The 56125-nt window shown below is 69.2% G+C and carries 59 protein-coding genes and 2 tRNA genes (2 of these 61 cut by a window edge); 15 read left to right on the top strand and 46 right to left on the bottom strand.

All coding sequences use genetic code 11. From position 1 onward, the window contains the following. From obgE to OG588_RS16610, 9 genes are all read right to left on the bottom strand, one after another. Positions 1-167 carry the 5' portion of a GTPase ObgE gene (gene obgE / locus OG588_RS16570; protein ID WP_366091570.1) on the bottom strand. It extends 1270 nt beyond the left edge of the window, so the window shows 167 of its 1437 coding nt (coding positions 1-167); it begins with the start codon at positions 165-167; its stop codon lies off the left edge, out of view. A gap of 145 nt (positions 168-312) precedes the next feature. Continuing rightward, positions 313-567, bottom strand: coding sequence for a 50S ribosomal protein L27 (gene rpmA, locus OG588_RS16575; RefSeq protein ID WP_019063244.1), 255 nt, complete (start codon positions 565-567; stop codon positions 313-315). A gap of 14 nt (positions 568-581) precedes the next feature. Then, positions 582-902, bottom strand: coding sequence for a 50S ribosomal protein L21 (gene rplU, locus OG588_RS16580; RefSeq protein ID WP_006374708.1), 321 nt, complete (start codon positions 900-902; stop codon positions 582-584). A 230-nt stretch (positions 903-1132) separates the two neighbouring features. Then, the gene (locus OG588_RS16585) at positions 1133-5161 is read right to left on the bottom strand and encodes a ribonuclease E/G (RefSeq protein ID WP_405947968.1); all 4029 of its coding nucleotides are present in this window, start codon (positions 5159-5161) and stop codon (positions 1133-1135) included. Positions 5162-5424: 263 nt separating this feature from the next. Beyond that, the gene (locus OG588_RS16590; protein WP_405947969.1) at positions 5425-6192 is read right to left on the bottom strand and encodes a TIGR03936 family radical SAM-associated protein; all 768 of its coding nucleotides are present in this window, start codon (positions 6190-6192) and stop codon (positions 5425-5427) included. 46 nt (positions 6193-6238) lie between these two features. Continuing rightward, complete coding sequence (locus OG588_RS16595; RefSeq protein WP_405953138.1) at positions 6239-7348, bottom strand: hypothetical protein; 1110 nt, start codon at positions 7346-7348, stop codon at positions 6239-6241. Positions 7349-7363: 15 nt separating this feature from the next. After that, the gene (locus tag OG588_RS16600) at positions 7364-7903 is read right to left on the bottom strand and encodes a GNAT family N-acetyltransferase (protein WP_405947970.1); all 540 of its coding nucleotides are present in this window, start codon (positions 7901-7903) and stop codon (positions 7364-7366) included. A 3-nt stretch (positions 7904-7906) separates the two neighbouring features. After that, positions 7907-8104: a GNAT family N-acetyltransferase gene (locus OG588_RS16605; RefSeq protein ID WP_405947971.1), complete on the bottom strand. Its 198-nt coding sequence runs from the start codon at positions 8102-8104 to the stop codon at positions 7907-7909. Positions 8105-8214: 110 nt separating this feature from the next. Beyond that, positions 8215-8904 carry a TetR/AcrR family transcriptional regulator gene (locus OG588_RS16610; protein WP_405947972.1) on the bottom strand — a complete coding sequence of 230 codons (690 nt, stop codon included), beginning with the start codon at positions 8902-8904 and terminating at the stop codon, positions 8215-8217. 139 nt (positions 8905-9043) lie between these two features. On the opposite strand from OG588_RS16610, the gene OG588_RS16615 reads away from it, so the two are divergent. Then, positions 9044-9595 (top strand): cysteine hydrolase family protein, encoded by a 552-nt coding sequence (locus OG588_RS16615; protein ID WP_405947973.1) that lies wholly within the window; start codon positions 9044-9046, stop codon positions 9593-9595. A gap of 143 nt (positions 9596-9738) precedes the next feature. Further along, positions 9739-10611: a hypothetical protein gene (locus tag OG588_RS16620; protein ID WP_405953139.1), complete on the top strand. Its 873-nt coding sequence runs from the start codon at positions 9739-9741 to the stop codon at positions 10609-10611. A 13-nt stretch (positions 10612-10624) separates the two neighbouring features. Here the strand turns inward: OG588_RS16620 and OG588_RS16625 are convergent, their stop codons facing one another. Next, positions 10625-11389: an SDR family oxidoreductase gene (locus OG588_RS16625; RefSeq protein ID WP_405947974.1), complete on the bottom strand. Its 765-nt coding sequence runs from the start codon at positions 11387-11389 to the stop codon at positions 10625-10627. Positions 11390-11559: 170 nt separating this feature from the next. On the opposite strand from OG588_RS16625, the gene OG588_RS16630 reads away from it, so the two are divergent. Further along, entirely contained in the window at positions 11560-12408 is an 849-nt protein-coding gene (locus OG588_RS16630; RefSeq protein ID WP_405947975.1) for a helix-turn-helix domain-containing protein, read from the top strand. A 5-nt stretch (positions 12409-12413) separates the two neighbouring features. Here OG588_RS16630 and OG588_RS16635 read toward each other — a convergent pair whose 3' ends face one another. Continuing rightward, a complete protein-coding gene (locus OG588_RS16635) occupies positions 12414-13151 on the bottom strand; it encodes an SDR family oxidoreductase (RefSeq protein WP_405947976.1) in 738 nt (245 codons plus the stop codon). A gap of 157 nt (positions 13152-13308) precedes the next feature. Here OG588_RS16635 and OG588_RS16640 point away from each other — a divergent pair, with 157 nt between their 5' ends. Next, on the top strand, positions 13309-13779 hold the full coding sequence (locus OG588_RS16640) for an RrF2 family transcriptional regulator (RefSeq protein WP_405953140.1): 471 nt from the start codon (positions 13309-13311) through the stop codon (positions 13777-13779). Between the two features lie 28 nt (positions 13780-13807). Here OG588_RS16640 and OG588_RS16645 read toward each other — a convergent pair whose 3' ends face one another. Continuing rightward, positions 13808-14959, bottom strand: coding sequence for a glycosyltransferase (locus OG588_RS16645; protein ID WP_405947977.1), 1152 nt, complete (start codon positions 14957-14959; stop codon positions 13808-13810). A gap of 307 nt (positions 14960-15266) precedes the next feature. On the opposite strand from OG588_RS16645, the gene OG588_RS16650 reads away from it, so the two are divergent. The 4 genes from OG588_RS16650 to OG588_RS16665 all read left to right on the top strand — a co-directional run bounded on the left by OG588_RS16650 (position 15267) and on the right by OG588_RS16665 (position 18877). Beyond that, positions 15267-16193: a hypothetical protein gene (locus OG588_RS16650; RefSeq protein ID WP_405947978.1), complete on the top strand. Its 927-nt coding sequence runs from the start codon at positions 15267-15269 to the stop codon at positions 16191-16193. Between the two features lie 148 nt (positions 16194-16341). Beyond that, the gene (locus OG588_RS16655) at positions 16342-17034 is read left to right on the top strand and encodes a DUF899 domain-containing protein (RefSeq protein ID WP_405947979.1); all 693 of its coding nucleotides are present in this window, start codon (positions 16342-16344) and stop codon (positions 17032-17034) included. 326 nt (positions 17035-17360) lie between these two features. Continuing rightward, entirely contained in the window at positions 17361-18050 is a 690-nt protein-coding gene (locus tag OG588_RS16660) for an ankyrin repeat domain-containing protein (protein ID WP_405947980.1), read from the top strand. A gap of 86 nt (positions 18051-18136) precedes the next feature. Next, positions 18137-18877, top strand: coding sequence for a terpene synthase family protein (locus tag OG588_RS16665; protein ID WP_405947981.1), 741 nt, complete (start codon positions 18137-18139; stop codon positions 18875-18877). Here OG588_RS16665 and OG588_RS16670 read toward each other — a convergent pair. From OG588_RS16670 to OG588_RS16720, 11 genes are all read right to left on the bottom strand, one after another. Beyond that, positions 18813-20780 (bottom strand): TIGR03960 family B12-binding radical SAM protein, encoded by a 1968-nt coding sequence (locus OG588_RS16670; RefSeq protein ID WP_405947982.1) that lies wholly within the window; start codon positions 20778-20780, stop codon positions 18813-18815. The genes OG588_RS16665 and OG588_RS16670 overlap by 65 nt on opposite strands. A gap of 115 nt (positions 20781-20895) precedes the next feature. Then, complete coding sequence (locus OG588_RS16675) at positions 20896-22458, bottom strand: CHAD domain-containing protein (protein WP_405947983.1); 1563 nt, start codon at positions 22456-22458, stop codon at positions 20896-20898. A 106-nt stretch (positions 22459-22564) separates the two neighbouring features. Further along, positions 22565-23761: a rod shape-determining protein RodA gene (gene rodA, locus OG588_RS16680; RefSeq protein WP_405947984.1), complete on the bottom strand. Its 1197-nt coding sequence runs from the start codon at positions 23759-23761 to the stop codon at positions 22565-22567. After that, positions 23758-26022, bottom strand: coding sequence for a penicillin-binding protein 2 (gene mrdA, locus OG588_RS16685; RefSeq protein ID WP_405947985.1), 2265 nt, complete (start codon positions 26020-26022; stop codon positions 23758-23760). Before mrdA ends, rodA begins: the two co-directional genes overlap by 4 nt. Before the next feature lie 92 nt (positions 26023-26114). Then, positions 26115-26783 (bottom strand): rod shape-determining protein MreD, encoded by a 669-nt coding sequence (gene mreD, locus OG588_RS16690; protein WP_019063226.1) that lies wholly within the window; start codon positions 26781-26783, stop codon positions 26115-26117. A 12-nt stretch (positions 26784-26795) separates the two neighbouring features. Further along, entirely contained in the window at positions 26796-27737 is a 942-nt protein-coding gene (mreC, locus tag OG588_RS16695) for a rod shape-determining protein MreC (protein ID WP_405947986.1), read from the bottom strand. 184 nt (positions 27738-27921) lie between these two features. Beyond that, complete coding sequence (locus OG588_RS16700) at positions 27922-28941, bottom strand: rod shape-determining protein (protein ID WP_019063224.1); 1020 nt, start codon at positions 28939-28941, stop codon at positions 27922-27924. Positions 28942-29217: 276 nt separating this feature from the next. Next, positions 29218-29631, bottom strand: coding sequence for a nucleoside-diphosphate kinase (ndk, locus tag OG588_RS16705; protein WP_019063223.1), 414 nt, complete (start codon positions 29629-29631; stop codon positions 29218-29220). A gap of 114 nt (positions 29632-29745) precedes the next feature. Next, positions 29746-30111 carry a DUF4233 domain-containing protein gene (locus OG588_RS16710; protein WP_266856704.1) on the bottom strand — a complete coding sequence of 122 codons (366 nt, stop codon included), beginning with the start codon at positions 30109-30111 and terminating at the stop codon, positions 29746-29748. A 6-nt stretch (positions 30112-30117) separates the two neighbouring features. Continuing rightward, positions 30118-31605 carry a bifunctional folylpolyglutamate synthase/dihydrofolate synthase gene (locus tag OG588_RS16715; protein WP_405947987.1) on the bottom strand — a complete coding sequence of 496 codons (1488 nt, stop codon included), beginning with the start codon at positions 31603-31605 and terminating at the stop codon, positions 30118-30120. A gap of 207 nt (positions 31606-31812) precedes the next feature. Beyond that, complete coding sequence (locus tag OG588_RS16720; RefSeq protein WP_405947988.1) at positions 31813-34437, bottom strand: valine--tRNA ligase; 2625 nt, start codon at positions 34435-34437, stop codon at positions 31813-31815. A gap of 135 nt (positions 34438-34572) precedes the next feature. Between OG588_RS16720 and OG588_RS16725 the strand changes: the two genes are divergently transcribed. After that, positions 34573-35586 (top strand): hypothetical protein, encoded by a 1014-nt coding sequence (locus OG588_RS16725; protein ID WP_405947989.1) that lies wholly within the window; start codon positions 34573-34575, stop codon positions 35584-35586. A 106-nt stretch (positions 35587-35692) separates the two neighbouring features. Here the strand turns inward: OG588_RS16725 and clpX are convergent, their stop codons facing one another. From clpX to OG588_RS16750, 5 genes are all read right to left on the bottom strand, one after another. Beyond that, positions 35693-36979: an ATP-dependent Clp protease ATP-binding subunit ClpX gene (gene clpX, locus OG588_RS16730; protein ID WP_026151385.1), complete on the bottom strand. Its 1287-nt coding sequence runs from the start codon at positions 36977-36979 to the stop codon at positions 35693-35695. A gap of 160 nt (positions 36980-37139) precedes the next feature. Beyond that, positions 37140-37820, bottom strand: coding sequence for an ATP-dependent Clp protease proteolytic subunit (locus OG588_RS16735; protein WP_019063217.1), 681 nt, complete (start codon positions 37818-37820; stop codon positions 37140-37142). A 50-nt stretch (positions 37821-37870) separates the two neighbouring features. Next, complete coding sequence (locus OG588_RS16740) at positions 37871-38473, bottom strand: ATP-dependent Clp protease proteolytic subunit (RefSeq protein WP_019063216.1); 603 nt, start codon at positions 38471-38473, stop codon at positions 37871-37873. Between the two features lie 366 nt (positions 38474-38839). Next, positions 38840-40207 (bottom strand): trigger factor, encoded by a 1368-nt coding sequence (tig, locus tag OG588_RS16745; protein WP_405947990.1) that lies wholly within the window; start codon positions 40205-40207, stop codon positions 38840-38842. A gap of 216 nt (positions 40208-40423) precedes the next feature. Then, a tRNA-Pro gene (locus tag OG588_RS16750) sits at positions 40424-40500 on the bottom strand. 164 nt (positions 40501-40664) lie between these two features. Here OG588_RS16750 and OG588_RS16755 point away from each other — a divergent pair. Beyond that, a tRNA-Gly gene (locus OG588_RS16755) sits at positions 40665-40738 on the top strand. A 66-nt stretch (positions 40739-40804) separates the two neighbouring features. Here OG588_RS16755 and OG588_RS16760 read toward each other — a convergent pair. The 14 genes from OG588_RS16760 to OG588_RS16825 form a co-directional block, all read right to left on the bottom strand. Continuing rightward, on the bottom strand, positions 40805-41974 hold the full coding sequence (locus OG588_RS16760; RefSeq protein WP_405947991.1) for a tyrosine-type recombinase/integrase: 1170 nt from the start codon (positions 41972-41974) through the stop codon (positions 40805-40807). Continuing rightward, a complete protein-coding gene (locus tag OG588_RS16765; protein WP_405947992.1) occupies positions 41974-42198 on the bottom strand; it encodes an excisionase family DNA-binding protein in 225 nt (74 codons plus the stop codon). The genes OG588_RS16760 and OG588_RS16765 overlap by 1 nt, the downstream gene beginning before the upstream one ends. After that, the gene (gene repSA, locus OG588_RS16770; protein WP_405947993.1) at positions 42195-43619 is read right to left on the bottom strand and encodes a replication initiator protein RepSA; all 1425 of its coding nucleotides are present in this window, start codon (positions 43617-43619) and stop codon (positions 42195-42197) included. The genes OG588_RS16765 and repSA overlap by 4 nt, the downstream gene beginning before the upstream one ends. Beyond that, a complete protein-coding gene (locus OG588_RS16775; RefSeq protein ID WP_405947994.1) occupies positions 43616-44281 on the bottom strand; it encodes an SAM-dependent methyltransferase in 666 nt (221 codons plus the stop codon). The genes repSA and OG588_RS16775 overlap by 4 nt, the downstream gene beginning before the upstream one ends. Beyond that, a complete protein-coding gene (locus OG588_RS16780) occupies positions 44278-44493 on the bottom strand; it encodes a hypothetical protein (RefSeq protein ID WP_405947995.1) in 216 nt (71 codons plus the stop codon). Before OG588_RS16780 ends, OG588_RS16775 begins: the two co-directional genes overlap by 4 nt. Positions 44494-44498: 5 nt before the next feature. Next, on the bottom strand, positions 44499-44681 hold the full coding sequence (locus tag OG588_RS16785; protein ID WP_405947996.1) for a hypothetical protein: 183 nt from the start codon (positions 44679-44681) through the stop codon (positions 44499-44501). 93 nt (positions 44682-44774) lie between these two features. Next, positions 44775-45080, bottom strand: coding sequence for a SpdD protein (locus OG588_RS16790; RefSeq protein WP_405947997.1), 306 nt, complete (start codon positions 45078-45080; stop codon positions 44775-44777). 23 nt (positions 45081-45103) lie between these two features. Then, positions 45104-45259: a hypothetical protein gene (locus OG588_RS16795; protein WP_405947998.1), complete on the bottom strand. Its 156-nt coding sequence runs from the start codon at positions 45257-45259 to the stop codon at positions 45104-45106. A gap of 15 nt (positions 45260-45274) precedes the next feature. After that, the gene (locus tag OG588_RS16800; protein WP_405947999.1) at positions 45275-45463 is read right to left on the bottom strand and encodes a mobile element transfer protein; all 189 of its coding nucleotides are present in this window, start codon (positions 45461-45463) and stop codon (positions 45275-45277) included. Positions 45464-45466: 3 nt separating this feature from the next. Then, complete coding sequence (locus OG588_RS16805) at positions 45467-45649, bottom strand: hypothetical protein (protein ID WP_405948000.1); 183 nt, start codon at positions 45647-45649, stop codon at positions 45467-45469. Between the two features lie 20 nt (positions 45650-45669). Then, positions 45670-46326 carry a DUF2637 domain-containing protein gene (locus OG588_RS16810; protein ID WP_405948001.1) on the bottom strand — a complete coding sequence of 219 codons (657 nt, stop codon included), beginning with the start codon at positions 46324-46326 and terminating at the stop codon, positions 45670-45672. 76 nt (positions 46327-46402) lie between these two features. Beyond that, entirely contained in the window at positions 46403-46576 is a 174-nt protein-coding gene (locus OG588_RS16815; protein ID WP_405948002.1) for a hypothetical protein, read from the bottom strand. A gap of 86 nt (positions 46577-46662) precedes the next feature. Next, a complete protein-coding gene (locus tag OG588_RS16820; protein WP_405948003.1) occupies positions 46663-47985 on the bottom strand; it encodes an FtsK/SpoIIIE domain-containing protein in 1323 nt (440 codons plus the stop codon). A 2-nt stretch (positions 47986-47987) separates the two neighbouring features. After that, a complete protein-coding gene (locus OG588_RS16825; protein WP_365988906.1) occupies positions 47988-48317 on the bottom strand; it encodes a hypothetical protein in 330 nt (109 codons plus the stop codon). 115 nt (positions 48318-48432) lie between these two features. On the opposite strand from OG588_RS16825, the gene OG588_RS16830 reads away from it, so the two are divergent. The 3 genes from OG588_RS16830 (at position 48433) to OG588_RS16840 (ending at position 51014) form a co-directional block, all read left to right on the top strand. Continuing rightward, a complete protein-coding gene (locus OG588_RS16830) occupies positions 48433-49209 on the top strand; it encodes a GntR family transcriptional regulator (protein WP_405948004.1) in 777 nt (258 codons plus the stop codon). A 24-nt stretch (positions 49210-49233) separates the two neighbouring features. Beyond that, complete coding sequence (locus OG588_RS16835) at positions 49234-49731, top strand: GNAT family N-acetyltransferase (RefSeq protein WP_405948005.1); 498 nt, start codon at positions 49234-49236, stop codon at positions 49729-49731. Between the two features lie 962 nt (positions 49732-50693). Continuing rightward, entirely contained in the window at positions 50694-51014 is a 321-nt protein-coding gene (locus OG588_RS16840) for a DUF6083 domain-containing protein (protein WP_405953141.1), read from the top strand. A gap of 307 nt (positions 51015-51321) precedes the next feature. On the opposite strand, the gene OG588_RS16845 is transcribed toward OG588_RS16840, so the two are convergent. Continuing rightward, complete coding sequence (locus OG588_RS16845) at positions 51322-51516, bottom strand: hypothetical protein (RefSeq protein WP_026151384.1); 195 nt, start codon at positions 51514-51516, stop codon at positions 51322-51324. 304 nt (positions 51517-51820) lie between these two features. Between OG588_RS16845 and OG588_RS16850 the strand changes: the two genes are divergently transcribed. After that, entirely contained in the window at positions 51821-52951 is a 1131-nt protein-coding gene (locus OG588_RS16850; protein WP_405948006.1) for an acyltransferase family protein, read from the top strand. Here the strand turns inward: OG588_RS16850 and OG588_RS16855 are convergent, their stop codons facing one another. Both OG588_RS16855 and OG588_RS16860 read right to left on the bottom strand, forming a co-directional pair. Beyond that, positions 52952-53458 (bottom strand): HD domain-containing protein, encoded by a 507-nt coding sequence (locus OG588_RS16855; protein WP_405948007.1) that lies wholly within the window; start codon positions 53456-53458, stop codon positions 52952-52954. Next, the gene (locus OG588_RS16860) at positions 53455-54642 is read right to left on the bottom strand and encodes a PP2C family protein-serine/threonine phosphatase (RefSeq protein ID WP_405948008.1); all 1188 of its coding nucleotides are present in this window, start codon (positions 54640-54642) and stop codon (positions 53455-53457) included. Before OG588_RS16860 ends, OG588_RS16855 begins: the two co-directional genes overlap by 4 nt. A gap of 162 nt (positions 54643-54804) precedes the next feature. On the opposite strand from OG588_RS16860, the gene OG588_RS16865 reads away from it, so the two are divergent. Beyond that, positions 54805-56064: a GNAT family N-acetyltransferase gene (locus OG588_RS16865; RefSeq protein WP_405948009.1), complete on the top strand. Its 1260-nt coding sequence runs from the start codon at positions 54805-54807 to the stop codon at positions 56062-56064. 18 nt (positions 56065-56082) lie between these two features. Here the strand turns inward: OG588_RS16865 and OG588_RS16870 are convergent, their stop codons facing one another. Further along, a protein-coding gene (locus OG588_RS16870; protein WP_405948010.1) for an Fpg/Nei family DNA glycosylase crosses the window boundary here: on the bottom strand, positions 56083-56125 show its 3' end. 773 nt of this gene lie beyond the right edge of the window; 43 of the gene's 816 nt are visible here — the last part of the coding sequence; its start codon lies beyond the right edge, outside the window — the gene reads right to left on this strand; the stop codon is at positions 56083-56085.

A 56125-nucleotide genomic window follows, 5' to 3' on the forward strand; every position in this document is an offset into this window, starting at 1 on the left:
GTGGTCACGGACTGGTCGACGATGAGGATGACATCCCCACCCCTTCCACCGTTGCCGCCGTCCGGGCCGCCGAGCGGCTTGAACTTCTCACGGTGGACGGAGGCACAGCCGTGGCCTCCGTTACCCGCGGCGACATGCAGCTCGACGCGGTCCACGAAGGTGGTCATGGGATGTGCCTCCAGTTACGTACAGGAAAGTCTTAGGGGCGCAGCTACGTGCTGCTACCAGTAGAAACACGCGAAAGGCGGACCCGCTTCCCGGAAGGGAAGTGAGGTCCGCCTCGCGAAAGCTTCCGATCAGTTACCTGATGTTTCAGGCGACCGGAACGATGTTCACGACCTTGCGGCCACGGTGCGTACCGAACTCCACCGCACCGGCGTTCAGCGCGAACAGCGTGTCGTCGCCGCCACGGCCGACGCCCGAACCGGGGTGGAAGTGGGTGCCGCGCTGGCGGACCAGGATCTCACCAGCGTTGACGACCTGACCGCCGAAGCGCTTCACGCCGAGCCGCTGGGCATTGGAGTCGCGACCGTTCCGGGTGGACGATGCGCCCTTCTTGTGTGCCATCTCTCCTCAGTCCCTTACTTCGCAGCCGCGGGGATCTCAGTGACCTTGATCGCCGTGTACTGCTGGCGGTGGCCCTGACGACGGCGGTAACCGGTCTTGTTCTTGTACCGAAGGATGTCGATCTTGACGCCCTTGTGGTGGTCCACGATCTCGGCCTGGACCTTGATGCCGGCCAGCACCCACGGGTCGCTGGTCACAGCGTCGCCGTCGACAACGAGCAGGGTCGAGAGCTCGACCGTGTCGCCAACCTTGGCAGTGGAAATCTTGTCAACCTCAACGATGTCGCCGACAGCAACCTTGTGCTGGCGACCACCGCTGCGCACGATGGCGTACACGCTGATCTCACTCTCTAGCTCAGGGACGGCACCCCCGCAGTCCAGCCGCCCTGCAGAGCAGACGGCCTCTCCCGGCGGAACACGCCCGGGAGGAAGAGGTTTACGGGGATGTGGCGTGTCACCAGTGGACACGCCGACAGTCAAGGTTACGGGGCCGCAGCCGAACGGGTCAAACCGGGCCCGGTGGGGAGTGCGACTGGTCACATGGACCAGCCGCACCCGCCCGGGGTTCAGCCCTCGTCGGTGGAGGCGGTGACGGAGGACGGGCTCGTCTGCTCCGCCGCCGCGGTCTTCTTCGACGTGGTCTTGGCGGCCTTCTTGGCCGTCGTCTTCTTCGCGGCCGTCTTCTTGGCCGCGGTCTTGGTCGCCGCCGTCTTCTTGGCGGCCACCTTCTTCGCCGGCGCCTTCTTGGCCGCCTTACGAGCGGCCGTCTTCTTGGCCGGAGCCTCGCCCTCAACATCAGCCGCTACGGCTGCTGCCTCGGCGACCGGGGCCTCCTCCACCACGGCCGACGGTACGACCGTGACGGCCGCCTCCTCGGACGCGGTCGGCGCGGTGGCCTTGCGCACGGCACGACGCCGCGGGCGGGCCGGAGCCGCACTCTCGGCGGGCACCTCGGCCTGCTCGACGGGCGCGGGCGTCTCGACGACGACCGGCGCGGCGGCTTCGGTGACCGTCACGACGGCGGCCTCCTCGGACCCGGCCGGCGAACCGGCGGGCGCGGTCGCCTTACGGGTCGCACGACGGCGCGTACGCCCCTTGGGCGCGGCGTCGTCGACCACCGGAGCCTCGACGGCCGCAGGCGCCTCGACAGCGACCGGAGCCTCGACGACCGGGTCTTCCACGGCGACGGGCGCGGCCTGCGCGACAGCGGCCGGCTCGGCCTCCTCGCGGACCTCACGCGACTGCCGCGCCTCACGCGCCTCGGCCCTCGGCGCACCGGCCGGAGCCGACGCCCGCCGACTCGTCCGGCGCCGCGAACGCCCACCCCGGGTGGCCGCGGCCTCCGCCTCGGCGGCGCTGCTGTACAGGTCCTCGTCGGGCCTGAACTCGGTCTCCGCGAACGGCACCGGCATGGCGACCTCGGCGGCGACCTCCGCCTCGGTCTCGACCTCGTCGTCGGCCACATCGTGGTCGTGCTCGTGCGTGTCGTGGACGTCCTGCCCGTTCCCGTCACCACCGCGCCCGCGCCGCTTGCGCTTGCCGCCGCCACCGACCGAGGTCGGCTGCTCCATGTGCACGATGACACCGCGGCCGTTGCAGTGGACGCAGGTCTCGGAGAAGGACTCCAACAGGCCCTGTCCGACGCGCTTTCGGGTCATCTGGACCAGGCCCAGCGAGGTGACCTCGGCGACCTGGTGCTTCGTACGGTCGCGGCCCAGGCACTCCAGGAGCCGCCGCAGGACGAGGTCCCGGTTGGACTCCAGGACCATGTCGATGAAGTCGATGACGACGATGCCGCCCAGGTCGCGCAGCCGCAGCTGGCGCACGATCTCCTCGGCCGCCTCCAGGTTGTTCCTGGTCACGGTCTCTTCGAGGTTGCCGCCCTGACCGGTGAACTTGCCGGTGTTGACGTCGATCACGATCATCGCTTCGGTCTTGTCGATGACCAGCGAACCGCCGCTCGGCAGCCAGACCTTGCGGTCCAGCGCCTTCATCAGCTGCTCGTCGATGCGGTACGTCGCGAAGACGTCGACCTCGGAGGTCCACCGGGACAGCCGGTCGGCGAGGTCGGGGGCGACGTGCGAGACGTAGCCGTGGATGGTGTCCCACGCCTCGTCACCGCTGACGATGACCTTGGTGAAGTCCTCGTTGAAGATGTCGCGCACGACGCGGACGGTCATGTCCGGCTCGCCGTACAGCAGGGTCGGCGCGTTCGAACCGCCGCCGCCCTTCGCCTTCTTCTGGATGTCCTCCCACTGCGCCTGAAGCCGCTCGACGTCACGGCTCAGCTCGTCCTCGCTCGCGCCCTCGGCCGCGGTGCGCACGATGACGCCCGCATCCTCGGGGACGATCTTCTTGAGGATGGTCTTCAGCCGGGCCCGCTCGGTGTCGGGCAGCTTGCGGCTGATGCCGGTCATGGAGCCCTCGGGGACGTACACGAGGTAGCGCCCGGGGAGGGAGACCTGGCTGGTCAGACGCGCGCCCTTGTGCCCGATCGGGTCCTTGGTGACCTGCACGAGGACCGACTGGCCGGACTTCAGGGCGGACTCGATGCGGCGCGGCCCGTTGGCCATGCCGAGCGCCTCGAAGTTGACCTCACCGGCGTACAGGACGGCGTTGCGCCCCTTGCCGATGTCGATGAACGCGGCCTCCATGGAGGGCAGCACGTTCTGGACCTTGCCCAGGTAGACGTTGCCGACGTACGAGGTCGACTGCTCCTTGTTGACGTAGTGCTCGACGAGCACGCCGTCCTCCAGGACGCCGATCTGCGTGCGCTCACCGCTCTGCCGGACGACCATCACACGCTCGACGGCCTCACGGCGGGCCAGGAACTCGGCCTCGGTGATGATCGGGACGCGTCGACGGCCCTGCTCGCGGCCTTCACGGCGGCGCTGCTTCTTGGCTTCGAGGCGCGTCGAGCCCTTGATGGACTGCACCTCGTCGCTGGGGTGCTCGTCCTTCTTGGCGCGCGGCTCGCGGACCTTGACGACGGTGCGCTCGGGGTCGTCGGTCGACGCGGGCGTCTCGCTCTCGCCGCCCGAGTCACCGGCGCGACGACGCCGACGGCGCCGGCGACGGCTGCTGCTCGACCCGGAACCACCCTGGTCGTCGTCCGCCTCCTCGGCGTCCTCCTCGACCTGCTCGGCGGTGTCCTCGGCATCCTGGGCGACCTGCTCGGCGGCGTACTCCTCGCCGTCCTCGCCCTCGTCCTCACCGGTCGCGGACTCGCCACGGCGACGACGCCGGCCACCACGGCGACGGCGGCGGCGCGAACCGGTCTCCTCGGCCTCGTCACCGTCGGCGGAGTCCTCGGCCTCGTCGGCCTCTTCGGGCTCCTCCTCGACCACGACGGCCTCGACGACGGCGGGCGCCTCGGGCTCGGCCTCGAAGGCGGCACCCCGGCGACGACGCCGACGGCGCCCGCCGGTCTCTTCCTCGACAACCTCGACGGCCACGGGCTCGGCGACGACGACTTCTTCCTCGTCGTCCTCCACGGCCTCGGCGGCAGCGGCAGCCGCGGCGCGCTCCGGGGTCTGGAACATCGGCTCGGTGAAGACGGGCGCCTGGAACACGGCGACAGCGGGCCGCCGCGGCCGACGCGGTCCGTCTTCTTCTTCCACGCTGTTCCCGTTCTTGGGCGCGGGCGCGGAGAACCCACCGGCAGCGGTCCGCACGGACCGGCGCCGACGTCGCGGCCCCGAGTCCTCGGCGGGAACCTCGGCAGCGGTGTTCGTCTCCGCGGTGTCCGCGGGGGTCTCGTCGTTCACAGGGGCCTCCTCGCCCACGGGCGTCCCGGCAGGCGCGGACACACGGCGCGTGGCGCGACGACGGCTCCGGCGCGGCCCGGCGTCCTCATCGGACACGGCAGCCGCGGAACCTTCGGTCACTTCTTCGGTCACTGAGGTCACTGCGGTGGCTTCAACACTCTCGGCGGCCTCGGGCGCTTCACTCGCCTCGGGGGCACCGGCGGGTGCGGACACCCGCCGAGTGGCACGCCGACGCGTACGCCCAGCGGGCGCAGCAGCCTCTTCCGCCACGACGGCTGCTACGACGGCGGGCACCTCGGCGACGACGGGCGCGGCCTCGGGCGCCTCCACCGGCTCGGGCACGGCGGCCGGGGCAACGGTCTCGGGCGCGGTCACCCGGCGCGTGGCGCGACGGCGGGTACGCGGCGGAGCGGCATCCCCGTCGGACTCCACGGGCGGCGCGGTCTCCTCGACGGCGGCAGGCGCGGTGGCGGCAACGGCCGGCACCACGATCTCGGCCGCCTCGGACACCTCACTCGCCTCGGGCGCACCGGCGGGCGCGGACACCCGCCGAGTGGCACGCCGACGCGTACGCCCGGCGGGCGCGGCCTCTTCCGCCACAGGTGTTGCTACGGCACCGGGCGCCTCGACGCTCTCGTCGGCCCCGCTCTTCTCTTCTGCTTCGCCGGCCTCGGCCGGTATGGCCGGAGCGCTGTTCTCGACGGCGCCCTCGGGGGCGGCCGGCGGTCCCGCGGGTCGAGACGCGGCGCGGCGCCTACGGCGCGGCGGCAGCGTGTCGCTCGGGGTGTTGAGTTCGGAACCCTCTGCGGGTTCGGTCGGTTCGAGCATGCGGGCGTTTCTCCCGTCAGGCTCCCGGGCGCCGCGCCTGGTCCGGCAGGGATGCCGGTGACGTCCGCGGCTCGCGCGTTGCGCGGTGCCGCCGTCCGGGGCGCGGGCGCCGCACGGGAGCTCTCTGTGTCCTGTCTCGCCGGTTCCGTACGCCCAGATGCGGACGGCCTGGCGAAAGTCTTGTGGTCGGTACGCTGCCCGACCCAGGTGGCTCCCGAGTCCGAGGGCGGCGCTACGACATCGGTCCCTACGCGGAACCTTCCCTACGCCGGCGCCTTCGCGGCGGCAGCTTCGGCGACCGTGGTATTTCCGGTCACTGCTGCCTCGCGGTCGGGCGCGAGCGGGTCGGTCACCGTGCCGGTCTCTTCATCGAACAGCCCCTGCGCCAGCCTGGTCACCGCTGCGGCGACCGGCGGCGCCAGGTCGGCCACGGCGCGAAGACCGGACAGGACGTCGTCGGGTCGAACGGCAGGCGTCACGTGCCGAACAACCAGCCGCAGTATCGCACAGGCCTGGTCGGTAGGCCTATCAGCCTGTGGACTGATCGTCTCGAGATGCGCTACGGCGGGGCGGGCGTCGAACGTCCGCATGCCGTTCTTGGCCATGCGCTGGACCTCGACGCTCTCGGCCGCGTTGAACGCGGCCACCGCGCGCTCGGCGTCCTCGGGCGCCACTCCGTCCAGCCGCAGCTCCCACACGGAAGCCGTGAGCCGGTCGGCGAGCCCGGAGGTCCGGGCCTCGACCGCGTCGATGATGTCGAGCCCGACGGGCATCGACTCGTCGAGCAGCTCGCGCAGCTTGTCGGGGTCGCGCTCGGCAGTGAGCGCGATCTCCAGGTATTCCGCCTCACTGCCCGTGCCGGTGGGTGCGGCATTGGCGTACGACACCTTCGGATGCGGCGTGAACCCCGCCGAGTACGCCATCGGCACCTCGGCGCGGCGCAGCGCACGCTCGAAGGCGCGCTGGAAGTCACGGTGGCTGGTGAACCGGAGGCGGCCGCGCTTGGTGTAGCGCAGTCGGATGCGCTGCACCGCGGGTGCGGGCGGCGGGCCTTCGGGCTGTCGCTTGCCCAGTGTCCTAGTCCTTCGTGAGAACGGTCGTACTTCTACCAAGAGTACGTGTCTCGTCGCCCATCGGTTCCCGCAGCTCCACCGGCTCCGGCTGCCGGGGCTCGCCGAAAACCATCCGCCGGAAGTCGGCACGGGCCTGCCGGGCGGACTCGCGCGCGGCGGTCAGCACCTGCCGGGTGACCCTCCCCACAGCGCGCGCGGCCTCGGCGACGGGCCGCAGCACCAGGTCCCGTACGACGTGTCCGACCGGGGTGAGCACGGTCCGGTACACCCAGCTCACCGGCTCCACGAAGATCCACCGGAAGAGGGTCCCGAGTGCCCGCCCCACGGCGAGCGAGATGTGCCCGGCGATCCGCCAGGCGTGCCCGAGGGCATCCCGGACCTCCCGCCCGACGACGACGAGCACCCGCCCGACCGGTGTCAGCACCCAGCGCCACAGGGCGACGGCGGGCAGCACGAGCAGAATCCGGGCCGCCCAGTACAGGGCGACACCGATCCCCGTGCCGATCACGCTCAGCAGCCACAGGAGTCCCCGCCCGCACCAGGCGACCGCGTGCCCGATCGGCGTGAGGATCCAGGCGTACAGCCACCCGGCGGGCAGGACGAGCAGATACCGCCCGAGCCAGGCCACACCGGCGGCCAGCCCGCCGACGACCCACGCCACACCTGCCGCCACCCCACCCGCGACCCACGCGCACGCGTGCCCGACGGGAGTGAGCACGCGCGTGTAGACCCACGCCAGCCCGCTCCCGATCCGCCGGGCGCTCCAGGCGAGGCCGTGCCCGAGCGGGGTGAGCAGATACCGGTACAACCAGACGAGCGGCACAAGGACAAGAAGGTGGGTGAGCCATGCGAGCGCCTTGGCGAGCGGCACGACGCCGTACCGCCACAGCGCCACCCACGGCCACACGAACACCGCGCGCCCCACCGGCCGCAGCACCGTCCGGTACAGGAACCGTCCGCCGACCACCAGCCCGTCCCACACCAACCGGACCGGCACGACCAGCACGAGCACGACGATCCGCACCGGGACGCGGATCGCGACGGCGAGACATCCCTCGGGCGGCTGCGGCGACGGCCGCGCGGGCGGCTTCTCGAATTTCCTGGGGGCGTCCATACCGGGCAAGACGCCTCAGCTCCCCGTCCGGGTCCGGATCCAGTACCGCAATTTCCCGTCCCGCTCGTCCTCGAACTTCCCGCCGCCGGACTCGATCACCTTGCGGGACGCGATGTTGGTGGCGTCACAGGTCACGAGGACCGGATCCAGGCCGAGTTCACGAGCGTACGGCAGGACGTCACGGAGCATCGCGGTCGCGTGCCCGCGGCGACGGTGGGCGGGCCGGACGCCGTAGCCGATGTGGCCGCCGTAGTCGAGGAGCCACTGGGTGAGGCGGTGCCGTATCTGGATCCGGCCGAGGTAGGTGTCGCCGTCGACGTACCAGTACCAGGTGCTCGGCACGAAGCCCTCGGGGCGTCGGCCGTCCTCCAACTCCTCCTCGCGCACCGCCTCCACGTACCGCGCGAACCCGGTCGGCCGGTTCCAGGTGCCGCCGTGCTCCCGGAGTTCACGCGCGAGGGTGCCGCCGAAGAAGTCGTCCTCGACGATGTGCTCGTGCACGGCGTCCAGGAAGGAGACCCGGAACCGGGCGTCGGGCGGGATCAGTTCAGGCATCGGTCAAGGGTAGGGGTCGCCGGGGCGGACGCGGGTGTGCAGCAGCCGGGGCGAGGAGGCGAAGCCGCGTCGGGCGTAGGCGGGGATCGCCCGGGGTGAGGAGTGGACGGTGCCGCGTTCGAGCCCGAGGTCCTGGGCGCGCGCCGGCACCGCTTCCACCAGCCGTCCGCCGACACCGCCGTCGCGCTCGCCGGGGATCACGCACACGCACTGCAGATCGCCGCAGGGCGGTCGGAGTCGGCACCCGCTGGACCACGGCCGGCTCGGCGGGGCGGATCGTGATGTTGTCCACCCGTGCGTTGTGCGGCAGTTCAGCGGTCGTCGGCAGGGGGCGACAGGAGCGCGTCGACGATCTCCCGCAAGGGCGCGGCCAGTTGGGCGGCGGTCGCGTCACGGAGGGGGCGCAGGCCCACGGCGGAGCGTACGACGGCGACGCCCACGCCGAGGGCGACGAGCAGTTCCGCGCGCAGCAGGCGTTCGTCGTCCTCCCCCGCCGGGCCCTCGCCGGACGCTTCGAGGATCTGGCGGCTGAACTCGTCCAGGGCCTTGCGGCGCAGGGCGTCCACGCGTTCGTCACCGGAGCCGCGCAGCAGCATCAGCACGGGGTGTTCACCGAACTCCGGCCAGGCACCGGCGGACAGTTGGTGACTGAGCGCCTCGGCGAGACCGGCCCGGTCCGAAGGGAACTCCTCATCCCGGCCCAGAAAGCGGGGAGTTGAGGCGAGGGCTGCCTTGAACAGCCCTTCCTTCGAGTCGAAGTACCGTTTGATGAGCGCCAGGTTGACCCCGACGTCGGCGGCGACGTCCCGCAACGTCGTGCGGTCGTACCCGAGTCGGGTGAAGCGACTGCTCGCGGCCTCCAGGAGCGCCTGCCGGGTCGCCGCCGCGTCCCGCCGACGGCGCCCGTCGCCCTCGCTCGCCTCACCCTCGTCGCTCGCCTCACCCTCGTCACGCGTCTCACCCTCGTCACGCGTCTCAGCCTCGTCACGCATCTCACCCATCGCCACCGGCGGCCTCCCTCCAGCACCCTCGACCAGCTCAAGTCATCGCTCGTTGACATGACTACAGGGCATGGTTACGTTAGGCAAGTAATCACCTGATGACTTAGTGACCGAGCACTCAGCTCGCGGAAGGACCGGCGTGTCCGAGCAAGCCCTCCTCGTCATGGACGTCCAGCGCATGATCGTGGACCGTTACCCCGACCCGGCCTATCTGCCGCGCCTGCGCAAGGCGATCGACACGGCCCGCGCGAACGGAGTCCGGGTGATCTACGTGACCGTCGGATTCCGCCCCGGCGCCCCGGAGATCAGCCCCCGCAACAAGCTGTTCGGCAGGCTCGCGGGCGCTCTCGCCTCGGCCGCCGCGATCCAGGCCAACGACATTCACCCGGACATGGCCCCCGGCCCCGGCGACATCGTCGTCACCAAACGCCGGGTGAGCGCGTTCGCGGGCAGCGACCTCGACATGGTCCTGCGGGCGAACGACATCGACCACCTGACCCTGACCGGCATCGCCACGAGCGGCGTCGTCCTGTCCACTCTCCGCCAGGCCGCCGACCTGGACTTCACCCTCACCGTCCTGTCCGACGGCTGCCTCGACAACGACCCGGAGGTCCACCGCGTCCTCACGGAGAAGGTGTTCCCGATGCAGGCGGAGGTGACGACGGTGGCGGACTGGGTGGCCGCGCGCTGAACTCCCTATAACTGAACTCCCTATATTGGTGGGCGTACTTGAGGCCTGTACGTGACGTCCGTGCTTGACGGTCCGGAGTCGACGTCGGTGCGATCCGGGGGGATTGAGCGTTCGTGGGACCAGTCAGAACACGCGGGGCGGCAGTGCTGGCCGCCCTCTGCGCCATAGCCGCCGTACTGCTTCTCAGCGCCTGCGGGACGCAGCTCGCGGGCGGCATGGACGGAGCGACGCCGACCGGGTCGCTCCCCTGGACCCTGGCGTCGCCCTCCAGGGTCACGGGGGCCCAACTGGCCGACGACCAGCGCACGTTGACCGTGAGCGTCCGAGTGCCCGACGGCAAGCAGCCGTGCATACGGGCGCTCAAGGCCGCGGTCACCGCCTCCGAGAACAACACCGTGTGGGTCCAGATCACCTTCTCCTCCCCATCGGATGACAGGCGCTCCGGCTGCACCGGGGAACGTACGGCCTCGACGCGAGTCCGGCTGCCCGCACCCTTGGGCAAGCAGAGACTGGTCGTCGACTACGACAACCAATTCACCACCGACGGCGCCAAGTTGCCCGCGCTGCGGCTGTGCGGGGAACTCGGCTGCCACCCGCCGGCCACCGGCTGCACCACCGCCTCCTACGAACAGGCGGAGATCGCCGCCGACGTCCCCGCGCACACCTACCGCGACGCGGAACACTGCGACGGCAAGTGGCTGGTCCTCGACTTCTCCTGGCGTACGGGCCCGGTCTGCGGCGACACGACCGCGTCCCCGGCCGGCTGCGCCTCCCGGCTGGGCGACCGCTGGTTCTTCCGGGCGAAGCCCGCCGGTTGGGCACCGATCACCTCAAGCGCGGCCGGCGGCTGCAAGGTTGTCCAGCGCGCGGAGCCCGCGTTCCCCGCATCGTTGTGCGCCGGGCTGGCCCCGCTCTCCGCTTCGCTGCACCCGAGTTACCCACCAGCGTCGCCTTCGACTTCGGCCTCGGCTTCGGCTTCGGTCTCGGCTTCGCCGACCCGCAGCCAACTGCCCTAGCCCGGCCGGGAGTTCAGCCCTGAGCCGTCGGCCTGATGACGATCTCGTTGACATCGACGTCCGCGGGCTGGTTGACGGCGTAGACGATCGCCTCGCCGATCGCCGTGGCCGGGATCGCGATGCCCATCATGTCCTCGGCGACCGCGCGCATCCCCAAGTCGCCGATGCCGTCGGTCAGTTCGGTGCGGGTGAAGCCGGGGCTGATCACGGTGACGCGGAGGTCGCGGCTCTCCTGTCGCAGGCCTTCGGAGATGGCGCGGACGGCGTACTTGGTGGCGCAGTAGACGGCCGCGGTGGGATCGACCCGGTGCCCGGCGACGGAGGCGACGTTCACGATGTGCCCCGCGCCCTGCTCGCGCATCACGGGCAGGACCGCGGCGATGCCGTGCAGCACACCGCGGATGTTCACGTCGATCATGCGGTTCCACTCGTCGACCTTGAGTGCCTCCAGCATCGCCAGGGGCATCACCCCCGCGTTGTTGACGAGCACGTCGACACGGCCGTACGACTCCTGCGCGGCCCGGACGAAGGCCCGCACGCTCTCCAGGTCCGTCACATCCAGCTCGCGGTGGTCGGCCGTGCCCCCGTCCGCGCGGATCTCCTTGGCCAGGGCGGCGAGACGGTCGGCGCGCCGGGCGCCGAGCATCACCCGGTGCCCCGCCCCGGCCAGCAACCGGGCCGTGGCCTCGCCGATACCGCTGCTCGCGCCGGTGACCAGGACGGTCTTGGCGGTGCGGGGGCCGGTACCGGAGGTGGACCGGACGGTGGTGGCGGTCATGAGGAGCCCTTCGGAGAAGCCGATCGCGCGGCGGTGATCCACCGTGCCGTTCGTGTCGTGCCGTTCGTGTCGTGCCTTCCGAGCATCGGCGGGATCGGTCCGATGGGGCAGGACGGGGCTTCCTGGGTGCGCGGCTCCTAGGAAGCGAGGGGGCGCCGTAGGGTTGTGGAATGGACGGTACGGACGGTTACGCGCTCGGTGACTTCCTGCGTGCGCGGCGTTCCCGGCTGACTCCGGCGGAGGTGGGTTTTCCCAGTTCGGGGGCGCGCCGGGTGGCCGGGCTGCGGCGGGAGGAGGTCGCCGTGCTGGCCGGGGTCAGCGCCGACTACTACGCCCGGCTGGAGCAGGGCCGCGAACGCAGCCCCTCCGGCCAGGTGGTCGACGCCATCGCCCGCGCCCTGCGCCTCGACACGGACGCCCGCTGGCACGCGTACCGGCTGGCAGGCCTGGTCCCGAGGCCCGTCCCCGCCGAGCCGTCCGACGCGGTGGACCCGGCGCTGCTCCAGTTGATGCACGCGTTCCCGACGGCGGCGGCCTACATCATCAACCGGCGCCTGGAGGTCCTCGCGTCGAACCCCCTGGCCGACGCGCTCCTGGCGCCCCTGGGCGACCGCCGCAGGATGGTCCGCACGCTCTTCCTCGACCCGGCGGCCCAGGACCTCTTCGCCGACTGGCAGCACGTGGCCCGCTGCTCGGCCGAGGCCTTGCGCCTGGCGACGGGACACGACCGGGAGGACCGCGAGCTCAACTCCCTGATCGCCGAACTCCTCGACGGGAGCGAGGAGTTCGCCGCGCTGTGGCAGCACCACAGCGTCAGCCGTCCCGGCCGTCAGGCCAAGACCTTCAACCACCCGGACGTGGGCCGCCTCACGCTCACGTACCAGACCTTCGACGTACAGAGCGCCCCCGGCCAGTGCCTGCTGGTCGGCACGGCCGAGCCGGACACGGAGGACGCCGTGTCGCTGGCTCGGCTGGGTTCCCTGCACGCGACTGGAGACCCGAAGGCACCGCTGCCGTAAGCGAGTTACCGCCCGGCGAGCCAGTCCGTGTAGTGGGTGGCGGTGATGCGGGCGCCGTCCGGGGCGGTGAGGACGTCGCCGGGGACGACGGCGAACATGCCGGCGGCGTCGTCGGTGACCACGGAGTCGGCGCTGCCCTTGGCGGTCACGGTGAGGCGGCCGAGTTCGTCGAGGGGGTAGACGTCCGGGCCGCCGATGTCGAGGACGCCGTTCAGCGGGGAGCCCGCGGCGACTTCGGCGACGACGGCGGCGACCTCGGCGGCGGCGATCGGCTGGATCGGCGTACGCGGCAGCCGGACGGTGTCGCCGTCAGTGGTCATGGCGAGGGTCGCGTCCATGAACTCCATGAACTGCGTGGCGCGGACGATGGAGTACGGGACCGGCCCGCCCTTGAGGAGATCCTCCTGGAGGACCTTCGCCCGGTAGTAGTCGAGCCCCGGCACCTGGTCCACGCCGACGATGGACAGGATGACGAAGTGTCCGACCCCGCCCTTCTCGCTCGCGGCGAGCAGGTTGTCCATCGACGTCTGGAAGAAGCCGATCGAGGCGTCGTCGAAGGTCGGTGAGTTCGTCAGGTTGACGACGACGTCGGCGCCCGAGACGGCCGCCTCCAGCCCCTCACCGGTGATGATGTCCACCCCGGTGGACTGCGAGTGCGGCACGGCCTGATGCCCGGCCACGTTCAGGTTCCGCACGACCTGCGACCCGATCAGTCCGGTACCGCCGATGACTGCGATCTTCATGGCCTACGCCTTCCGTAGATGACTTACGTCCGATATGTACCGCCGAGCGAAACCGGCGGCACCCCGAAACCAAAACTCGGACACTTCTTATCCGAGATAATACTCGGACAACAGACATCCGAGTCAACCGGAGTCTGAGTAAAATGAGTGAGTGAAGATGTCCGGCGGAGTCGAGTGGGCCCTGCACTGCTGCGTTGTCCTGACCTCGACCCAGGCCCCGGTCCCGGCCGCACGCCTGGCCCGGTTCCACGACGTGTCACCGACGTACCTCGCCAAACAGCTCCAGGCCCTCTCCCGCTCCGGCCTGGTCCGTTCGGTACAGGGAAAGTCGGGCGGCTACGTCCTGACCCGCTCCCCGGCAACGATCACGGTGCTCGACGTCGTCGAGGCGATCGACGGCCCCGACCCGGCCTTCGTCTGCACGGAGATCCGCCAACGCGGCCCGATGGCCACCCCGCCCGAGGCCTGCACCACCCCATGCGCGATCGCCCGCACGATGGCCACCGCCGAGTCGGCCCGCCGCGACGCCCTACGGTCCGTCACGATCGCCGATCTGGCACGCGACGTGGAATCGGACTCCGGGGAGGGGACGTTGGCAGGGGTCGGTGTGTGGCTGACGTCGGACTGACCCTCAGGGCGAGCGCGTCGGCGTACGGCTACTTCTTCCTGCCCCTGGCCGCCTTGCCTGCCCGGGAGACCTTCGGTCTACGTACGGGGTCCGACGGCCGGGGGACCGCGGCGACGTGCGGGGCGGAGAACTCCCGGTTGGCCATGGTCTGGCGGCGGATGGCGGCGGGCAGGTCCGGCAGGGCCAGCAACTGGTCGCACGCTTCGATCGAGGCCGCGAACTCGCCCACCCAGTACGCGGTGATCGAGAACTCGAAGAGGAGCCCCCATCGGTACACCCAGGACTTGGTGAAGAGCAGGTCACCCGGCTCCGGCCTGCCGACGACGTCACGGAGAAGGGCGTACGCGGTGCGGTGGCGGCCCGCGAGCCGCAGGCGGGACGCCAACTCGTAGCAGGCTTCCAGCCGTTCGGGGCGCCCGTCCCAGGCCCGGGAGAACGCGTCCATCGCCCCCGGCCAGTCGTCGGCCTGCTCCGCCCTCAGGATTCCGGCCTCAAGGAGGGAGCAGTAGACCTCCTCGCCCCAGCCCTCCATCCGAGCGCGCCGCTCGTAGAGAGCGATGGCTTCCCGCGGGTGCCCCAGGTCGCGTTCGGTGTTGGCGAGATAGAAGACCGTGCGCGGATTGTCCGGGTCGCGCTCCAACTCGCGCCGCAGCAGACGCGCGTCGCGCTCGAACTTGTCGCTACGGCATCCGCCGTCGGCCTGGTCCTCGATGACGAGCGCGTCCAGGTTCTCCTGGGTGTCGGGCTCGTCGGTGCACGGGTACTCGTGCGTCACGCCCTCGTAGCGCCACGGCCAGTCGCCCCGCATCAGGTGCTTGAACCGGTGCTGGGTGCCGGGGGTGTCGTAGCGCAGCATGTATGAGCCGGCCGTCAGCCGGGGCAGCGTGGCGTCCTGGCGCATGACGTGGTCGGCGTCAAGAGTGAGCAGGTAGTCGGCCTTGCCGCGGGCGTGCTGGATGTTCCGGGTCCGGTTGTGCCCGAAGTCGACCCAGGGTTCCTCGTGGAGTTCGCCGGGAACGCCGTCCAGCACCTTGCGGATCAGGTCCTGCGTGCCGTCCGTCGAGCCGGTGTCGGAGATCACCCAGTAGTCGACGAGTGGGCGGACGGCCTCCAGACAGCGCTCGATCACGAGCGACTCGTTCTTGACGATCATGCACAGGCAGAGGGTCTGCTGCTTCACGGCCTCACCCGTCCCGGACTGCTGACGTCCCGTCGGAATCACGCGCGTCACAGTGGCACGCGTCCGCTCCGCGACCGTCCATCCACGCGGAAGCCCGCGCCGAGAGTCCCCGAACAGCGGTGGCCGAGGCCGTACGGGTGATCGCAGGTAAAAAATGCCCCATCAGAACGCATCAGTTAGTCCGATATGACGACATACGGGCGCGTTCCGTACTGCTACGCCGGTCGCCCGAGCCACCTCGGGCCAAGCTCGCGTTCGCACTCGGATTCGGGGCATCACCCGGACCGGTCTCCCAAGGAGCACACAGATGAACCCTGAGTTCCCGACGTCCTCGCCCCTCGGTCCACTTGCCCGGGACAGGTTCAGGAAGGCGGGCATGGTGGCCTCGCTCGCCCTGGTCCTGGCGGCCGGCGTGGCCGGTCCGGCCACCGCGGCGGCGCGGAGCGTGACCGACCGGCCGAAGGCAGCCGCCGGCAACGGCGGCGATCACTGCAAACCGGCCCACCATCACAAGTCCCAGGTGACCGAGGGCGGCGGCAAGGGCGACTGCAAGGGACCGACGGGTCCGACCGGCCCGAAGGGCCCGAAGGGCGACAAGGGAGCCACCGGCGCGACCGGTCCCAAGGGGCCCACCGGACCCACGGGCCCCACCGGCGCGACGGGCACCCAGGGCGGGCAGGGCGTGACGGGTGCGACCGGACCGACGGGCCCGACCGGACCCACCGGGCCCACCGGACCGACCGGCGCCACGGGCACGGACGGCCAGACCGGACCCACCGGCCCGACGGGCGCGACCGGAGCCACCGGAGCGACCGGGCCCTGCGCCGACATCGACGCCCAGCAGGACTCGAACAACTTCGAGCTGCGGGTCGCACTCACCGGCGGACTCACCTACGCGGGCATCCACGACCTCACGGGCAGCGGCACCCATCCCTTCCTGTGGACCGACCTCAGCACCCACGCCAACTATCCGGCGGGCGGCCTGGACACCGACGGACGCAACGTCGGCTTCGTCTGCGGAGTCGCCGTCAACGGGCACAGCTCCAACTCCGGGGAGCCCATCAAGTTCGACGTCATGACGACCACGGGTCAGGTCTGGGAGACCACCTGCGTGGCGGTCAACAGCAGCCGGCCCGACGCCACCCTGAACTGCAACGACAGCCTGGGAGCACCCATCCCCTGGACCAAGGTGACGCGACAGCCGTCCCCGGGGGCCGTCAACGGCGGGGTGTGACGGACCCCTTGCCAGGGATGCCCGGAGGTCCGCAGACCGACCTCCGGGCCCCCGGGGCACACCGACCGATGAGTTCCGGAGCCCGCCGGGGTCTACCCCCGCACAAGGGCACAGCCACGCCCACAAGCTCCGTGAGGAACGAGGAACCATGACGACCGCCGACGCACTGCCCCCCGTCGTCGACACCGCAACGTGGGAGACGCAGCTCGCATCCCTCCGCGCCCGCGAGAAGGCCGCGACCCGTGAACTCGACGCCATCGCCGCCGAGCGTCGCCGGCTGCCGATGGTCGAGATGCCCGACTACACCCTCGACGGCGAGGACGGCCCCGTCCGACTGGCGGAAGTCTTCGACGGCAAGCGGCAGTTGATCATTTACAACCACATGTGGTTCGCCGGCAAGGAATGGCAGTGCCCCGGCTGCACCGGGTTCACCTCGCAGTACACGCGCCTGGAGTTCCTCGACAACTACGACGCACGGTTCGTCATCGTCACCCAGGGCCCGATCGACGAGGCCCTCGCGTACAAGCACCGGGTGGGCAACCGGATGCCCTGGTACTCGACCGCGAACAGCTCCTTCGGCACCGACACCGGCGCACCGCCCGACGGCGGATTCGCGGTCAACGTCTTCCTGCGCGACGGCGACACCGTCTACCGCACCTGGCACACCAACGGCCGAGGCACCGAGCAACTCAGCCACAGCTTCGCCCTGATCGACCTCCTGCCGTACGGCCGCCAGGAGGAATGGCAGGACTCCCCCGAGGGCTGGCCCCAGTCCCCCACCTACAGCAGGTGGTCGGGGTCCAAGGAGATCGCCGCGGCCTACGGCCCGAACTCCCTCTGAAAACCCGCCACTTCGCCCACACTCACCTCAGTACGCGCGCCCACTCCCCGGGCCCGTGTCGGTCAAGAGGTAGGTACACGGCACGGCGTGGTCCCTGCCCGATCGGTCGCCGGTGTCCGCCTTGACCAGGGAGTTGTCGCGCCGGCAGCGGAAGAACGCGTAGATGCGGTCTGCCGGCGTGAAGTCGGCAGGACCGCTGCACCAGAGCCTCCCGCCGCCCGGTGATTCGACACCAACGCGCTGTTCAGAAAGCCCTGTTCGTATGCGCCCAGGGCCCTGTCAGGCCAGGATCAGCCCGTCTCCGAAGGGTGGACTAACGTGTCCGGGTGATCAGGAACAGGATGGAATGGGACGCCCTCACCGACCGTGAGCCCAACGCGTGGTACCGGGAGGAGCGGGACCGGCTCTCGGACATGGCCAGGGACGCCAACTGGAGTGGCCTGTTCAAGGAGTTGAGGAAGCATCCGTCGCGGGTCAACCTCCCCCGGATCGGAATCCGCACCGGTTACGCCCCACTGCATCAGGCAGCCTGGCACGGCGCGGACTTCCCCGTCGTCTCCCGGCTGATCGCGCACGGCGCCTGGCGCACGCAGCGCACCCGCGACGGGCAGCGCGCCGTGGACGTCGCACGGAAGCAGGGGCATACACATCTGCTGGAGCTCCTGGAACCGGTCGTGGTACGGCCACTCCCGTCCCCGCCCGAGATGCTGGAACACCGCTTCCACTCGCTGCTACGGGAGAGAACCGGCAGTTGTTTCGAGGAGACCGAGCACCTGTTGCCACCGCTGGCGCCGCTGACGGAAGCACCAGCCATGGAGATCACCTTCACCGTATTCGGCATGATGGGCGGCGTCACCTACCGTCTCGAAGACGATCATCTGTACGTGCACTTCCACTCACGCATGGACGCCGACGACGGGGAGCATTACCACGTAACCCCTGAGAGCTGGTCCAAGATCAAATCCCCGCGTATACCGCCACCTCCTCCGCCCGCCCCGCAGCGCGCCACCCCCTGACGGACGGACGGGCCAGGCGCACCAACTGGCGCGGGATGCCGTTGAGTTGATCGAAGCTCACTGAAAACGCCTATGGCACCGGCGCAATGCACGCCGTCATCGTCTGGAAACCGAGGCTCTGCAGCCTGACGGGAGACCCCGGTGAACGAGCTGCCCATCTCTGCCCCAACGGCGAACGAACCCCGCACCTGGGATTCCCGCACGACAGGCTCGCCGCCTTCCTGCTCGGCGACTACACACAAGGCCTGGGACTGCCTCCGCGGCTGCGCCGACTCCACAGCCGCTGGAAGACGGACTGGATCGAGAGCGAACAGCGGATGGCGGCCTACGGCAACACGCCGGACCCGGCCTTCATGGAGGACCGCCACCACGCGGTCGGGATGATGCTGGGCCCGGTCGTGTTCACCCAACACGGCCTCGGCATCGATCTGCCCTCCGACGTCATCGAACACCCCCTCTTCCAGGAAGCGCTCTGGAGCCCGGTGCGCGTGGCCTCCTGGCAGAGCGACCTGTTGACGCTCGAAGCCGAGGAAGCACGCGGCGAGTTCGTCAACACGGTCGGCGTCGTCTCAGCCACCCTCGGCGCCTCCCACCAGGAGAGCGTCGCCGACCTCGACTCCTACCTGGACGGCATCCTCAGCGCGTCAGCCGGGTTCCTCGGCTGGAACCAGATGACCGACCGAAAGGTGACCGCCATGGAACGCGCTCGGATCCTCGCATGGAGGGGGCGGCGCGGCGATCCGCCCCACCGCCTCACTCACGTCAGTGCGTGTGCCCACTCCCCGCCGGCTGCTTCACCGTCAACGGCAGCAACTTCTTGCCCGTAGGCCCGATTTGAATGGACGTGTCCATCTGCGGACACACCCCGCAGTCGAAGCACGGTGTCCACCGGCAGTCCTCGACCTCCGTCTCGTCGAGGGAGTCCTGCCAGTCCTCCCAGAGCCAGTCCTTGTCCAGGCCCGAGTCCAGGTGGTCCCAGGGCAGGACCTCCTCGTACGTCTTCTCGCGGGTCGTGTACCAGTCGACGTCGACGCCGAACGCGGGCAGCGTCTTCTCGGCGCAGCGCATCCAGCGGTCGTAGGAGAAGTGCTCGCGCCAGCCGTCGAAGCGGCCGCCGTCCTCGTAGACCGCGCGGATGACCGCGCCGATCCGGCGGTCGCCGCGCGACAGCAGGCCCTCGACGATGCCGGGCTTGCCGTCGTGGTAGCGGAAGCCGATCGAGCGGCCGTACTTCTTGTCGGCGCGGATCTTGTCGCGGAGTTTCCCGAGACGCGCGTCCGTCTCCGCCGCCGAGAGCTGCGGGGCCCACTGGAAGGGGGTGTGCGGCTTGGGGACGAAGCCGCCGATCGAGACCGTGCAGCGGATGTCGTTCTGGCCGGAGACCTTGCGGCCCTCGGCGATCACCTTCATCGCCATGTCGGCGATCTGCAGAACGTCCTCGTCGGTCTCCGTCGGGAGGCCGCACATGAAGTACAGCTTCACCTGGCGCCAGCCGTTGCCGTACGCCGTCGAGACCGTGCGGATGAGGTCTTCCTCCGACACCATCTTGTTGATGACCTTGCGGAGGCGTTCCGAGCCGCCCTCCGGCGCGAACGTCAGGCCGGACCTACGCCCGTTCCTCGTCAGCTCGTTCGCCAGGTCCACGTTGAACGCGTCCACGCGGGTCGACGGCAGCGACAGGCCGACCTTGTCCTCCGTGTAGCGGTCCGCCAGGCCCTTCGCGATCTCGCCGATCTCCGAGTGGTCCGCCGACGACAGCGACAGCAGGCCTACCTCCTCGAAGCCCGTCGCCTTGAGGCCCTTCTCGACCATCTCGCCGATGCCCGTGATCGAGCGTTCACGGACCGGGCGGGTGATCATGCCCGCCTGGCAGAAGCGGCAGCCGCGCGTGCAGCCGCGGAAGATCTCGACCGACATGCGCTCGTGGACCGTCTCGGCGAGCGGGACCAACGGCTGCTTGGGGTACGGCCATTCGTCGAGGTCCATGACGGTGTGCTTGCTCACCCGCCACGGGACACCGCTCTTGTTCGGTACGACCCGCGCGATGCGGTGGTCCGGCAGGTACTCGACGTCGTAGAAGGCCGGGATGTAGACCGAACCCGTCTTCGCCAGGCGGAAGAGGACCTCCTCGCGGCCGCCGGGGCGGCCCTCCGCCTTCCAGGCTCGGACGATCTTCGTCATGTCGAGGACGGCCTGTTCGCCGTCGCCGATGATCACCGCGTCGATGAAGTCCGCGATCGGCTCGGGGTTGAAGGCCGCGTGGCCGCCTGCCAGCACGATCGGGTCGTCGAGCGTCCGGCTCTTCGACTCCAGCGGGATGCCCGCCAGGTCCAGGGCCGTGAGCATGTTCGTGTAGCCGAGTTCGGTGGAGAAGGAGAGACCGAACACGTCGAACGCGCCCACCGGGCGGTGGCTGTCGACCGTGAACTGCGGGACCTTGTGCTCCCGCATCAGCGCCTCCAGGTCCGGCCACACGCTGTACGTGCGCTCGGCGAGGACGCCCTCCTGCTCGTTCAGGACCTCGTAGAGGATCATGACGCCCTGGTTGGGCAGGCCGACCTCGTACGCGTCCGGGTACATCAGCGCCCAGCGGACATCGCACGACTCCCACGGCTTGACCGTGGAGTTGAGCTCGCCGCCGACGTACTGGATCGGCTTCTGCACCTGTGGGAGCAGGGCTTCGAGCTGCGGAAACACGGACTCTGCGGCCGCAGCGACTTCGGCAGGCATCTCGCGAACCTTCGTGAGCGGGACTGAACGGACGGGTGACCATCCAGACTAACGCGCTCCCGGACCTCACCCGTACGCACCAATCACTCACGGGCCTCCCGGTGCGCCTCAGCCGTCACCCCTGGGCGGATCCCTCGGCCACGATCTCCTCCCACGCCCCCGGCAGCGCCGCCTCCACCCCCGCCGCCCGCTGCTCCTCCCGCCCGTACAGCACCCCGTACGTGAACGAGCTCTCCCCCACCGCGTGCGCCACCGCGGACAGCTCGCGCAGGATCTCGCGGACCATGACGCTGTCCTGGTGCTCGCCGAGCAGGCTGGTCAGCGACTTCATGGACTTGGCGAGCGTGCGGGCCGGGGTGCCCAGGGGCGGCGTCGCCGCCTCCGCCGCGTACCGGGTGCGCTTGGCCTTCTTGCGGGCCTCGTGCAGGGCGAAGTCACGGTCCGGGCCCGGCGGCGCCCCGATCGCCTCCTCGACGAGTGCGGAGACCTTCCCGAAGTCCTTGCCTACGGCCTTGCCGATCACCTTGGACGGGTCGCCGGCCGCGGCCTCCAGGAGGGGCGGGTCGGCGATCACCGCGTCCAGGGTGTCGAGGAGCGCGAGGTAGCGCTGGGAGTCCAGGACGCCGATCAGCCGGCCGCGTGATCCGCCGCGCCGGGCGTTCGCCCAGGTGTCCAGGCGGGTGCGGATCGGGCCGGAGATCAGGGTGTCGGGCAGCTCGCCGAGGACCGTGGTCAGGCGTTCGGTCACCACTTCCCGGTCGCGGTCCACGCCCAACTCGCCCGCCAGCCACTTCAGTTCATCGCCGATCGGGTCGGTGACCGTGCGGTCGAGGACCTTGCCGTAGGAGCGGAAGGCGCTGCGCAGCCGGCGGGTGGCGACGCGCATGCGGTGCACGGAGTCGTACGCGTCCTGCCGTACGGCGGGGTCGAGTTCGAGGATCGCGTCGCGCTGGGCGCGGACGTAGGCGAGGACGTGGTCGCCGGCGGTGACCGGAGCCGCGGGCTCCTCGGGCACGGGCGGCGCCTTGCGCTTCTTCTTCGACCCCGACTTTCCCGACCCCGACTTTCCCGACCCCGGAGTGCGAGCCGTCTCCGCCAGCGCCCGGGCCAGCTTCGACGCGGACGACGACGGTCGTACGCCCGCCTTGCGCAACCGTTTCTCCACCTGGTCGAGGAAGTCCGGGTCGCCGTCGTCGGCGAGTTCGACCTCGATCTCGGTCCACTGGGCGGTGCCGCCGCCGTCGGTCAGGCGCTCCGCGCGTACGGCGTCCACGCTGACCTCGGCGAGCAGCGCGCCGTCCGCGTCCACGAGGTGCCGTAGGTCGCGGTCGGAGCGCAGCCGGACCAGGGGCCGCAGTTCGGCCTCGCGGACGCGGGAGCGGACCAGCGCGGCGAGGCTGTCCGGCACGGTGTCGGAGAGCGGTTCCCGGATCTCGTCGCGGACGCCGGGCGCGACCGGCACCTTCAGGTGCCAGCCCGCGTCGGAACCGCCGGTGCGGCGGCGCAGGGTGAGTGCGGCGGCGGCGAGGCGTTCGTCGGCGGTGTCGTAGTACACGGCGTCCAGCTGCGCGACACCCTTGTCGATCACGGCCTTCACCCCGGCGACGCCGGTCAGGTCGGGCAGACCGCTCTCGTCGGACTCGTACTTACGCTCGATCTCGCGCTTTGTGTCCGCCATGACCTGAATCTAGTTGCCCACAGGTCGGAACGGCAGGGGGTATCCCCCATGAACCCGAGGGAAACCCGGGTGAACATGCAGGTAGCGCCCCGCGCAACGGCGGCGGTCAGGCGGACATGGGGCGCTGCACCCGGATCGACTGCAACAGCCCCACCGCGAGCCACACCGCGAACATCGACGTTCCGCCGTACGACACGAAGGGCAGGGGCAGGCCGGTGACCGGCATGATGCCGAGGGTCATGCCGACGTTCTCGAAGGCCTGGAAGGCGAACCAGGCGACGATCCCGGCGGCGACGATCGTGCCGTAGAGCTCGGTCGAGTCGCGGGCGATGCGGCAGGCGCGCCACAGGACCACGCCCAGGAGGACGAGGATCAGGCCCGCGCCGACGAAGCCCAACTCCTCGCCCGCGACGGTGAAGACGAAGTCTGTCTGCTGCTCGGGGACGAACTGGCCGGTCGTCTGGGAGCCGTGGAACAGGCCCTCGCCGGTGAGGCCGCCGGAGCCGATGGCGATGCGGGCCTGGTTGGTGTTGTAGCCGACGCCGGCCGGGTCGAGGCTCGGGTTGGCGAAGGCGGCGAAGCGGGCGATCTGGTACTCGTCCAGGAAGTGCAGCTGCCACACGGCGACCGCGCCCAGGACGCCCGCGCCGAGCAGGCCGAAGATCCAGCGGTTCGGGGCGCCGGAGGCCAGCAGCACGCCGAGCACGATGATGACCATGACCATGACCGAGCCGAGGTCGGGCATCAGCATGACGATCATCATCGGCACCGAGGCGAGGCCCAGGGCCTGGAGGACCGTGCGGTGGTCGGGGTGGGGCTTGTCGCCCGCGTCGACCCGGGCGGCGAGGATCATCGCCATGCCCAGGATGATCGTGATCTTCACGAACTCCGAGGGCTGGAGCGAGAAGCCGCCACCGAGCACGATCCAGGAGTGCGCGCCGTTGACCGTGGAGCCCAGCGGGGTGAGCACCAGCAGGATGCCGAACACCGAGGCGCCGTACAGGAAGGGGACGACGACGCGCAGGGTGCGGTGGCCGACCCAGATGACGGCGATCATCAGGGCGATGCCGATGCCGGTGTTCATCAGGTGCCGGAGCAGGAAGTAGTACTGGTCGCCCTGGTTGATCTCGGTGCGGTTGCGGGTCGCCGAGTAGACGAGCAGCGAGCCGATCAGGGACAGGCCGACCGCCGACAGCAGTATCGGCCAGTCCAGCCGGCGGGCCAGCGAGTCACGGGCGAAGACCCGCGTCCAGCCGGCCCGGTCGGGCCCGTATCCGGAGACGGAGAAGCTGTTGCCGGTCATGTGAGCATCCTCCGGCTACCCCTTCTGCGCGGACGCCTACGGGTGTTGCTGTTGGTGGTGGACGGTGAGGGCGCGATGGCCGGCTGCTGGGTGTCGTCCGCGGGCGTGACGCCGCCCTCGGTCGCCTTCTCCTGCTGCTTCTCCAGCTCCTTGGCCGGGTCGGCGGTGATCTTCGGGGAGGCGATCGTGCCGTCGGCCCGGACCTTCGGGAGGCTCGTCTGCGGCGTGGGCAGCATCGCCTTCTTCTTGTCGATGGAGCCGTCGGCCTGGACGCCGTACATCGCGTTGTAGATGTTGCGCACGGCCTCACCGGAGGCGCCCGAACCCGTACCGGCCTGGGCGATCGTCATGACGACCGTGTAGTCCTTGGTGTACGTCGCGAACCACGAGGTGGTCTGCTTGCCGTAGACCTCGGCGGTACCCGTCTTGGCGTGCAGCTCGATCTTGTCCTGCGGCCAGCCCTGGAACTTCCAGGCGGCGGTACCACTGGTGACCACGCCCGCCAGGGCCTTGTCGATGCCCTTGTGGGTGGCCGCGCTGATCGGCAGCTTTGCCTTCACCTGCGGCTTGATCTCCTGGACCGTCTTGCCGTCGGCGCTGACGATCGCCTTGCCGATGGTCGGGACGTACTCGGTGCCGCCGTTGGCGAGGGCGCCGTAGATCATGGCCTCCTGGATCGGCGTGACGAGGGTGTCGCCCTGGCCGATGGAGTAGTTGATCGAGTCGCCCTCACGCATCTTGTTGCCTTCGAGGCAGTTCTCGTACGCGATCTGCTGGACGTACGTGCCGCCCTTCTTGCCGGTCTTGCACCAGTAGGCCTTGTTGGCCTCGTAGGTCTCCTGCTTCCACTTGCGGTCCGGGATCCGGCCGGTGACCTCGTTCGGGAGGTCGACGCCGGTGACCTTGCCGAGGCCGAACTGGTGGGCCGCCTTGTAGAAGTAGTCCTTGGGCTCACCCTTCTTCGGGTTGATGCCGCCGTCCTTCTTCCACTGGGCGTCGGCGAGACCGTAGAAGACCGTGTCGCAGGAGACCTCCAGCGCGCGGCCCAGCGAGATGGGGCCGAAGTTCTCGCCCTCGAAGTTCTTGAAGACCTGGCCGCCCACCGAGTACGAACTCGTGCAGGGGTAGCCGCCGTCCCACTCGTAGCCGGCCTCGACCGCGGCGGCCGTGGAGACCACCTTGAACGTCGAACCGGGCGCCGACTGACCCTGTATGGCCCTGTTGAGGAGCGGGTAGTCGGAGTTCTTGCCGGTGAGCTGCTTGTAGTCCTTGGCGGAGATGCCGCCGACCCAGACGTTCGGGTCGTACGTCGGCGCGGACGCCATCGCGACGATCCGGCCGGTCTTGGCCTCCATCACGACGACGGCACCGGAATCGGCCTTGTAGTTCTCGCCGGTGATCTTGTCGAACTGCGTGCGGGCGGTCTTCATCGCCTTGTCCAGCTGGTACTCGGCGACTCGCTGCACGCGCGCGTCGATGCTGGTGACGAGGTTCGAACCGGGCTGCGCGGCATCGGACTTGGCCTTGCCGATGACGCGGCCGAGGTTGTCGACCTCGTAGCGGGTGACGCCGGCCTTGCCGCGCAGCTCCTTGTCGTACTCGCGCTCCAGGCCCGAGCGGCCGACCTGGTCGGAGCGCAGATACGGCGAGTCGGAGTCCTTGGCCTGGGTGATCTCGTCGTCGGTGACCGGCGAGAGGTAGCCGAGGACCTGGGCCGCGTTGGCGTCGCCGGGGGCCGCGTAGCGCCGTACGGCCTCGGGCTCGGCGGTGATGCCGGGGAAGTCCTCGGCGCGCTCGCGGATCTGCAGGGCCTGCTTGGCGGTGGCCTCGTCGGTGATCGGGATGGGCTGATAGGGCGAGCCGTTCCAGCAGGGCTGCGGGGTCTTCGCGTCACACAGCCGGACCTTCTGGATGACGTCCGCGGGCTTCAGGCCCAGCACGCCGGCCAGCTTGGTGAGGACGGCCTTGCCGTCGTCGGCCTGCTTCAGCAGGTCGGTGCGGGAGGCGGAGACCACGAGCCGGGTCTCGTTGTCGGCGAGGGGCACACCGCGCGCGTCCAGTATCGAACCGCGCACCGCGGGCTCGACGACCTGCTGGACGTGGTTGCCGGACGCTTCCTTCTGGTACGCGGCGCCCTCACGGATCTGCAGGTACCAGAGGCGCCCGCCGAGGGTGCCGAGGAGGGAGAGGACGAGAATCTGGATGACGACGAGCCTGATCTGAACCCGTGGAGTCCGACCGGTCTCCGGGATGTTGGTCACTTGTGCTGCCTCCCCCTCTCAGTGCGTGTACACGATGCGTGTATGAGTCATATACGACGGACCTGTGAGTCCGTGGGCCAACTCCCCGGTGTTCAAAGCCGCTTGACCCCCTTGATGCGCCCGGCCCGGGCCACCCGCGCGCGAGCCGTCTTCATCCGCAGGCCGCCGCGCTGACCGCCGATCTTCAGGCCGGTGCCCGAGGAGAGCCAACCCGAGGAGATGTCGGCCGACTTGGCGGCGTTGGTCTCGGCGAGCGGGTCGTTGTCGGCGCGCCGGGCCAGCGCCATGACGCCGGGGACGACGAACGGGGCGAGCAGCAGGTCGTACAGGGCGGCCGTGAACAGCAGGCTGCCCAGGCCCACATGACGGGCGGCGGTGTCGCCGACGAGGGCGCCGACACCGGCGTAGAGGACGGTGGCGCCGATCGCGGCGGCGACCACGACGGCCATCGGGCCGGTCGCCGACTTGAGGCGGCCGTTCTCCGGTTTCGCGAGGCCCGCGAGGTAGCCGATGACGCACAGGACGAGGGCGTAGCGGCCGGCCGCGTGGTCGGCGGGCGGGGCGAGGTCGGCGAGGAGGCCCGCGCCGAAGCCGATGAGGGCGCCCGCGACATGGCCGTAGACCATGGCGAGGCCGAGGACCGTGAGGAGCAGCAGGTCGGGGACGGCGCCCGGGAGGTGGAGGCGGGCGAGGACGCTCACCTGGATCACGAGGGCGACGACGACCAGCGGCACGGAGAGCAGGATCCGGTTGACACGCATGGGGAGGGGCTCCTACTGCTGTTGCTGGCCGTCGACCGGCGCGTTCGCGGACGGGGTGACCGTGACGGTCACCGTCGGGGTCGGGGTCGGCTTGGACTTCGCGGGCAGGACCGTGTCGCGCGGGTCCTTCTTCGGGGCTTCCACGACGACGCCGACGATGTCGAGCTTGGTGAAGTTCACGTACGGCGTGACGTACAGCGTGCGGGTCAGGCCGCCGCCGGAGGGGTCGACGCGCGAGACGACACCGACCGGGACGCCGGGCACGAACGGCTTGTCGGCCTGCGAGCCGAAGGTGACCAGACGGTCGCCCTTCTGCACCTCGGCCTTGCCGTTGAGGAGTTCGACGCGCAGCGGGCCGTCGCCCTCGCCGGAGGCGAAGCCGAGTTCGTCGTTGCCCTCCATGCGGGTGCCGACGGTGAAGTCGGGGTCGTTGGCGAGGAGGACGGTGGCGGTGTCGGGGCCGACGGTCGTCACGCGCCCGACCAGGCCGTTGCCGTTCAGGACGGTCATGTCGCGCTTGATGCCGTCGTTGGCGCCGATGTCGATGGTGACCGTCCAGGAGAAGCTCTGGGCGGCTCCTATCGCGATGACCTGGGCGCCCTTGATGCCGTACTGACCCTCGCCGGCCACCTTCAGCATCTTGTCGAGCTGGGTCAGGCGGCTGCGGTTGCGGTCGTCGCTGCCGAGCTTCGCCTTGAGGGCCGCGTTCTCCTTCTCCAGGACCGCGAGCCGGTCGTGCCGCTCACCGGAGTCGCGGACCGCGGAGACCGCGTCACCGACCGGGTCGACGGCGGACGACACACCGTTCTCGATCGGGCCGAACACGGTGGCCGCGGCCCGGCGGGCTCCGTCGACCGGTGAGTCCTGCCCTCCCCGGATGTCCACCGTGATCAACGCGAACGCTACGGCGATCAGCAGCACCAGGAGCAGCCGGCTCTCTCGTGTGTCCCTCACGTGCGGCGGCCGTGCCTTCCTCATAGAAATGTGCAGAGGTTCGGGTATGCAGGTGTGTAGGCAGGTGTGTGTACGGAGGCCCCGTCAGATGTGAATGGAGGCTTATGACGGAGCCTATGCCTCCGTATCAACGATCCGCCGCACGAGAGGAGATCATCCCGTACGGCGGAATCGAAGCGTTACGTCATCTGCGCGGCTGGGCGTCCAGCACCTGCTGGAGCGCCTCGAACTCCTCGACGCACTTTCCGGAGCCGAGCGCCACGCTGTCCAGCGGGTCCTCGGCGATGTGGATCGGCATACCGGTCTCCCGGCGCAGCCGCTCGTCGAGACCCTGCAGCAGGGCTCCGCCGCCGGTCAGAACGATTCCGCGGTCCATGATGTCCCCGGACAGCTCCGGCGGACACTTGTCGAGGGTCGTCTTCACCGCGTCGACGATCGCGTTGACGGGCTCTTCGATCGCCTTGCGGACTTCGGCCGCCGAGATGACGACGGTCTTGGGCAGGCCGGAGACCAGGTCCCGGCCACGGATTTCGGTGTGCTGGTCGTCGTCGAGGTCGTACGCGGAACCAATCGTGATCTTGATCTGCTCAGCCGTCCGCTCACCCAGAAGGAGCGAGTACTCCTTCTTGATGTGCTGGATGATCGCGTTGTCCAACTCGTCGCCCGCGACGCGGATGGACTGGGCGGTGACGATGCCACCGAGCGAGATGACCGCGACCTCCGTGGTGCCGCCGCCGATGTCCACCACCATGTTGCCCGTGGCCTCGTGGACCGGCAGGCCGGAACCGATGGCCGCGGCCATGGGCTCCTCGATGATGTGCACCTGGCGGGCCCCGGCCTGGGACGACGCCTCGATGACGGCACGGCGCTCGACGCCCGTGATGCCCGAGGGCACACAGACGACGACGCGGGGGCGGGCCAGATAGCGCCGCTTGTGGATCTTCAGGATGAAGTAGCGGAGCATGCGCTCGGTGATCTCGAAGTCGGCGATGACACCGTCCTTCAGCGGACGTACGGCAACGATGTTGCCGGGCGTGCGCCCGATCATCTTCTTGGCTTCGGAGCCGACCGCGAGAATGCCACCGGTGTTGGTGTTGATCGCGACGACGGACGGCTCGTTGAGTACGATCCCGCGACCCCTGACGTACACCAGCGTGTTGGCGGTCCCGAGGTCGACAGCCATGTCACGGCCGATGAACGACATTGAGTTCCCCATCAGGATTCGTCTGGCCTTCCTGGGAGCTTTTGAGGGCTTTTCAGGTCGGCGAAGTGGGTGCAGTGACGTGAAGGCTTCCATCGTAGACGCGCCATCACGAACACTGCGCGAGGGTCTTCGCCATTGTCAGCATGTGAGGCACGGCCTCGCTTGTGGAGACGGCCCAACGGGGGCACTCGTTCCCCCGATCGGCACGCATATGCCAAGAGACGGCCGGAAAAACGCGGCCGTCCCTGGTCAGGCATGTGGGTTACTGATGGAGATTCAGCCGCGCCCGGGGAAGAAGATCTTCACCTCGCGTTCGGCGGACTCCTCCGAGTCCGAGGCGTGGATCAGGTTCTCGCGCACGATGACACCGAAGTCGCCCCGAATGGAGCCGGGGGCGGCGGCGATCGGGTCGGTCGGACCGGCCAACTGGCGTACGCCCTCGATGACCCGCTCGCCCTCGACGATCAGGGCGACGACGGGACCGGAGGCCATGAACTCCACCAGCGGCTCGTAGAAGACCTTGCCCTTGTGCTCGCCGTAGTGCTGCTCCAGGGTGTCCTGGTCCAGGGTGCGCAGCTCCAGCGCGGTGATCCGCCAGTCGGCCTTGCGCTCGATCCGGCTGATGATCTCGCCGGTCAGGCCACGACGTACGGCGTCGGGCTTGAGCAGGACGAGGGTGCGCTGGGTCACGACGGGGCTCCTTCTGATCATGATGGTGCGGGTCGACTCACGGTCGTCTCACGACAATCCCGAGGTTACAGGGCGTGTCCATGCGCCCATTACGCAACGTCAGGTGTAGTGGAGTCACGCCGCGCCGGGAGTGGCGGAGTCCGCCTGCGCGGCCTGCGCCGCGAACCGCGCCTTCGCCTCGTCGATCTTCCGGCCGTAGTGCACCGAGGCCCACCACAGGGCCGCGAAGATCGCCCCGAGGAAGAACATCGACGGCACGACCAGGCCCGACGCGATCAGCGCGATCTGCAGCGCCCAGCCGAGCGCGATGCCGGCCGGCCGGGTCACCACGCCGCACAGCGCGACGGACAGGAACATCGCGATGCCGCACACCGTCCACACGGTGGAGGTGGTCAGGTCCGGGTCCTTCATGGCCACGAGCCCGGCAAAACCGATCACGAAGAACTCGCCGATCAGCGTCGAAGAACAGAGCGTACGCACGGAGACTCAGCCCCTCCCCAGGAGCAGTCGGGCTTCACCGACGGTGATGACGGAACCGGTGACGAGCACACCGCCGCCCGCGAACTCGCCGTCCTCCTCGGCCAGCGTGATCGCGGCCTCCAGCGCGTCCGGCAACCGCGGCTCGACCTGCACCCGCTCGTCGCCGAACACCTCGACGGCGATCCCGGCCAGCTCGTCCACGTCCATCGCACGGTGACTGGAGTTCTGCGTGACGACGACCTCGGCGAACATCGGCTCGAACGCTTCGAGCAGCCCGCGGACATTCTTGTCACCGCTGGCGCCCACGACCCCGATCAGCTTGCTGAAGTCGAACGCCTCCGCCACGGCCTCGGCGGTCGCACGGGCGCCCGCCGGGTTGTGCGCCGCGTCCAGCACGACGGTCGGCGACCGTCGCACCACCTCCAGCCGCCCGGGTGAGGTGACGGACGCGAAGGCCTTCCGCACGGTGTCGATGGCGAGCGGATCGGGCCGCTGGGCACCGACACCGAAGAACGCTTCTACGGCGGCGAGAGCGACGGCCGCGTTGTGCGCCTGGTACGGGCCGTGCAGCGGGAGGTAGATCTCCTCGTACTCGCCACCGAGGCCACGCAGGTTGATGAGCTGTCCGCCGACCGCGATGCTCCGGGACACGACCCCGAATTCGAGCCCCTCCCGGGCGACGGTCGCGTCCACCTCGACGGCCTTCTTCAGCAGCACCTGTGCCGCGTCCACCGGCTGCTGCGCCAGGATCACGGTGGCGTCCTGCTTGATGATCCCGGCCTTCTCGGTGGCGATCTCACCGGTCGTCCCGCCGAGGCGGTCGGTGTGGTCGAGGTCGATGGGGGTGACCACGGCTACGTCCGCGTCGATCACGTTCGTCGCGTCCCAGCTGCCGCCCATGCCGACCTCTACGACGGCCACGTCGACCGGCGCGTCCGCGAACGCGGCGTACGCCATGCCCGTCAGCACCTCGAAGAACGACAGCCGGAACTCCTGCTGCGCGTCCACCATCTCGATGTACGGCTTGATGTCCTCGTACGTCTCGATGAAGCGCTCGGCGGAGATCGGGGCGCCGTCGAGGCTGATGCGTTCGGTGATCGACTGGACGTGCGGGGAGGTGTAGCGGCCGGTGCGCAGTTCGAAGGCGCCGAGGAGCGCCTCGATCATGCGGGCCGTGGAGGTCTTGCCGTTCGTGCCGGTGATGTGGATCGAGGGGTACGAGCGCTGGGGGTCGCCGAGGACGTCCATGAGGGCGGCGATACGGCTGACCGACGGCTCCAGCTTGGTCTCGCCCCAGCGGGAGGCCAGCTCGGTCTCCACGTCGCGGAGGGCCTTGTCCAGCGCGGGGTCCTCTGGGCGGCCGGGGACGTCTGCCTGGGGGGCGCCGGTGCCCTGGGCTCGGAGGGTGCGGCTGCCGGCCTCGATGACCGCGAGGTCGGGGTCGCGGTCGGTCTCGGCCTCGATGATCTCGTCGAACGGGTCGCTGTCAGTCACGTGGGTCAGTCTACGGAGGTCCGCGTGGGCTTTCGTCTGCGGGCCGGTGGGGGTCTTCGTCTGCGGGCCCGGTGGGGGCTGGTCGCGCAGTTCCCCGCGCCCCTTGGGTACGGGAGGGCGCCCGGTGCTGAAAAACCCCGGCACCTAAGGCAGTGAGGGGCCCCGGTGCTGAATACGCACCGGGGCCCCTCACCTGACCAGGAACCCCTACGCCTGCGGCAAGCCGTCCAGCTGGTTCTTGATGCGGGCGATGTCCTCGTCGGCCTTGGTGAGGCGGCCGCGGATCTTGTCGACCACGTTGTCCGGGGCCTTGGCCAGGAACGCCTCGTTGCCGAGCTTCGCCGTTGCCTGGGCCTTCTCCTTCTCGGCGGCCGCCAGATCCTTCGCGAGGCGCTTCCGTTCCGCCGCGATGTCGATCGTGCCGGAGAGGTCGAGGGCGACCGTGGCGCCTCCGACCGGGAGGGTCGCCGTCGCCGCGAAGGTGTCGCCCTCGGGCTGGAGGCGGAGGAGCTGGCGGATGGCGGCCTCGTGGGGTGCGAGGGCCGTGCCCTCCAGGGTGAGGCGGGCCGGGACGCGCTGGCCGGGCTGGAGGCCCTGGTCGGCGCGGAAACGGCGGACCTCGGTGATGACCTGCTGGAGCGTCTCGATCTCACGCTCGGCGGCGGGGTCCCGGAAGCCACTGTCCTTCGGCCACTCGGCGATGACCACCGACTCGCCGCCCGTCAGTGTCGTCCAGAGCGTCTCCGTGACGAACGGGACGATCGGGTGCAGCAACTTCAGGGTGACGTCGAGGACTTCACCGAGGACGCGCTTGGAGACCTCGGCCGGTTCGCCGCCCGCCATGAACGTCGTCTTGGACAACTCGACGTACCAGTCGAAGACTTCGTCCCACGCGAAGTGGTAGAGCGCGTCCGAGAGCTTGGCGAACTGGAAGTCGTCGTAGAGCGCGTCGACTTCGGCCACCGTCTCGTTCAGACGGGAGAGGATCCAGCGGTCCGTCGCCGACAGCTGCTCGGCGGGCGGGAGGTCGCCCTCGATCGTCGCGCCGTTCATCAGCGCGAAGCGGGTCGCGTTCCAGAGCTTGTTGGCGAAGTTCCGGGACGCCTGGACCCAGTCCTCGCCGATCGGCACGTCCGTACCGGGGTTGGCACCCTTGGCCAGGGTGAAGCGGACGGCGTCGGAGCCGTACGCGTTCATCCAGTCCAGCGGATCGACCGCCGTGCCCGAGGACTTGGACATCTTCTTGCCGAACTGGTCGCGGACCAGGCCGGTCAGCGCGATGGTCTTGAAGGGGACCTCGCCGTCCATCGCGTACAGGCCGAACATCATCATCCGGGCGACCCAGAAGAAGATGATGTCGTGGCCGGTGAGCAGGACGTCCGTTGGGTAGAACTTCTTGAGATCCGGGGTCTGTTCGGGCCAGCCCAGGGTCGAGAAGGGCCACAGGCCGGAGGAGAACCAGGTGTCCAGGACGTCGGAGTCCTGGGTCCAGCCCTCGCCGCTCGGCGGCTCCTCGTCGGGGCCGACGCAGACGACCTCGCCCTCCGGGCCGTACCAGACGGGAATCCGGTGGCCCCACCACAACTGCCGTGAGATGCACCAGTCGTGGAGGTTGTCGACCCAGTCGAAGTAGCGCTTCTCCATCTCCTGGGGGTGGATCTTGACGCGGCCGTCGCGGACCGCGTCGCCGGCCGCCTTCGCGAGCGGGGCGACCTTGACCCACCACTGCATGGACAGGCGCGGCTCGATGGTCGTCTTGCAGCGCGAGCAGTGGCCGACGGAGTGGACGTACGGCCGCTTCTCCGCGACGATCCGGCCGTCGGCGCGCAGCGCGGCGACGATCGCGGAGCGGGCCTCGAAGCGGTCCAGGCCCTCGAAGGGACCGTGGACGGTGATGACACCGCGCTCGTCCATGACGGTCAGCGACTCCAGGTCGTGCCGCTGGCCGATCGCGAAGTCGTTCGGGTCGTGGGCCGGGGTCACCTTGACCGCGCCGGTGCCGAACTCGGGGTCGACGTGGGTGTCGGCGACGACCGGGATGGTGCGGTCGGTGAGCGGCAGCTTGATGTGCCGGCCGACGAGGTGCTTGTAGCGCTCGTCGTCGGGGTGGACGGCGACGGCGGTGTCGCCGAGCATCGTCTCGGCGCGGGTCGTGGCGACGACGATGGTGTCGTCCCCCTCCCCGTACTTCATGGAGACGAGCTCGCCGTCGTCGTCCTGGTACTCGACCTCGATGTCCGAGATCGCGGTGAGACAGCGCGGGCACCAGTTGATGATGCGCTCGGCGCGGTAGATCAACTCGTCGTCGTAGAGCCGCTTGAAGATGGTCTGGACGGCCTGGGACAGGCCCTCGTCCATGGTGAAGCGCTCGCGGCTCCAGTCGACGCCGTCGCCGAGCCGGCGCATCTGGCCGAGGATCTTGCCGCCGTACTCGTCCTTCCACTGCCAGACGCGCTCGACGAACGCCTCCCGGCCCAGGTCGTGGCGGGACTTGCCCTCCTTGCCGAGTTCGCGCTCGACGACGTTCTGGGTGGCGATGCCCGCGTGGTCCATGCCCGGCAGCCACAGCGACTCGAAGCCCTGCATGCGCTTGCGCCGAGTCAGCGCGTCCATCAGCGTGTGCTGGAAGGCGTGCCCGAGGTGCAGGCTGCCCGTGACGTTCGGCGGCGGGATGACGATCGTGTACGGCGGCTTCTCGCTCTTCGCGTCCGCCTCGAAGTAACCCCGCTCCACCCAGCGCTCGTACAGCGGCCCCTCTACCTCGGCCGGCGCGTACTGGGTCGGCAGTTCGGAGTCGGGCGCTGGTGGCTGCTGCTGAGCGTTCTCGGTCACGGGCCCAGTTTAGGGGTGTCGCGGGGGTGTCCCGAAACGCGTTTGTTCTGTAACGGTGCGCCCCCCGCCGCCATGTGGTTCCTGTGACTGGGCCAGGATGTTTGGATCGCATAAGTATCTGGAGGGGAACCCAGAATGAGCTACAACCAGCCGGGCCCGTACGGCGGGCAGCCCCAGCAGCCCGGACCGTACGGTCAGCCGGGTCCCTACGGCCCGCCTCCTCAGCAGGCGCCGCAGGGCGCCCCCCAGCCCGGCTACGGCTACCCCCAGCAGGCTCCGCCCGCCCAGCCCGGGTACGGCTACCCCCAGCAGCCCCAGCCTCCGCAGGGCGTCCCGCCGCAGGGTCCCTACGGCCAGCCGCAGCAGCCGTACGGTCAGCAGGCGCCCTATGGCCAACCTCCTTACGGGCAGCCCCCGTACGGCGTTCCGCAGCCTCCCCCGGGCGGGGGCAAGAAGAAGACGGGGCTGGTCATCGGCGCGGTCGCGGTGGTCGCCGCGGTGGCCGTCGGCGCCTACTTCGTGCTGGCGAACGGCAGCGGATCCGGTCTCACGGACGACGGTGCCCACAAGCTGACGACGCCGGCGAAGGTGCTCGGCGACTACAACCGGGCGACCAAGGACGGCGACACCAGCGACAACGGCTCGTCGACCGTGAAGGACCTGGAGAAGAGCGGCGTCAAGAACGGCACCGCCGTCTTCGGCGCCTACACGACGGCCGACCTGAGCGGCTACGACCCGGACGACCCCTCCACCGCGCCCGGCCAGGCGGAACTCCTCACGGCCAAGGGCGTCTCCCTCATCGGCGCCTACGGCAAGATCGCCGATCCGGAGAAGGCCCTGGACGCGTTCTTCGCGGACATCCAGAAGGACGTCAAGCAGAGCAACTCCTCCAGCAGCAGCTCGACGGGCGGGAGCGAACTGGTCGGGCAGGCCGAGTCGGTCGACATCGACGGCGCGGTCATGAAGTGCCAGGCGACCAAGGCGACCAACCAGCTGACCAAGAAGCAGCAGACCGACTGGTTCTGCGCCTGGGCCGACTACAGCACCATCGCCATGGTCTCCCCCGGCGACAACACGGCCGACGTGTCGAAGGACACCGCCGTCTCCATGACCACCAAGCTCCGCAAGGAAGTTCGGGTGAAGGCCTGACCCCGAAGGCCTCAACTACGAAGGGCGCCCGGTCAGTTGACTGACCGGGCGCCCTTCGTGTCGTACGGAGACTTTCGTACCGAGACCGCCGTACCGAGACTGTCGGTTACGCCGTCTTCTGCTCGCCCGGGCCGCGGCCCCGCGCGTCGCGCGGGATCAGGGTCGGGTTGACGTTCGACAGGACGACGTCCGCCGTGATGACGACGCGGGCCACGTCCTTGCGGGACGGGACCTCGTACATGACGCCCTGGAGGACTTCCTCCATGATGGCGCGCAGGCCGCGGGCGCCGGTCTGGCGGAGGATGGCCTGGTCGGCGATGGCTTCGAGGGCCTCGCGCTCGAAGTCCAGCTCCACGCCGTCGAGTTCGAAGAGGCGCTCGTACTGCTTGACGAGTGCGTTGCGCGGCTCGATGAGGATCTGGAGCAGGGCCTCGCGGTCCAGGTTGTGGACCGAGGTGATGACGGGCAGCCGGCCGATGAACTCGGGGATCATGCCGAACTTCACCAGGTCCTCGGGCATGACGTCCTCGAACTGGTCCTTGGCCTGCAACTCCCGCTTGGAGCGGATGGTCGCGCCGAAGCCGATGCCCTTGGCGCCGGCCCTGGACTCGATGAGCTTCTCCAGGCCCGAGAAGGCGCCGCCCACGATGAACAGGACGTTCGTCGTGTCGATCTGGATGAACTCCTGGTGCGGGTGTTTACGGCCGCCCTGCGGCGGGACCGAGGCCGTCGTGCCCTCCAGGATCTTCAACAGGGCCTGCTGGACGCCCTCGCCGGACACATCACGCGTGATCGACGGGTTCTCGCTCTTGCGGGCGACCTTGTCGATCTCGTCGATGTAGATGATGCCCGTCTCGGCCTTCTTGACGTCGTAGTCAGCGGCCTGGATGAGCTTCAGCAGGATGTTCTCGACGTCCTCGCCGACATAGCCCGCCTCCGTGAGCGCGGTCGCGTCGGCGATCGCGAACGGCACGTTCAGCATGCGGGCCAGGGTCTGGGCGAGGAGGGTCTTGCCCGAGCCCGTGGGGCCGAGCAGGAGGATGTTGGACTTCGCCAACTCGATGGCGTCCTCGCGGCTTTGACCGCCGCCGTGCTCACCGGCCTGGACGCGCTTGTAGTGGTTGTACACCGCGACCGAGAGGGCCTTCTTCGCCGACTCCTGGCCGACGACGTAGCCCTCCAGGAACTCGTAGATCTCGCGGGGCTTGGGGAGTTCCTCCCAGCGGACCTCGCTCGTCTCCGCGAGTTCTTCCTCGATGATCTCGTTGCAGAGGTCGATGCACTCGTCGCAGATGTACACACCGGGCCCTGCGATGAGCTTCTTGACCTGCTTCTGGCTCTTGCCGCAGAACGAGCACTTGAGCAGATCGCCGCCGTCACCGATGCGTGCCACGGTGTGCTTCCCCTTCGCCTGGGAGACGCCTAGGTCCAGCGACTCCTGGTGCTGCCTTATGTCCGACGGTACCTTGCCGGGCCCCCCGTTCGGGCCCCCCTTGGCACGGTTCACTTCCACGTGGACCGTGCCGAGGGGTGGTGGACGATACAGGTCCGGGTCAGCGGACGTCGGCGTTGTTCATCTTCCGGGTGGAGATGATCTGGTCGATCAGGCCGTACGACAGGGCGTCCTCGGCCGTGAGGATCTTGTCGCGCTCGATGTCCTCGCGGATCTTGTCCAGCGGGGTCGTCGAGTGCTTGGCCAGCATGTCCTCCAGCTGGGCACGCATGCGGAGGATCTCGTTGGCCGCGATCTCCAGGTCGGAGACCTGGCCCCGGCCCGTCTCGCTGTAGGGCTGGTGGATCAGCACGCGCGCGTTCGGCAGCGCCATGCGCTTGCCCGGCGTACCGGCGGCCAGCAGGACGGCGGCGGCGGACGCGGCCTGGCCCATGCAGACCGTCTGGACGTCGGGCTTCACGAACTGCATCGTGTCGTAGATCGCAGTCAGGGCCGTGAAGGAGCCGCCCGGGCTGTTGATGTAGATCGAGATGTCACGGTCGGGGTCCATCGACTCCAGGCACAGCAACTGCGCCATGACGTCGTTGGCCGACGCGTCGTCGATCTGGACTCCGAGGAAGATCACGCGCTCCTCGAAGAGCTTCGCGTACGGGTCGTACTCACGCACGCCCTGCGAGGTGCGCTCCACAAAACGCGGGATCACATAGCGGGATTCGGCGGCGGGAGCCGTGTATTCGGCGCGTGCGTGCTCGTACAGGCCGTTGCCGGGGAAGTCGTTCACTGTCTCTCTCCTGGGGGCTGTGGCGGTCGGCTGGGGGCTGTCCTGGGGCCTCAGGCCCCGGTGCCGCCGCCGCCCGGCATACCGGCGGCCGTAGGCATGATGTCGTCGATGAGGCCGTACTCCTTGGCCTCGATCGGGTCGAACCAGCGGTCACGGTCCGAGTCCTTGGTGACCTGCTCCACCGTCTGGCCGGTGTGGAAGGAGGTCAGCTCCGCCATCCGCTTCTTGGTGTGCAGCAGCCGCTCGGCGTGGATCTTGATGTCCGACGCGGAACCGGCGAGGCCGGCGGAGGGCTGGTGGATCAGGATCTCGGCGTTCGGCAGCGCGAAGCGCTTGCCGGGGGTGCCCGCGCTGAGCAGGAACTGGCCCATCGAGGCCGCCATGCCCATGGCGATGGTCACCACGTCGTTCTTGATGTACTGCATGGTGTCGTAGATCGCCATGCCCGCGGTGATCGAACCACCGGGGCTGTTGATGTACAGAAAGATGTCCTTCTCCGGGTCGGAGGCAAGGAGGAGGAGCTGCGCGGTGATCTTGTTGGCGATGTCGTCGTCGACCGCCTGGCCGAGAAAGATGATCCGCTCACCGAGCAGCCGGTTGTAGACCTGGTCGCCGAGGCCACCGATAGAGGGCTCGCCGGCGGCTGTAGGCATCAGATTCGTCACGTATCCACCTGCTCGTCTTTACGACGGCGCCGGGCCGTCTCACCGTGTACTGCCGGGGGCAATGGGGACTCCCCTGCCCTCGTATTCATGGACCCTAACGCGCGGGTCCCTTCGGAGAATCCCGCAAAGGGAACTGTTCGCTGTCAGCACACAGCGCTGCGCCGGCCTGAGCGGAATCCCTCGCGGTGGGGTGGGGACGGTTTGTAGCGGGGCTGCGGGTTCGTGGGGGCTGGGCGCGCCCGCGCGGCGGAGCCGCAAATCGATACAGCCCCGCGCCCCTTCAGGGCGCCCCAGTGGGCGTATGACAAAAGGGCCCCGGGGTCTGATCACCCCAGGGCCCTCGTGTGCGGCTGCTTACGCCTCGGTGGGCTCCTCGACGGTCTCCGCCGTCTCGGTGGCCGTCTCGTCGTCCTCGTCGTCGAGGTCCACGACCTCGCCGTTGGTGTCCTTGACCGTGGCCGCCTCCACGACGACCGCCAGGGCCTTGCCGCGGGCGACCTCGCCGACCAGGAGCGGGACCTGGCCGCCCTCTACGACGGCCTGGGCGAACTGGTCGGGGGACATGCCGGAGGAGGCCGCGCGGCGCATGAGGTGCTCGGTGAGCTCCTCCTGGTTGACGTTCAGCTTCTCCTTGTTGACGAGCTCGTCGAGGACGAACTGCGTCTTGATGCCCTTGACCGCGGCTTCCTTGGTCTCGGTCTCGAACTCCTCCTCCGTCTTGCCCTGGATCTCCAGGTACTGGGGAAGGTCGAGGCCCATCTGACCGAGCTGGTGGTGCTCCAGGTTGTGCTTGCGGGTGTTGATCTCGTCCTCGAGGAGCTTCTCGGGGACGGGCACCTCGACGAGCTCCAGCAGCTTCTCCAGGACGCGCTCCTGGGCCTGCGTGGCCTGGTCGTACTGCTTCATGTTCTCGAGGCGCTTGCGGCTGTCCGCGCGCAGCTCCTCCAGGGTGTCGAACTCCGAGGCGAGCTGGGCGAACTCGTCGTCCAGTGCGGGCAGTTCGCGGGCGGCGACCTGGGTGACCTTGACGGTGACCTGGGCCTCCTGGCCGGCCGCGGAGCCGCCCTTGAGCTCGGAGGCGAAGGCGGCCTCGCCGCCGGCCTCCAGGCCGGTCACGGCCTCGTCGATGCCTTCGAGGAGCTCGCCGGAGCCGATGGTGTAGGAGACGCCCTCGGCGACACCGTCCTCCAGGACCTCGCCGTCGACCTTGGCCTCCAGGTCGAGGGTGACGACGTCACCGTCGGCGGCGGCGCGCTCGACCGGGGAGGTCGCCGCGAAGCGCTCGCGGAGCTGCTCGACCGACTCGTCGATGTCCTTCTCGCTGACCTCCACGGCGTCGACCTCGACCTCGATGCCCGAGTAGTCCGGGATCTCGATGGTCGGGCGGATGTCGACCTCGGCGGTGAAGTTCAGCGTCTCGCCGTCCTTCAGCTCCGTGATGTCGACCTCGGGCTGGCCGAGCGGGTTGAGCTCCGCCTCGTTGACCGCCTCGGTGTAGAACTTCGGAAGCGCGTCGTTGACCGCTTCCTCCAGAACCGCACCGCGGCCGAACCGCTGGTCGATGACGCGAGCCGGGATCTTGCCCTTCCGGAAGCCCTTCACCGTGACCTGCTGGTTGATCTTCTTGTACGCCGCGTCGAGGCTGTCCTTGAGCTCCTCGAAGGGCACCTCGATGCTGAGCCGAACCCGGGTCGGGTTCAGGGTCTCCACGGCGCTCTTCACGGTTCGGTCTCCTTGGGGGCTGACTTCTTGGGTTGCGGACCCAGACAGGTCCGGCGGTTTCTGGTCGCCCGGAGGACTTCAGAGTGTGAGAGACACACGGGCGCGCAGCTTGCATAGTAGCCGCAGCGACGAGACCCCCCAAAAGGCGATCTCACGAGGTACTCGTGTGGTACCGGTCCGGAGGTCCGGTGGTACCGGTCCCGAAGGTCCGGCAGGTGGTCGGGGTGGCGGGATTTGAACCCACGGCCTTCCGCTCCCAAAGCGGACGCGCTACCAAGCTGCGCCACACCCCGTCTGGTGCGTCACGTAGGGTACATGCCCGCAGGCCGCTCGGCCGCCGCATTTCACGAGCGCCGGGGTGCCGGAGGGGGCATGGGGAACGCGGTGTGCGCGGAGGGCACCCGACCCGCTACGATGCCTCCTGTGCCGCGGTCGTCTGACCTGCGGTGCGTCACGTGCGGGCGTAGCTCAATGGTAGAGCACTAGTCTTCCAAACTAGCTACGCGGGTTCGATTCCCGTCGCCCGCTCCAAAAGACTTAGGGCCAGGTCAGAGGATCACTCCTCCGCCTGGCCCTGATCGTTTCCAGGGGCCTCGATCAGTCTGCCGTGTCCCCCGCATGCCCCTTGGTCTTTGGATCTTGCTTCTTCTTGGGCTTGCGCTTCTTCTTCCGGCCCTTGTCGACGAGACCGGACACGGCGTCGGAGATCACCCGGTCACGCTCGACGCTGGCGTGCTGATAGATCAGCGCGGCGCGGGCGGTGCTGTGACCCATGCGCGCCATCAGCTCACGCGTGCTGGCCCCGGTCGACGCGGCGAGGGTGTTGCCCGTGTGCCGGAGATCGTGGAAGTGCAGGCCCTTGATCCGGGCGTCGTCGCAGGCCTTGCGCCACAGCCCGTTGAAGTGGTTGCGGCGCGGGGTCGCCCCCTTGGCGCCGATGAAGACACGGCCGTCCGCGCCCGGCTCGGCATACCGCTTCAGGTGGTCGCGGAGGTCCGGAATGATCGCGGCCGGAATGGATACGGTGCGCTTGCCCGCAGCGCTCTTGGGCGCCTTGATCTCCCGCTGCCCGTTGTTCAGTTCGGCGACGGCACGGCGGACGCGTACGGCTCCGTGGTCGAGGTCGATGTCCCGGCGATGCAGGCCGATCAGCTCGCCCCAGCGCAGACCGAGGAAGCCGGCCAGGAGCACGAGCGTCCGGTAGCGGGGCTGGATCGCGTCCGCGATGTCGTACACCTCTTGCACGGTGGCGGTGGGTCGCTCCGGGGTGTGAACGGTGCTGGCACCCTTGATCGTGCACGGGTTGCGCCTGATCATCAGGTCGGACACGGCCGTCCCCAGGATCGCGCGCAGCAGGGCGTACGCCTTGGCGACGGTCGTAGGACCGGTGCCCGACGCGAGCTTGTCGGCCCGCCAACGCCGCACGAACGGGGGCGAGATCTCGGCGACGTCGACCGCCCCGAAGGTGGGCTCAAGGTGGTGCCGCAACAGCGAGCCGTACAACTGCCGTGTGGTCGTGGTCAGTTCGCGTTCCGTGATCCAGGCAGCGGCGAACGGGCCGAACGCCACCTTCCCGGCGTCCGGGTCGTGCCAGTCGCCACGGCGCATCTCGGTCTGCTTGTCGGCCAACCAGTCGTCAGCGTCCCTCTTCGTGCGGAACGTCTCCGGGGCCGGCCGGAGTTGCCCGTCAGGACCGACGTAACGGGCCTGGTAGCGGCCGGACGGCAGCTTGCGGACACGGCCGAACTGTCGGCGCTTGCTGGCCATCAGGCAGCCACCCCCCGGAGGACGACGCCTTGCCGACGGGGCTGCACGGTGTTGGCCTCGATGTACGCCTGTACGACGCTCTCCTTGATGCGAACGTACCGGCCAACCTTGACGTAACTGATCCGACGCTCCTCGATCAAGCGACGCGGGAAACGCTCCCCGCTCTTCTTCCAAGTCCCGAGCAGTACGGCGGCCTCCGCCACATCCAACAAACGATCAGTCATGCGGCGGCTCCTTCGAGTTCGAGCAGGGCGGGTAGTTCCTCGCGTGCGGTTTCGCGGTTGAGTTGGATGTCGCGGCGGATGTTGGCGGCGAGCCAGGATTCGCCGGGGGTGTAGCCGTGGCCTGCGTAGGTCCAGTGGGCGAGGGTGAGCGTGGTTGCCTCCGGGTTGTCGTCGGGGTCGGGCAGGCCGAGGGCTTCACGGTGTTGGGCTGCGCGGTAGTCGGCGCGGACCTGTCGCAGGGCGCCCAAGGTGGTCGAGTAGCTGCGGGACTTGGTCGAGAAGTGGCCCCGGAAGCCGAGCATGTGAGCCCAGTCCCGGAGCTTGCGGTCCGGGTAGAGCGCGTGCAGGTCCAGGCAGGCCTCGATTAGCCGGCGGGGGTGGTCGGGCACGCCGAGCAGCACGAGGGCTTCCTTGTTGCCGATCCGGCGGTCGACCGTGCCCGTGGTCTCTGCCGCCTTCGTGGCGTACTTGGCGACGTAGGAGGCGACCGCCTGTTCGGTGATCTCTTCGCCGTGGCCGAAGGCGCCGATCGGCTGCACGTCGAGCTGAGTGCCCCAACTCAGCGTGCGGGCTGGCTCCGTGCGGGCGGGCTGGTCGGGGTCCGGCTGATACCGGGCCGGGTCGACCTCGACCGCGACGCGGGCGGCAGCGGCATGGATCGCGTCGTCGAGCAGGTCGAGTGTGGCCCATGCCGGCGGTGGGCTTTCGGGCCCTTCCGGTCCGTCGAAGCGGATCACAGCGTGGAAGTGGACGGCTCCGCGCTTCTGGTATTCGGCGACCTTGCCGAAGGCCACGCGGGACTGTTCGCGGGCTTCCTTCTGGGTGAGTCCGGCGCGCTTGGCGATCTCGCGGCGGAGGTAGATCGTGAAGTAGCGCCACAGGTCGGAGGCGTGGTTGTTCCACAGCACGGCGCCCGCGTAGTCGTACGTCGCCGGATCGAGTGGGGTGCCGAGTTCGGGTGCGTCCTCACCGTGGCGGGTGCCGCAGCGGCAGGGCCGGTTGCCGGGTCGGTTATGGACGGGGCCGAACGAGGGGGCGGTGAGGGTGGCGAAGACGCGGGGGTGGTCGCGGATCGTGTGCGGGGTGCCTTTGGCGGGGTCGCCGACGAGTCCGGCGCGGATGAGGTGGTAGGTGTCGCCTGCGTAGGTCCAGGCGCAGGCCGGGCAGCGGGAGGCGCGGCGGTTGCCGCACGCGATGCGGAGCATGCCGCCGGGCTCGTGCTCGGTCGTGTAGGCGTAGAGCACGGTCTTGGTGGCCGGGTCGATGGTCTTGGTTGCGCCGGCGAGGCGGATCGGGTCGGAGCAGCCTCCGGTGCGGCGGATCTGGTCTTGCCAGCGGTCGAAGTCAGCCGACCCGGCCACCCTCAGCACGTCGCCGAGGGTGGCCGGGTCGAGACCCGCCAGGGTGGCGGTGTCGGTCATGCAGCCACCCCCAGACGGGAGGTGACGAAGGCGCGGCCGATCAGTTCGGCGTAGGCGGGCGGGATGCACTCGCGGATGCCGTCGCGGTTCATCCAGGGCACGCCCATGTCGTCGCGGGCTTCCTGGACGCCGGAGAAGTTGCCGACGTAGTGGGCGAAGTGCCCGGCCGCGCGGGGCCGTCCCATCTTGGTCAGGGGCGCGAGGTGGGGCAGGTGGCGGGGCGGGGTGAAGGTGAAGCCGCCTCCGGTCTCGAACAGGCGGTGGCGGTAGGTGCGCATCCCGAACACGGCCGCGCACAGGGTCACCGGATCGCGCAGCTCAGGGGCCGCGTCCTCTACGTTCTCGATCACCCAGGGCCGTCCGGTGGCTTCCAGGGCGGCACGGGTCGGGGCGATCAGGGCGGGGTGCTCGCGACCCTGGATGCGCTGGCACTGCGTGTAGAACTGGCAGGGCGGTGAGGCGTGGATGAAGTCGAACTCGGCGCCGTGCTCGCGGATGAAGGCGACCGCGTCGGCCTGGATAAAGCGGTACGGGTAGCGGGGCTGGGGGTCGACGTCGACTCCGGTCACGTCGAATCCGGCGTCGGCGTAGCCCTTGGCGGCACCGCCCTGCTTGCAGAACAGGTCCAGCACCCGAAGGCCGTTGGGGAGTGCAGTGTTCACCGCGCACCTCCCTGCCGGTGGGCGGGACCGTGGTTGGCGCTGTAGTCCTCGACCAGGGCCGTGACGTCGGTGTCGCCGTTGGCGTGGTTCTCGGCACCGCAGCCGCCGCACATGTAGTCGCCCTGGGAGGGGCTGTATCGAGTACCGGCCTTGACGCGCAGGCCGGGGCTGTCCTCGGTCGGGGTGAGGTCGGCGGGGAGCTTGCGGAACATCGCCGTCACCTCCCGGCGCGGACGAGGGCGGGGGCGGGGGCGGTGTGACCGGTGCCTTTGCAGGCCTTGCAGGTGACGCGGAGGGTGACGCGGGTGCCGTCGTCGTGGCGGGTGCCGGTGGTGATTGCGGCGGTGGCGAAGCCGTCGCAGTCGCGGCAGACGGGCATGCTCGGGGCGTGCTGGTGCATGATGGGGCGTCCCTTTCGGGTCCGTTGGATCAGGAATGGGTGAGGCGCCCGGAGCGGCGGAAGTTTGGCGACCGAGGCCGCTCCGGGGGCCGGTTAACGCTGGTTGTTGAGGTCCTTCAGCAGGGAACGCAGGACGACCGCGACCACGGCGACGGACATGCCCGTGATGGCGACCGCGAGCAGCAGCGAGACCAGGACCGCGCCGACGACGAGGACCACGGCACCGCCGCCAGCCGCGAGGGCGAGCGCACTGCCCGGGGTGAGCTGCACGGTCGGACGGTTCGAGACCGGAGCGAGCGGAGCTGGGGCCTGCCCGGCGGGCACCGGGGCGCCGGCGGTCGGCACGTAGAGAACCGGGGCGGGGGCGGTGTCCTGCGGGGGGTACTTCGGGGTGAACACGGTTAATCTCCCTTCGAGTTGGGCTACTTCAGGACCGTGGCGATGGCGGGGGCGAGGATGCTGTCGGCGATGAGGTAGCCGCCGAGCAGGAGCACGATCACCAGCCACACCGGCGGGCGGATGAGCTTGATGCCCAGCCACGCGACGATGAGCAGGGCGAACCAGAGCGGAACAGCCATGACGTGATCTCCCTTTCAGGCCGTGCAGCGGTGGGTGTGGGCGGCAAGTTCGGCGGCGGCACGGTCGTGGTAGTCGCTGGAGAACCCGCAGTCCGGGGCAGTGCAGGCCGTGGTGTGCTTCTCACGGCCGCGGCCGTCGTTGTAGGTGGCGACCTGGACGGGGCCGACGCGGATCACGTGTCGGAAGCGGCGGTAAGCGCTCACGAGTCAGACCTCCCGTCGCAGGGTGCGGCCGGGGAACTCGTCGAGGATGCGGGCCGCCCGGTCCGTGTCCGGGGTGCGGTCGGCGGCCTCCTCAGCGAGCAGGCGGGCCAGGGTCGGGCGGCCGGTAGCGGCCATCTCGCGGGCCGCCTCCACGTAGTCGGAGGGGCCGTCGAAGGAGTGGGGCATTGCCGATCTCTCCCTTCTGATCAGGTGAGTTGGAGCTGTGCGGCGATCGCCGCGGTCATCGGGGCGGGCAGTTGAAGCCGGGTCGACAGCACGTCGGCGGGCATCGGTGACCCGGTCGAGGCCTGGTGGGCTTCGGCGATCTTCCGAGCGTGGTCAAGGAGCGCGACCGGAACCACGGGCGCGGGGGCCGCGGGCGGCTCGGGTGCAGCAGGCAGTTCCGGCGCCGGGCCGACAGCCGGGGCAGGCTCGTCGACGCGGTGCATCTCGACTTCCGGCGCGGCCACTTCGTCCACAGGCTGTGCGGGAACGGGCGCGGCGGTGGGCGAGTGGACCAGAAGGGTTCCGCCCAGGAACGCGAGAGCGGGCCATCCAGCAACGAGGATGCGCAACCAGGCCGGAACGTGTTCGAGATCGAGGAGTCCGGCGGTGGCGACGTTCGCCCCGAGCGAGGCGGACAGCGCGATCACAAACCAGGTCCAGGCAGCGCGGTCGCGGAAGGCCATGCGGAGCCGACGCCAGGCGGCGACCATCAGCAGGTCGACCGAGACCGGGTAGGCCCAGGCCTTCCAACCGGACTGATGGGCCGCTTCCGCCAGGTCGTGCAGGTGGGCGAACGAGAGGGCACCGGCGATGACGGCTTGGATCAGGACTGCGTCCAGACGGACCGAGCGGACCATGAACGGCACCTCCCTTCAGGAGAGTTGGGCCAGGAGCGGGCGGGGAAGCGATCGCCAGCCGCCCGTCCCCGGCAGGTCATTCGGCAGGGGCTTCGCCACTGCCCAGGCAGTTGAGGCAGAGGCCGGTTTGCTGACCAACGGCACGGCGCTTGCGGCCGACGTGGACCGTGCGGGAAACCTCTCCGGTGCCCTTGCAGACCGGGCAGTCCTTCGCGTCGGTCTCGCGGGCGGCGGTGTCGGCAGTGGCCATGAGCGGTGATCTCCTTCCGGTTTTCGGCATGGCGGGGGTAGGGACCTGGCGTGAGGCGGTCACGCCGACCGATGGAGCAGGAGCCGCTACGGCTTGACCAGCGACGGGGCGCCGATGAGCGGTGAGGACGCGGCGGGGGCGAAGGGCCTGAGGAACGGCAGGTCGGGCACCAGGTGGTCGAAGTCCCGGCAGACCGCGGCTACTTCCTCGCGGGAGATCTCGGGTGTACGGATCAGGGACCAGCCGCCATCCGCATCCGTGGCCACGGCCGTACCGGCACGGTCGGCAGGAATCATGCAGGCAGCCGACACGGCAGTCGGGGCAACATCCTTCAGCCCCATCTCAGCCGTCTCCTTGTCGTTGACCCGGTGCACGACACGCCCAGTGAGCTGAGCGCGCAGCATGGTCGCGCCCTTGCCGAGGTCGGAGCCGAAGCGCTGCCCGCAGATCTCCAGATAGATGCCAACCGAACGGGCCATCTGCGCCAGCCGGATCAACGCCGTGACGATCCGCGTACGGCGGTCCTCGTCTTCCTTGCGGGAGATCAGGAAGAGTTCGGCGATCTCGTCGACCAGCACCACGACCGGGGCCGGTTGCACGTCCTCAGGCAGTTGCCAGATGTCCGAGGCGCCGTACAGGTGCAGCAGATCGAAGCGGTCTTCCATCTCCGTGACCAGCACATCCGCCAGCGAGGCGGCATCGTCCGGGGTGGTCGCCAGGGCCGACAGACGCGGCGCAAACACGGACTGTTCCACCCCGCGCTTACAGTCCATCCCCACCAGCGCGACCGGCAGTTGAGCCAGCCCCTTGATCAGGTTGCGCTGAAACGTGGACTTCCCCGAGTTGTTCGCCCCCAGCGTGAGCGCCATGGGGACCTTGCGGTAGTCCCGCTCGAACACGGTCCCGTCATCCCGCAGCGCCACCGGCACCACCAGACCGTGAGGCTGTGCCTTGCGCGGCATCCGCACCCGGCGTAGCACGTCATACCCGGTCATCCGCAGTTCCACGAACCCCGGCTTCGTCACCGCCACCCGCACCGCGTGCACACCCCAGGCATGCCGCAACCGCTCCGTGGAGGCAATCACGTCGGCAGGCTCCAAACCGGCGGGCAGACGCAGGGTCACCCGCAGTCCAGTCATGGTGCCCCGGACCCGGCGGATCTTCGGCGGAACCGGCTGCACCTGACGGCGGGCGACGTTACGCGCCATGAACGCCCGCAGGCCGGACGGCTGAACCGTCAGCCCGCACACGTCCATCGTCGAGCGATACGTCACCGTGAACCGGCCCCACGTGGCAGGCAGACCGACCAGCGACCAGTACGCGCGAGGAGCGCGGTACTTCGCGTAGCCGACACCACCGGCAGCCGCTACGGCGCCCGTCGTCTCCAGCCACATCGCCGCGTCAGCCATGATCAGGCCGCCGACGCGATCGCGACCGCGCGGAACGAGATCCCGTGCCGCTTCTGGCCGTTGAACTCGTTCTCCCAGTCACGCGCCTTCAGGCCGATCACCTTCACGGGCATGCCCGGCACGAGACCCTCCGGGAGCCCGGTCTCGGGAACGGTCACCTGGTAGAGGTTGCCCTCCCCCTCGTCCGAGACCAGCAGGCCCACGGTCGACAGACCCGCGTTCGTCTCCCGGTCCACGGCCCGCTCACCGGTCTTCTTGTTGACCATCTTCGGCTCCGGCGCGGTGGCCACGAACACGACAGCGGTCGAAACATCGATCTTGAACGACGGCATGCGTCACTCCCTGATTGCAGGAACTGGCTTGAGCCACTTACTGGCTTAAGCCAGTTGAGCACACGTCGGCATCTGGGTCAACCATCTGGCTTGAGCCAGTTGCTAGACTCTCCGCATGACCCCATCCAGCCCTCCGACCGAGCAGCCCCTGAGCAGGCGAATTGCCGAAGATTTGCGCCGTCAGATCGAAAACGGGGAGCTTCGAAGCGGCGACAAGCTGCCGTCGGAACGAGCGCTGGCGAAGGAGTACGGCGCGGCACGCAACACCGCAAGCGCGGCCATCCGACTACTCGCCGAACAGGGGCTCGTCACCGCAAAGCACGGCAGCGGGGTGTTCGTACGTGAGCCGCAGCGCCTGTTTCGGTTCGGTAGCGACCGCTACTCGATCAAGAACCGCGAGACGGGGCTGACGCCGTTCCGGCTCGAAGCGAAGCGCCAAGGCAAGGTGGCGCGGATCGACGTCCCCTCGATCACCCGAGAGAAGCCGCCGGCGGACGTCGCGGAGCGCTTGAAGGTCTCCGTGGACGAGGAGAGCGTCGTGCACCGCGAGAACCACTACTTCGCGGATGACGAGCCGGTGCAGATCGTCTCGACGTACGTGCGGTGGGACGAGGCTCAGGGCACTCTGCTGATGGAGGCCAAGACCGGCAAAGACGGCATCTACGGCCGCCTTGAAGATCTCGGCCACGTCATGACGCGCGTGCGGGATGAGATCAGCGCGAGGATGCCGACGCCGGAGGAGGCCGCCATCCTGAGCCTTCTGCCGGGCGTGCCAGTCCTTGAGGTACTGCACACGAGCCTCGACCAAGACGACGTGCCCTTCGAGGTCTCCCGCTACGTGCACCGGGCCGACCAAACCGGATTGCTCTATGAACTACCCGTCGAGAGCTAGGAGTTGATGGTGAACCCTGCGGTCGTGCGCCCCTTCGAGAGCGCTGATCTGTCCGGAGCCGCTACGGCGCTGATCAAGGTCCATGAGACCGACGGGTATCCGGTCGAAGGAGTCGAGGACCCAGAGGCATGGGTCAGCTCAGACGATGTCCTCGCGGCATGGGTGGCCGAGATGGACGGGGCAGTCGTCGGACACGTAGCCGTCATGCGCCCACACGGCGAAGCCGCAGTCTCGATGTGGATCGAGCAGAGCGGCGACGACGAAGCTCATGTAGCCGTTCTAGGCCGGCTGTTCGTCGTTCAGGCCGCACGGCAGCACGCCACGGGCAGACGCCTGACAGAGGCCGCGATGAGCTACGGCCGTCAGCATGATCTCCGCTTGGTGCTCGATGTCATGGCCAAGGACGCTCCCGCGATGCGCCTCTACGAACGGCTCGGCTGGCGCAAGATCGGCGAGACCACTCACCACTTCGGCGACGGAGAGAGCATCCCCGCCATTTGCTACGTCGCCCCAGGCGCCTGAGCTGTTACAGATTTCTCTACCTCATCAAGTGCCCGCGCAGGCGCGGGCTGGCCCCTGGGCTCCGGCCCCTCTGCGCCTTCGGCGCCGGGGCCAAGCCCTGGGGCCGCAGCAAGTTACGGCCCCGAGTAGAGACCTGGACACGCAGTAGCCACGGCCAGAACGAGCCTCCGGCGGGGGATCAGCCGGCACCGGGATGGAGGGGGTGCCGTACGCGGCTGCGGGCCCGTAGGGGCGTGCGTGGGGTGCTTCCATCCCGACCACCATCGACCCAGGCAGAGCCGAGCAGACGAGGCCCCTGGCGTCCAGGTCGTTCGTACAGTGGCGCGCTCCACCTGGACGCCAGGAACCACGCCCGCTCCACGATGTGTGGGTCGACGGCGGACGGGATGGAAGCGGGGCGAGTGGTGGGTAGGCGCGGTGGTGAAGGTGAGGTTCGGAGGGCGGGAAACCCCGAGGAATCAATCTTCGTCATCCGACGAGGAGCCCCGTCGTATCGAGAACACCAAGACCCCGATCAGCGCGAGGATGACCAGGACCACAACCAGTCCCCAGAGTCCAGACCCCCAGCCCGCGCTGTTGTCACGCTTCAGAGGCGATAGACCACCAGGTCCAACAGCGAGGATCCCGCGCCCCGCATCCGCAAGATTCATACACGAAGCGTATTGCTGCCAACGATCCGCGACCAGGGAGCGGCCACACACGCGGCCGTTTCCCTCACAGTCGAAGGGCTGCCTACGCACATTGACATCGCCACGGGTACGCGATCGCCAAATAAGGCCAAATCGCGATCTACTGCGACCTAGTCAGGTTCGCTCACACTCAGACACATGGGGGCGATTCGGGATCGTGACCAGCTTGCATGTCATCGCTGCGGAGAGACCAGCCCCAACGTGCGCGAGCGCGGACGGTTCGGTCTCATGGCGAGCTACTGCGAGAGGTGTTGGAACACCTACGCCAACGAGATGGCCGAAGCCGATGGGGCCACAGCCGCACCCAGGCCGAACCCCGACCCCGACGACGTGACATGGATCGAGCCGCCACGTTGCCCGGAATGCGGTGCTTTAGTTCGCGTGTACCCCACGAGCTACGATCGGTGGGTCAGCCTCGCCACGGTGGAGTTGCCCGCGAAAGACGTCCCTGCGGCCTTCAGGTGGCGTTTGACGAGGGTTCCGGACCGATCCCCCATCCCCACGGATATCGTGGCCGTACGGGTCCGTGGAATCGATCCACTACCGAGCGAACCCGTCGTGCCGGCTCACCGCATGTTGTGTGTCCCCGAGTGAGGTGAGGCGTAGATCGCGCGGCAGCGAGCCGGAGGCCCGACCCCGTGTCCTCTGCGTGCCCGATCGAGCGGCGATCGGCGGGGAGTAGCGGGGAACGCCGGCGAGGGACCCGAGAACCGGCAGGTCAGCGTCTCGGCAGGTCAGCCGAGGTCCGCATACGCGATCTTCCAAACTAGCTACGCGGGTTCGATTCCCGTCGCCCGCTCCAGGCATCTCAGGGCCAGGTCGGAGGATCATTCCTCGGCCTGGCCCTGAGTCGTTCCCGGGATCGGTGCCCGCCCCGGTCCGACTCAGAACCGTTCCCTGCTCAGAAGCTGATCGAGTTGATCGTCTCCGCCAGCGAGTTTATGAACCGGTTGATGGACGGCGCCATGCCGGTCGAGGCGAGGAAGAAGCCGAAGAGGATCGCGACTATGGCTGGGCCCGCCTTGATCGATCCCCCTCGGATCAACACCACCAGGATGATCGCCAACAGCAGCACCACAGACAGTGAAATGGCCACAACTGATCACACCCTCGGTCGGTTCGCTCTCCCGGCCCGGGGACGCAATCGTGCGCACCCCGCCAGAACCATCGTGCCACCAACAGGGCCCACGTATGCGGCGGGTGACGCATCGTTGGTCGCAAAGGTTCGGAAGAGACGCGTTCGCAGTTCGTTCGCATTATTGGCATGCGCACATGAACAGACCTTCCCCGTGTGCCCTTTTGCGCCTTTTGATCGGGATGAATCATGACATCGTGAACAGTTTTCGGACGCGCGCTCGATGGTTTCACCGATTCCCACGGGCAACGCTAGGGTGCCTCAGATGTTCCACGCTGACACGCCCCCGGGCCAGGACGAACAGAGCAAACAGAACGAAAAGAACGAACAGACCAAACCGCGTGACGCGTTCTTCGACAACGCGAAGTACCTGGCGATCCTGTTGGTCGCCATCGGGCACTCCTGGGAGCCCCTGAAGGGCGACAGCAGAGTGCTCCAGGGCCTGTACATGGTCGTGTACAGCTTCCACATGCCGGCCTTCATCGTCATCTCCGGCTATTTCTCCCGCAGTTTCGACATGAGCCCCGCCCGGCTGAAGCGGCTCCTCACCGGTGTCGCGCTGCCGTACATCCTCTTCGAGATCGCGTACTCGCTCTTCAGCCGCTACGCCAATGACGACCCGCACCAGCAGATCACCTTGCTCGACCCGCTGTATCTCACCTGGTTCCTCTGCTCGTTGTTCATCTGGCGGCTGACCACGCCGATCTGGAAACTGGTCCGGCACCCGCTGCCGATCGCCCTCGGCATCGCCATGCTCGCCTCCTGCACCCCGGCCATGACCGACGACTTCGATCTGCAGCGGACGGCGCAGTTCCTGCCGTACTTCGTGCTCGGGCTGGTCCTGAAGCCCGAGCACTTCCGGCTGGTGCGCCGTCGTGAGGCGCGGATGCTGGCGGTGCCGGTGTTCGTGAGCGCGCTGGTGTTCGGCTACTGGGCGGTGCCGCGGATGAACGCGAGCTGGTTCTACCACCACGACTCCGCGCAGGAGTTCGCCGCGCCCTGGTGGGTCGGGCCGGTGATGATGCTCGCGATGTTCGGCTGCTCGCTGCTGCTGACCGCCGGCTTCTACTCCTGGGTGCCGAGCCGGAAGACCTGGTTCACGGCGCTCGGCGCGGGCACGCTCTACGGCTACCTGCTGCACGGCTTCCTGATCAAGGGCGCCGGTTACGCGGGCCTGTACGACCACGCCTGGCTGCATCGGCCGTACGGCGTCGCCCTGGTGACCGGCCTCGCGGTCACCGCCGTCACGCTGCTGTGCACCCCGCCCGTACGACGGGTGTTCCGCTTCGCGATCGAGCCGAACATGCAGTGGGCGTTCAAGCGCGACGCGGCCGAACTGGCCCGCGACCGCGAGCAGTTCGAGCAACGCGTCGTACGGGAGAAGGTCAACGCCTGATCAGGTGTCCCTGATCAGGGACGCCTGGTCGGGAACGCTCAGACCGAGAAGCGCGCGCATCCGTGCGTACTTCTCGGTCAGCCGGGTCCTGGTCGGTTCGTCGAGGACCGCGAGGCGGGCCGGGTCCGCGTTGTGCGCCAGGTCCGCCTCCTTCACCAGGAGCGCGCCGGGGGTCGCGAGAATCCGCCCGGCGTACGCCTCCGGGGGCTCCCCGGCCCGCTTGGTGAGCGCGAGCACGATGTCCTTCGTACGACGGCTCAGCGGGGCCTCGCGCAGCCGGCGCTCGGTGAGTGCGTCGTCCTCCACGGAGTCGTGCAGCCAGGCCGCCGCGATCTGTTCGGCGTCGCCGCCACGTGCGCGTACGCCCTCCGCCACGGCCTGGAGGTGCTCGGCGTACGGCCGTCCCGCCTTGTCGGTCTGGCCCTCGTGGGCGGCGCGGGCGAGGGTCTCGACCTCGGCGGTGGTCAGACTCCCCGAAGAAGAGTCAGCAGAGTCGTCGGTGTTCATCGGGGCAGCGCCTGTGCCGCCGCCGTGGGGCCCTCGCGGCAGACCAGCAGCAGGGCGCGGTCGTCGTTGACGTCCTTGGCGACCGCCTCGATCAGGTGCCAGGCGGCGCCGTGGAAGCCGCCGGCGACATAGCGGTCGGCCTCGCCGGTGAGACGGTCTATGCCCTCGACGATGTCGCGCTCTGAGGTCTCCACCAGACCGTCTGTGAACAGCATCAACACGTCCCCGGGCCGCAGCGATCCCTTCACAGGGTCGAACTGGGCGCCGTCGTACACACCCAACAACGGCCCTTCCGCCGCCTTCTCCTCCCAGCGGCCGCTGCCCGCGCTGAGCTGGAGGCCCGGCGGGTGGCCCGCGGAGAAGAGTTCGTAGTCGCCGGAGTCGAGGTCCAGGACGAGGTGGATCGAGGTCGCGAAGCCCTCGTCCCAGTCCTGGCGGAGGAGATAGCCGTTGGCCGCGGGGAGGAAGGCGTGCGGGGGCAGGGAGCCGAGCAGGCCGCCGAAGGCGCCGGAGAGGAGCAGGGCGCGGGAGCCCGCGTCCATGCCCTTGCCGGAGACGTCCGTGAGGACGACCTCCATGGTCCGACCACCGTTCGTGCGGGCCGCGACCACGAAGTCCCCGGAGAACGACTGGCCGCCCGCGGGCCGCAGCGCCATCTCCCGGTGCCAGCCCTGCGGGAGTTGGGGCAGCTTGCTCTGCACCCGGATCCGCTCGCGCAGGTCGAAGAGCATGGTGCCGCCGCGCCGCCAGGGCACGCCGACCCGGCTGCGGAACTGGGCGATCAGCAGCCCGAAGAAACCGCACGCGGCCACCACGAGCACCACGCCCGGGGTCACCCGCGCCGGTCCCTCGGTGTACGGGCCGAGCTTCACCGACTCGACGATCAGGCCGGTGGCCGCCGCCGCGTACAGGCCGAGGAGGCTCGCGGGGCGCAGCAGCAGGCCGCCCGCGACGATCGGCAGGACCAGCGCGGCCGGTGAGAACCACACCGCGTTGGCCAGGGTCATCGCCACGATCACCGGGATCGTGATCAGCAGCCCGGCCAGCGCGACCCAGTCCGAGCCGTCCCCGCGGAAGTAGTCCACGGCACTTCTGCGCAGGCCGGTGCGGACCCGGTGAACCAGCTTCTTCAACCGGGCCGTGAACGTGTCGGCCTCCGCGCGCCGCTCTCGTCCTGCTGCCATTAGTTCGGGACCCTATCCATCCGACCAGCCGCTTGGCACGGGAGGTCCCACTTGTCCCCCCTGCGAGGTTCAACTTCACAGTGAACTTCACCAGAGGCCGCTGTGCGGGTGGCGGGCGGAAATTCCCTGGCTCGTCCCGCAATGCCCTGGTAGGCATGGCTCATGGGGACAGTTGCGAGAAACACACCGGCCGAACCGACCGAGCTGCGGGTACTGCGCCAGGACGAGTGGAACACCTGGTACGACAACCTTGTCAACGCATTTGGTGGCGTCCCGGAGTCGCCCGAGGAGCGTGAGCTGTGGAGCCGGCTCACCGAGTTCGACCGCTCCCTCGGCGTCTGGGACGGGGACGCGTGCGTGGGAACGGCGGGCGCGTTCAGCTTCCGGCTCACGGTGCCCGGCGGCGCCTCGGTGCCCGCGGCCGGCATCACGATGGTCAGTGTGGCCGCCACCCACCGACGGCGGGGCATCCTGACCTCGATGATGCGCCGGCAGTTGGACGACGTACGGTCCTGGGGCGAGCCACTGGCCGTACTGACGGCCTCCGAGCCGGTGATCTACGGCCGGTTCGGCTACGGCACCGCGACGATGCGGACGATCGCCGAGATCGACACCGACCGGGTGCGGCTCTCGGTGCCGCCGGGGACGGACGACGTGCGCCTGCGCTACGCCGAACCCGCCGCCGTCCGCGACCAGTGCGAGGCGGTGTACGCGCGGCTGGTGGCCGGGCGGCCGGGGATGACGGCGCGGGGGCCCGGGTGGGAGGACCTGCCGCTGCTGGACCCGGAGAGCGAGCGGGAGGGGTCCTCGCCGCTGCGGTGCGTGGTCGCCGAGCGGGACGGTGAAGTCGTCGGCTACACGCGGTACTTCGTCAAGCCCGAGTGGGACGTCCAGGGTCCCAAGGGGACAGTCCTGCTGCGTGATCTGGAGGCACTGGACCCGGCGTCGTACGCGGCGCTGTGGCGGTTCCTCTTCGACATCGACCTGACGCGGAAGATCGCGCTGCGCAGCCGTCCCGTCGACGACGCCTGGCAGCATCTGGTCTCCGACATCCGCCGGTGCGGTATCCAGCAGGTGGACTCGCTGCATGTACGGCTGGTGGAGGTGGGGGCCGCGCTGGAGGCGCGCACCTACCAGACGCCGGTGGACGTCGTGTTCGAGGTCGCGGACGCCTTCTGCCCCTGGAACGAGGGGAGTTGGCGGCTCACCGGCGACGCGAAGGGCGCGTCCTGCAAGCGGACCTCGGAGCCGGCCGATCTCGCCCTGTCCGTACGGGAGTTGGGGGCCGCGTATCTCGGCGGGGTGTCCCTCGCGTCCCTCGCGGGGGCCGGTCGGGTGCGGGAGCTGCGGGCCGGGGCGCTGGCGGAGGCGTCGCCGGCGTTCGGGTCCACGGTCGCGCCCTGGCTGCCGCACGGGTTCTAGCGGTACCGCTGAACGCCCTTACGGCTTCTGGCAGTTGGGGCACCAGAAGAGGTTGCGGGCG

The organism is Streptomyces prunicolor (genome assembly GCF_045162825.1).
Taxonomy (GTDB): Bacteria; Actinomycetota; Actinomycetes; order Streptomycetales; family Streptomycetaceae; genus Streptomyces; species Streptomyces prunicolor.

What these genes read in the sequence shown, in the direction of transcription:
- OG588_RS16585 (WP_405947968.1), bottom strand. Translation starts at nt 5,161, where the DNA reads ATGCTCGAACCGACCGAACCCGCAGAGGGTTCCGAACTCAACACCCCG.
- OG588_RS16700 (WP_019063224.1), bottom strand. Translation starts at nt 28,941, where the DNA reads ATGTCGTTCATCGGCCGTGACATGGCTGTCGACCTCGGGACCGCCAAC.
- OG588_RS16630 (WP_405947975.1), top strand. Translation starts at nt 11,560, where the DNA reads ATGGACGGTACGGACGGTTACGCGCTCGGTGACTTCCTGCGTGCGCGG.
- OG588_RS16665 (WP_405947981.1), top strand. Translation starts at nt 18,137, where the DNA reads ATGCACGCCGTCATCGTCTGGAAACCGAGGCTCTGCAGCCTGACGGGA.
- OG588_RS16805 (WP_405948000.1), bottom strand. Translation starts at nt 45,649, where the DNA reads ATGCCCCACTCCTTCGACGGCCCCTCCGACTACGTGGAGGCGGCCCGC.
- OG588_RS16855 (WP_405948007.1), bottom strand. Translation starts at nt 53,458, where the DNA reads ATGAACACCGACGACTCTGCTGACTCTTCTTCGGGGAGTCTGACCACC.
- repSA (WP_405947993.1), bottom strand. Translation starts at nt 43,619, where the DNA reads ATGACCGACACCGCCACCCTGGCGGGTCTCGACCCGGCCACCCTCGGC.
- OG588_RS16640 (WP_405953140.1), top strand. Translation starts at nt 13,309, where the DNA reads ATGTCCGGCGGAGTCGAGTGGGCCCTGCACTGCTGCGTTGTCCTGACC.
- OG588_RS16815 (WP_405948002.1), bottom strand. Translation starts at nt 46,576, where the DNA reads ATGGCCACTGCCGACACCGCCGCCCGCGAGACCGACGCGAAGGACTGC.
- OG588_RS16675 (WP_405947983.1), bottom strand. Translation starts at nt 22,458, where the DNA reads ATGGCGGACACAAAGCGCGAGATCGAGCGTAAGTACGAGTCCGACGAG.
- OG588_RS16820 (WP_405948003.1), bottom strand. Translation starts at nt 47,985, where the DNA reads ATGGCTGACGCGGCGATGTGGCTGGAGACGACGGGCGCCGTAGCGGCT.
- OG588_RS16650 (WP_405947978.1), top strand. Translation starts at nt 15,267, where the DNA reads ATGAACCCTGAGTTCCCGACGTCCTCGCCCCTCGGTCCACTTGCCCGG.
- mreD (WP_019063226.1), bottom strand. Translation starts at nt 26,783, where the DNA reads ATGCGTGTCAACCGGATCCTGCTCTCCGTGCCGCTGGTCGTCGTCGCC.
- rodA (WP_405947984.1), bottom strand. Translation starts at nt 23,761, where the DNA reads ATGACCGGCAACAGCTTCTCCGTCTCCGGATACGGGCCCGACCGGGCC.
- OG588_RS16595 (WP_405953138.1), bottom strand. Translation starts at nt 7,348, where the DNA reads ATGGACGCCCCCAGGAAATTCGAGAAGCCGCCCGCGCGGCCGTCGCCG.
- OG588_RS16865 (WP_405948009.1), top strand. Translation starts at nt 54,805, where the DNA reads ATGGGGACAGTTGCGAGAAACACACCGGCCGAACCGACCGAGCTGCGG.
- OG588_RS16765 (WP_405947992.1), bottom strand. Translation starts at nt 42,198, where the DNA reads ATGACTGATCGTTTGTTGGATGTGGCGGAGGCCGCCGTACTGCTCGGG.
- rpmA (WP_019063244.1), bottom strand. Translation starts at nt 567, where the DNA reads ATGGCACACAAGAAGGGCGCATCGTCCACCCGGAACGGTCGCGACTCC.
- OG588_RS16635 (WP_405947976.1), bottom strand. Translation starts at nt 13,151, where the DNA reads ATGAAGATCGCAGTCATCGGCGGTACCGGACTGATCGGGTCGCAGGTC.
- OG588_RS16655 (WP_405947979.1), top strand. Translation starts at nt 16,342, where the DNA reads ATGACGACCGCCGACGCACTGCCCCCCGTCGTCGACACCGCAACGTGG.
- OG588_RS16840 (WP_405953141.1), top strand. Translation starts at nt 50,694, where the DNA reads ATGGCCGAAGCCGATGGGGCCACAGCCGCACCCAGGCCGAACCCCGAC.
- OG588_RS16850 (WP_405948006.1), top strand. Translation starts at nt 51,821, where the DNA reads ATGTTCCACGCTGACACGCCCCCGGGCCAGGACGAACAGAGCAAACAG.
- OG588_RS16600 (WP_405947970.1), bottom strand. Translation starts at nt 7,903, where the DNA reads ATGCCTGAACTGATCCCGCCCGACGCCCGGTTCCGGGTCTCCTTCCTG.
- OG588_RS16625 (WP_405947974.1), bottom strand. Translation starts at nt 11,389, where the DNA reads ATGACCGCCACCACCGTCCGGTCCACCTCCGGTACCGGCCCCCGCACC.
- OG588_RS16810 (WP_405948001.1), bottom strand. Translation starts at nt 46,326, where the DNA reads ATGGTCCGCTCGGTCCGTCTGGACGCAGTCCTGATCCAAGCCGTCATC.
- OG588_RS16780 (WP_405947995.1), bottom strand. Translation starts at nt 44,493, where the DNA reads ATGTTCCGCAAGCTCCCCGCCGACCTCACCCCGACCGAGGACAGCCCC.
- OG588_RS16825 (WP_365988906.1), bottom strand. Translation starts at nt 48,317, where the DNA reads ATGCCGTCGTTCAAGATCGATGTTTCGACCGCTGTCGTGTTCGTGGCC.
- OG588_RS16725 (WP_405947989.1), top strand. Translation starts at nt 34,573, where the DNA reads ATGAGCTACAACCAGCCGGGCCCGTACGGCGGGCAGCCCCAGCAGCCC.
- OG588_RS16830 (WP_405948004.1), top strand. Translation starts at nt 48,433, where the DNA reads ATGACCCCATCCAGCCCTCCGACCGAGCAGCCCCTGAGCAGGCGAATT.
- OG588_RS16795 (WP_405947998.1), bottom strand. Translation starts at nt 45,259, where the DNA reads ATGGCTGTTCCGCTCTGGTTCGCCCTGCTCATCGTCGCGTGGCTGGGC.
- OG588_RS16610 (WP_405947972.1), bottom strand. Translation starts at nt 8,904, where the DNA reads ATGGGTGAGATGCGTGACGAGGCTGAGACGCGTGACGAGGGTGAGACG.
- OG588_RS16740 (WP_019063216.1), bottom strand. Translation starts at nt 38,473, where the DNA reads ATGCCTACAGCCGCCGGCGAGCCCTCTATCGGTGGCCTCGGCGACCAG.
- OG588_RS16760 (WP_405947991.1), bottom strand. Translation starts at nt 41,974, where the DNA reads ATGGCCAGCAAGCGCCGACAGTTCGGCCGTGTCCGCAAGCTGCCGTCC.
- OG588_RS16785 (WP_405947996.1), bottom strand. Translation starts at nt 44,681, where the DNA reads ATGCACCAGCACGCCCCGAGCATGCCCGTCTGCCGCGACTGCGACGGC.
- OG588_RS16670 (WP_405947982.1), bottom strand. Translation starts at nt 20,780, where the DNA reads ATGCCTGCCGAAGTCGCTGCGGCCGCAGAGTCCGTGTTTCCGCAGCTC.
- OG588_RS16860 (WP_405948008.1), bottom strand. Translation starts at nt 54,642, where the DNA reads ATGGCAGCAGGACGAGAGCGGCGCGCGGAGGCCGACACGTTCACGGCC.